The 54309-nt window shown below is 65.6% G+C and carries 58 protein-coding genes, 1 tRNA gene and 1 pseudogene (2 of these 60 cut by a window edge); 36 read left to right on the top strand and 24 right to left on the bottom strand.

All coding sequences use genetic code 11. The features are described from left to right. Positions 1–626: the 3' portion of an AraC family transcriptional regulator gene (locus FIU85_RS12675; protein WP_152497138.1), read on the top strand. The gene continues 409 nt to the left of window position 1, outside the view; 626 of the gene's 1035 nt are visible here — the last part of the coding sequence; its start codon lies off the left edge, out of view; it ends in the stop codon at positions 624–626. Positions 627–730: 104 nt separating this feature from the next. Beyond that, positions 731–958, top strand: coding sequence for a hypothetical protein (locus FIU85_RS12680; RefSeq protein ID WP_152497139.1), 228 nt, complete (start codon positions 731–733; stop codon positions 956–958). Here FIU85_RS12680 and FIU85_RS12685 read toward each other — a convergent pair. Further along, positions 955–1539: a TlpA disulfide reductase family protein gene (locus FIU85_RS12685; RefSeq protein ID WP_254702897.1), complete on the bottom strand. Its 585-nt coding sequence runs from the start codon at positions 1537–1539 to the stop codon at positions 955–957. The two genes, FIU85_RS12680 and FIU85_RS12685, sit on opposite strands and share 4 nt — an antisense overlap. On the opposite strand from FIU85_RS12685, the gene argH reads away from it, so the two are divergent. The 5 genes from argH to FIU85_RS12710 are packed head-to-tail and all read left to right on the top strand — an operon-like array spanning position 1538 to position 7453. Next, a complete protein-coding gene (gene argH, locus FIU85_RS12690; protein ID WP_152497141.1) occupies positions 1538–2929 on the top strand; it encodes an argininosuccinate lyase in 1392 nt (463 codons plus the stop codon). The two genes, FIU85_RS12685 and argH, sit on opposite strands and share 2 nt — an antisense overlap. Then, a complete protein-coding gene (locus tag FIU85_RS12695; protein WP_152497142.1) occupies positions 2926–3159 on the top strand; it encodes a hypothetical protein in 234 nt (77 codons plus the stop codon). The genes argH and FIU85_RS12695 overlap by 4 nt, the downstream gene beginning before the upstream one ends. A 44-nt stretch (positions 3160–3203) precedes the next feature. Then, a complete protein-coding gene (locus FIU85_RS12700) occupies positions 3204–3461 on the top strand; it encodes a DUF2834 domain-containing protein (protein WP_368372964.1) in 258 nt (85 codons plus the stop codon). Between the two features lie 43 nt (positions 3462–3504). Next, positions 3505–4770, top strand: coding sequence for a diaminopimelate decarboxylase (lysA, locus tag FIU85_RS12705; RefSeq protein WP_152497143.1), 1266 nt, complete (start codon positions 3505–3507; stop codon positions 4768–4770). Between the two features lie 37 nt (positions 4771–4807). After that, a complete protein-coding gene (locus FIU85_RS12710) occupies positions 4808–7453 on the top strand; it encodes a TIGR02302 family protein (RefSeq protein ID WP_152497144.1) in 2646 nt (881 codons plus the stop codon). 49 nt (positions 7454–7502) lie between these two features. Here the strand turns inward: FIU85_RS12710 and FIU85_RS12715 are convergent, their stop codons facing one another. Continuing rightward, positions 7503–8363, bottom strand: a complete 861-nt coding sequence (locus FIU85_RS12715; RefSeq protein ID WP_254702898.1) for a hypothetical protein — start codon at positions 8361–8363, stop codon at positions 7503–7505. Between the two features lie 18 nt (positions 8364–8381). After that, positions 8382–8438 (bottom strand): annotated as a pseudogene (locus tag FIU85_RS22615) (hypothetical protein); the annotation flags it as partial. 163 nt (positions 8439–8601) lie between these two features. On the opposite strand from FIU85_RS22615, the gene FIU85_RS12720 reads away from it, so the two are divergent. Genes FIU85_RS12720 through FIU85_RS12735 form a run of 4 tightly spaced genes read left to right on the top strand, consistent with a single transcriptional unit; the run spans position 8602 to position 11507 of the window. Then, on the top strand, positions 8602–9279 hold the full coding sequence (locus FIU85_RS12720) for a cell division ATP-binding protein FtsE (protein WP_152497146.1): 678 nt from the start codon (positions 8602–8604) through the stop codon (positions 9277–9279). Continuing rightward, positions 9276–10181 carry an ABC transporter permease gene (locus FIU85_RS12725; RefSeq protein ID WP_152497147.1) on the top strand — a complete coding sequence of 302 codons (906 nt, stop codon included), beginning with the start codon at positions 9276–9278 and terminating at the stop codon, positions 10179–10181. The genes FIU85_RS12720 and FIU85_RS12725 overlap by 4 nt, the downstream gene beginning before the upstream one ends. Next, positions 10178–10918, top strand: a complete 741-nt coding sequence (locus FIU85_RS12730; RefSeq protein ID WP_152497148.1) for a 1-acyl-sn-glycerol-3-phosphate acyltransferase — start codon at positions 10178–10180, stop codon at positions 10916–10918. The genes FIU85_RS12725 and FIU85_RS12730 overlap by 4 nt, the downstream gene beginning before the upstream one ends. Beyond that, positions 10905–11507: a pyridoxamine 5'-phosphate oxidase family protein gene (locus FIU85_RS12735; RefSeq protein ID WP_152497149.1), complete on the top strand. Its 603-nt coding sequence runs from the start codon at positions 10905–10907 to the stop codon at positions 11505–11507. Before FIU85_RS12730 ends, FIU85_RS12735 begins: the two co-directional genes overlap by 14 nt. 198 nt (positions 11508–11705) lie before the next feature. On the opposite strand, the gene FIU85_RS12740 is transcribed toward FIU85_RS12735, so the two are convergent. From FIU85_RS12740 to FIU85_RS12795, 12 genes are all read right to left on the bottom strand, one after another. Then, positions 11706–12311 carry a hypothetical protein gene (locus tag FIU85_RS12740; protein WP_152494053.1) on the bottom strand — a complete coding sequence of 202 codons (606 nt, stop codon included), beginning with the start codon at positions 12309–12311 and terminating at the stop codon, positions 11706–11708. 1 nt (position 12312) lies between these two features. Next, positions 12313–13701, bottom strand: coding sequence for a dihydrolipoyl dehydrogenase (gene lpdA / locus FIU85_RS12745; RefSeq protein ID WP_152497150.1), 1389 nt, complete (start codon positions 13699–13701; stop codon positions 12313–12315). Between the two features lie 63 nt (positions 13702–13764). After that, positions 13765–14154, bottom strand: coding sequence for a hypothetical protein (locus FIU85_RS12750; RefSeq protein WP_152497151.1), 390 nt, complete (start codon positions 14152–14154; stop codon positions 13765–13767). Continuing rightward, positions 14151–14546: an MAPEG family protein gene (locus FIU85_RS12755; RefSeq protein WP_152494050.1), complete on the bottom strand. Its 396-nt coding sequence runs from the start codon at positions 14544–14546 to the stop codon at positions 14151–14153. Before FIU85_RS12755 ends, FIU85_RS12750 begins: the two co-directional genes overlap by 4 nt. Continuing rightward, a complete protein-coding gene (locus FIU85_RS12760) occupies positions 14543–15088 on the bottom strand; it encodes a hypothetical protein (RefSeq protein WP_152497152.1) in 546 nt (181 codons plus the stop codon). The genes FIU85_RS12755 and FIU85_RS12760 overlap by 4 nt, the downstream gene beginning before the upstream one ends. 82 nt (positions 15089–15170) lie before the next feature. Further along, entirely contained in the window at positions 15171–15404 is a 234-nt protein-coding gene (locus FIU85_RS12765) for a hypothetical protein (protein ID WP_152497153.1), read from the bottom strand. A gap of 81 nt (positions 15405–15485) precedes the next feature. After that, the gene (gene odhB / locus FIU85_RS12770; protein ID WP_152497154.1) at positions 15486–17093 is read right to left on the bottom strand and encodes a 2-oxoglutarate dehydrogenase complex dihydrolipoyllysine-residue succinyltransferase; all 1608 of its coding nucleotides are present in this window, start codon (positions 17091–17093) and stop codon (positions 15486–15488) included. A 6-nt stretch (positions 17094–17099) separates the two neighbouring features. After that, complete coding sequence (locus FIU85_RS12775; protein WP_152497155.1) at positions 17100–20057, bottom strand: 2-oxoglutarate dehydrogenase E1 component; 2958 nt, start codon at positions 20055–20057, stop codon at positions 17100–17102. Positions 20058–20146: 89 nt separating this feature from the next. After that, positions 20147–21031, bottom strand: a complete 885-nt coding sequence (sucD, locus tag FIU85_RS12780; protein WP_152497156.1) for a succinate--CoA ligase subunit alpha — start codon at positions 21029–21031, stop codon at positions 20147–20149. 60 nt (positions 21032–21091) lie between these two features. Beyond that, the gene (sucC, locus tag FIU85_RS12785; protein ID WP_152497157.1) at positions 21092–22285 is read right to left on the bottom strand and encodes an ADP-forming succinate--CoA ligase subunit beta; all 1194 of its coding nucleotides are present in this window, start codon (positions 22283–22285) and stop codon (positions 21092–21094) included. Positions 22286–22649: 364 nt separating this feature from the next. Next, positions 22650–23612 (bottom strand): malate dehydrogenase, encoded by a 963-nt coding sequence (mdh, locus tag FIU85_RS12790; RefSeq protein ID WP_152494044.1) that lies wholly within the window; start codon positions 23610–23612, stop codon positions 22650–22652. Between the two features lie 274 nt (positions 23613–23886). Next, positions 23887–24174, bottom strand: coding sequence for a hypothetical protein (locus FIU85_RS12795; RefSeq protein ID WP_152498250.1), 288 nt, complete (start codon positions 24172–24174; stop codon positions 23887–23889). Between the two features lie 228 nt (positions 24175–24402). On the opposite strand from FIU85_RS12795, the gene FIU85_RS12800 reads away from it, so the two are divergent. The 14 genes from FIU85_RS12800 to FIU85_RS12860 all read left to right on the top strand — a co-directional run bounded on the left by FIU85_RS12800 (position 24403) and on the right by FIU85_RS12860 (position 33963). Then, the gene (locus tag FIU85_RS12800) at positions 24403–25266 is read left to right on the top strand and encodes a CoA ester lyase (RefSeq protein WP_152494043.1); all 864 of its coding nucleotides are present in this window, start codon (positions 24403–24405) and stop codon (positions 25264–25266) included. 3 nt (positions 25267–25269) lie between these two features. Beyond that, a complete protein-coding gene (locus tag FIU85_RS12805) occupies positions 25270–25815 on the top strand; it encodes an NnrU family protein (RefSeq protein WP_152497158.1) in 546 nt (181 codons plus the stop codon). A 4-nt stretch (positions 25816–25819) separates the two neighbouring features. Beyond that, positions 25820–26023 carry a DUF1737 domain-containing protein gene (locus FIU85_RS12810; RefSeq protein WP_152497159.1) on the top strand — a complete coding sequence of 68 codons (204 nt, stop codon included), beginning with the start codon at positions 25820–25822 and terminating at the stop codon, positions 26021–26023. 2 nt (positions 26024–26025) lie between these two features. Beyond that, positions 26026–27057: a MaoC family dehydratase gene (locus FIU85_RS12815; RefSeq protein WP_152497160.1), complete on the top strand. Its 1032-nt coding sequence runs from the start codon at positions 26026–26028 to the stop codon at positions 27055–27057. A 71-nt stretch (positions 27058–27128) separates the two neighbouring features. After that, complete coding sequence (locus FIU85_RS12820) at positions 27129–27572, top strand: response regulator (RefSeq protein WP_152497161.1); 444 nt, start codon at positions 27129–27131, stop codon at positions 27570–27572. Between the two features lie 79 nt (positions 27573–27651). Continuing rightward, a complete protein-coding gene (locus FIU85_RS12825; protein WP_152497162.1) occupies positions 27652–28353 on the top strand; it encodes a DUF1194 domain-containing protein in 702 nt (233 codons plus the stop codon). Between the two features lie 172 nt (positions 28354–28525). Next, entirely contained in the window at positions 28526–28909 is a 384-nt protein-coding gene (gene sdhC, locus FIU85_RS12830) for a succinate dehydrogenase, cytochrome b556 subunit (RefSeq protein ID WP_152494037.1), read from the top strand. Between the two features lie 14 nt (positions 28910–28923). Then, a complete protein-coding gene (gene sdhD, locus FIU85_RS12835; protein ID WP_152497163.1) occupies positions 28924–29295 on the top strand; it encodes a succinate dehydrogenase, hydrophobic membrane anchor protein in 372 nt (123 codons plus the stop codon). 101 nt (positions 29296–29396) lie between these two features. Further along, the gene (gene sdhA / locus FIU85_RS12840) at positions 29397–31202 is read left to right on the top strand and encodes a succinate dehydrogenase flavoprotein subunit (RefSeq protein WP_152498251.1); all 1806 of its coding nucleotides are present in this window, start codon (positions 29397–29399) and stop codon (positions 31200–31202) included. Further along, positions 31202–31804, top strand: coding sequence for a hypothetical protein (locus tag FIU85_RS22045; RefSeq protein WP_172978882.1), 603 nt, complete (start codon positions 31202–31204; stop codon positions 31802–31804). The genes sdhA and FIU85_RS22045 overlap by 1 nt, the downstream gene beginning before the upstream one ends. After that, positions 31804–32553, top strand: coding sequence for a class I SAM-dependent methyltransferase (locus FIU85_RS12845; protein ID WP_172978883.1), 750 nt, complete (start codon positions 31804–31806; stop codon positions 32551–32553). Before FIU85_RS22045 ends, FIU85_RS12845 begins: the two co-directional genes overlap by 1 nt. Next, the gene (locus tag FIU85_RS12850; protein WP_152497165.1) at positions 32550–32870 is read left to right on the top strand and encodes a succinate dehydrogenase; all 321 of its coding nucleotides are present in this window, start codon (positions 32550–32552) and stop codon (positions 32868–32870) included. Before FIU85_RS12845 ends, FIU85_RS12850 begins: the two co-directional genes overlap by 4 nt. Before the next feature lie 14 nt (positions 32871–32884). Continuing rightward, positions 32885–33664: a succinate dehydrogenase iron-sulfur subunit gene (locus tag FIU85_RS12855; protein WP_152494033.1), complete on the top strand. Its 780-nt coding sequence runs from the start codon at positions 32885–32887 to the stop codon at positions 33662–33664. Further along, on the top strand, positions 33664–33963 hold the full coding sequence (locus FIU85_RS12860) for a hypothetical protein (protein ID WP_152497166.1): 300 nt from the start codon (positions 33664–33666) through the stop codon (positions 33961–33963). The genes FIU85_RS12855 and FIU85_RS12860 overlap by 1 nt, the downstream gene beginning before the upstream one ends. On the opposite strand, the gene FIU85_RS12865 is transcribed toward FIU85_RS12860, so the two are convergent. Further along, the gene (locus tag FIU85_RS12865) at positions 33933–34385 is read right to left on the bottom strand and encodes a MarR family winged helix-turn-helix transcriptional regulator (protein WP_152497167.1); all 453 of its coding nucleotides are present in this window, start codon (positions 34383–34385) and stop codon (positions 33933–33935) included. The two genes, FIU85_RS12860 and FIU85_RS12865, sit on opposite strands and share 31 nt — an antisense overlap. A gap of 145 nt (positions 34386–34530) precedes the next feature. Between FIU85_RS12865 and creD the strand changes: the two genes are divergently transcribed. From creD to FIU85_RS12895, 5 genes are all read left to right on the top strand, one after another. Then, a complete protein-coding gene (creD, locus tag FIU85_RS12870; protein ID WP_152497168.1) occupies positions 34531–35955 on the top strand; it encodes a cell envelope integrity protein CreD in 1425 nt (474 codons plus the stop codon). Positions 35956–36021: 66 nt separating this feature from the next. Next, positions 36022–37665, top strand: a complete 1644-nt coding sequence (locus FIU85_RS12875; RefSeq protein WP_254702899.1) for an FAD-binding dehydrogenase — start codon at positions 36022–36024, stop codon at positions 37663–37665. Between the two features lie 215 nt (positions 37666–37880). Next, positions 37881–39059, top strand: coding sequence for a type III PLP-dependent enzyme (locus tag FIU85_RS12880; protein WP_152497170.1), 1179 nt, complete (start codon positions 37881–37883; stop codon positions 39057–39059). A gap of 278 nt (positions 39060–39337) precedes the next feature. After that, entirely contained in the window at positions 39338–40180 is an 843-nt protein-coding gene (locus FIU85_RS12890) for a DUF1989 domain-containing protein (RefSeq protein ID WP_152497171.1), read from the top strand. 4 nt (positions 40181–40184) lie between these two features. Further along, a complete protein-coding gene (locus tag FIU85_RS12895) occupies positions 40185–40556 on the top strand; it encodes a GFA family protein (RefSeq protein WP_152498252.1) in 372 nt (123 codons plus the stop codon). Positions 40557–40886: 330 nt separating this feature from the next. On the opposite strand, the gene ykgO is transcribed toward FIU85_RS12895, so the two are convergent. Beyond that, positions 40887–41012, bottom strand: a complete 126-nt coding sequence (gene ykgO, locus FIU85_RS12900) for a type B 50S ribosomal protein L36 (RefSeq protein WP_025058716.1) — start codon at positions 41010–41012, stop codon at positions 40887–40889. Between the two features lie 69 nt (positions 41013–41081). Continuing rightward, positions 41082–41156: transfer RNA gene (locus FIU85_RS12905), tRNA-Val, on the bottom strand. 257 nt (positions 41157–41413) lie between these two features. Between FIU85_RS12905 and FIU85_RS12910 the strand changes: the two genes are divergently transcribed. After that, positions 41414–42277 (top strand): N-formylglutamate amidohydrolase, encoded by an 864-nt coding sequence (locus tag FIU85_RS12910; RefSeq protein WP_152497172.1) that lies wholly within the window; start codon positions 41414–41416, stop codon positions 42275–42277. A gap of 140 nt (positions 42278–42417) precedes the next feature. On the opposite strand, the gene FIU85_RS12915 is transcribed toward FIU85_RS12910, so the two are convergent. Beyond that, positions 42418–43323, bottom strand: a complete 906-nt coding sequence (locus FIU85_RS12915; protein ID WP_152497173.1) for a hypothetical protein — start codon at positions 43321–43323, stop codon at positions 42418–42420. Between the two features lie 119 nt (positions 43324–43442). Next, complete coding sequence (locus FIU85_RS12920) at positions 43443–44696, bottom strand: DNA polymerase IV (protein WP_152497174.1); 1254 nt, start codon at positions 44694–44696, stop codon at positions 43443–43445. A gap of 68 nt (positions 44697–44764) precedes the next feature. Here FIU85_RS12920 and FIU85_RS12925 point away from each other — a divergent pair, with 68 nt between their 5' ends. Further along, on the top strand, positions 44765–45169 hold the full coding sequence (locus FIU85_RS12925) for an NUDIX hydrolase (RefSeq protein WP_152497175.1): 405 nt from the start codon (positions 44765–44767) through the stop codon (positions 45167–45169). Between the two features lie 46 nt (positions 45170–45215). On the opposite strand, the gene pyrF is transcribed toward FIU85_RS12925, so the two are convergent. From pyrF to FIU85_RS12940, 3 genes are all read right to left on the bottom strand, one after another. Further along, on the bottom strand, positions 45216–45938 hold the full coding sequence (gene pyrF / locus FIU85_RS12930; RefSeq protein ID WP_152497176.1) for an orotidine-5'-phosphate decarboxylase: 723 nt from the start codon (positions 45936–45938) through the stop codon (positions 45216–45218). Between the two features lie 54 nt (positions 45939–45992). Then, positions 45993–46274 (bottom strand): hypothetical protein, encoded by a 282-nt coding sequence (locus FIU85_RS12935; protein ID WP_152497177.1) that lies wholly within the window; start codon positions 46272–46274, stop codon positions 45993–45995. 103 nt (positions 46275–46377) lie between these two features. Next, positions 46378–46629, bottom strand: a complete 252-nt coding sequence (locus FIU85_RS12940; RefSeq protein WP_152497178.1) for a hypothetical protein — start codon at positions 46627–46629, stop codon at positions 46378–46380. Positions 46630–46934: 305 nt separating this feature from the next. Between FIU85_RS12940 and clpB the strand changes: the two genes are divergently transcribed. The 3 genes from clpB (at position 46935) to FIU85_RS12955 (ending at position 53011) form a co-directional block, all read left to right on the top strand. Further along, a complete protein-coding gene (gene clpB / locus FIU85_RS12945; RefSeq protein ID WP_152497179.1) occupies positions 46935–49553 on the top strand; it encodes an ATP-dependent chaperone ClpB in 2619 nt (872 codons plus the stop codon). A gap of 372 nt (positions 49554–49925) precedes the next feature. Further along, positions 49926–52067 (top strand): glycosyltransferase family 2 protein, encoded by a 2142-nt coding sequence (locus FIU85_RS12950; RefSeq protein ID WP_152497180.1) that lies wholly within the window; start codon positions 49926–49928, stop codon positions 52065–52067. Further along, positions 52064–53011: a hypothetical protein gene (locus tag FIU85_RS12955; protein WP_152494015.1), complete on the top strand. Its 948-nt coding sequence runs from the start codon at positions 52064–52066 to the stop codon at positions 53009–53011. Before FIU85_RS12950 ends, FIU85_RS12955 begins: the two co-directional genes overlap by 4 nt. Before the next feature lie 213 nt (positions 53012–53224). Here FIU85_RS12955 and FIU85_RS12960 read toward each other — a convergent pair whose 3' ends face one another. Continuing rightward, a complete protein-coding gene (locus FIU85_RS12960) occupies positions 53225–53707 on the bottom strand; it encodes a fasciclin domain-containing protein (protein ID WP_152494014.1) in 483 nt (160 codons plus the stop codon). Between the two features lie 283 nt (positions 53708–53990). On the opposite strand from FIU85_RS12960, the gene FIU85_RS12965 reads away from it, so the two are divergent. Next, positions 53991–54309 carry the 5' end (the start) of an FMN-binding glutamate synthase family protein gene (locus FIU85_RS12965; protein WP_152497181.1) on the top strand. 1175 nt of this gene lie beyond the right edge of the window, so 319 of the gene's 1494 nt are visible here — the first part of the coding sequence; its start codon is at positions 53991–53993; the stop codon falls past the right edge of the window.

A 54309-nucleotide genomic window follows, 5' to 3' on the forward strand; every position in this document is an offset into this window, starting at 1 on the left:
CGGCGGAAGGGGATCTGGTAGAGCACCGCAGGTCTTTCCGTGTCGTTTTCGTGAGTGCTATTGCGGTGTTTGGTGTGTCGAAAACGCTGCTGGATGTCTCCTTGGCCGACGCGCTGCGGCCTGACTGGTACGGCACGGCGCACGCGGTGGCGCTGTTGGCGTTCGCGATCGTTTTCGCGCATTGGGCCTTGCGGCCGGGCAGCGATATCTGGACCGAAGAAAAGCCTCGCCCAAAGCCGCAGGCGGGGGATTTGCGGCTGGTGGACAAGCCGGCATTGGACCGGATCGAGACCGCAATGCGCGACGAGATCTGGCGACGGGAGGGGCTGACCATCGGCGCGATGGCCGAGGAGTTAGGCCTGCCCGAGCACCGGCTGCGCAAGGCGATCAATCGGGACCTTGGCTTTCGCAATTTCGCCAGTTTCGTGAATGGCTACTGGATAGATGCGGCGAAGGCCGCGCTGGCCGAGCCCGAACGATCGGGTCAGACCGTGCTGGAAATCGCCTACGAGTGCGGCTTTGCTTCGCTGGCACCGTTCAACAAGGCGTTTCGGACGGTGACGGGCCAGACGCCGACCGATTACCGGCGGACCTGCCTGAAGGAATACGCCTCGATTTCGGCATAAGCCGCATCGATTCCGGATTTTCCATCGCGATTTCGAAACGAGGAAGAATGCCAAGCCCATTGGGCGCAGCTTGCGGGGCAGTCATACCAGCAAGGAGATATCCGATGATCAAAATGACCCTGAATGCTGCTGCCATTCTGGCGGCACTGGCGTGCGACCCTGTTCATGCGATGGGGTTCGGCAATCCAGCCAGCGTCCCGACCCAATGGCCGGAAAAAGGCGCGTTTACCTGCAAATCACGCGGCAAACCCATCGCATCGACAAGGGGTTCGGCAGGTGCGTCGGTTCAGTCTCTGCCGCAGCTTGAAGATGACGGCAAGCGCGGGCGTTAAGCGCCGGCGTCGATCAGAATTTGCACGATGGACTTGGCGCTGTCGGAACTCCAGTCGGCGTCGCCCTGAAGGCGTGCAATTTCGCGGCCTTCGCGGTCGAGGATGACGGTGACGGGCAGGCCCAGCACCCCCATCTGGCGCGACAGCCCCATTTTCGGGTCGGCGTGCAGCGGCAGGTTATCCACCTCGATCTCGTCGAAGAATTTCTTCATCGCCGCCGGCGCGTTGCGGCCCGAGGCGATGGTGACGACCTCGAAATCGTCGCCGCCTAACTGGGCCTGAAGGTCCGAGAGCATCGGCATCTCGTGGCGGCAGGGGGCGCACCAGGTGGCCCAGAAATTGACCAGGGTGATCTTGCCCTGGAAGTCCGCCAGGGTCAGGTCGCCGCCGTCTTCGGATTTGAAGGCCTCGGCGGGCACCGGCTTGGCCTCGGAATGGACGACCAGTTTCTTCATGTCGCCGTCGCGCAGGTCTGTGATGTCGGCGGATTGCGCCATTGCGGCGTTTGCACCGAGTGCGAGGGCCATATAAAGGACGATGGACTTCAGAGATTTCACAGCGCCTCCGACGAGTTCAGACATGACAGAAAAGACCTCCAACAAGATGTGGGGCGGCCGGTTTGCCGCCGGGCCCGATGCGATCATGGAGGCAATTAATGCCTCGATAGATTTCGACAAGCGCCTCGCGGCGCAGGATATCGCCGGGTCGCGCGCCCATGCGGCCATGCTGGCCGCGACGGGTATCGTCAGTGATAGCGATGCCGAGGCGATGCGGGAAGGCCTGGTCACGGTGTTGTCAGAGATCGATAGCGGGGATTTCCCGTTCTCGAAGGCGCTGGAAGACATTCACATGAATGTCGAGGCGCGGCTGAAGGAGGTGATCGGCGAGCCGGCAGGGCGGCTGCACACCGGGCGCAGCCGGAATGACCAAGTGGCGACGGATTTCAAGCTGTGGGTACGCGATCAGCTGGATGCCTGCGACGCGGCGTTGGTGGCGCTGATGAAAGCGTGCCTTGCGCAAGCCGAGGCGGGCGCGGATTGGGTGATGCCGGGGTTCACCCATTTGCAGGTGGCGCAACCCGTCACCTGGGGGCATCACATGATGGCTTATGTCGAGATGTTCGGGCGGGATCTGAGCCGGGTGCGCGATGCGCGTAAACGGATGAACGAATGCCCGCTGGGCGCGGCCGCGCTGGCCGGGACGTCCTTTCCCATCGACCGGGAGATGACGGCGAAAGAGCTGGGGTTCGACCGGCCTGCGGCGAACAGCCTCGATGCGGTGAGCGACAGGGATTTCGCGCTGGAATTCCTGTCGGTGGCCAGCATCTGCGCCGTGCACCTCAGCCGGATGGCCGAGGAGCTGGTGATCTGGTCCTCGGCGCAGTTCCGCTTCGTCACGCTGAGCGACCGGTTCTCGACCGGGTCGAGCATCATGCCGCAGAAGAAGAACCCCGATGCGGCCGAACTGATCCGCGCCAAGATCGGGCGCATCTTCGGCGCGAACGTGGCGCTGACGTTGGTGATGAAGGGCCTGCCGCTAGCCTATTCCAAGGACATGCAGGAGGACAAGGAACAGGTGTTCGACGCCGCCGACAACCTGATGCTGGCACTGGCCGCGATGGACGGGATGGTGCGCGACATGACCGCCAACCGGGAGGCGCTGGAAGCGGCGGCGGGGGCCGGGTTCTCGACCGCGACGGACCTGGCGGACTGGCTGGTGCGGGTCTTGGGCCTGCCCTTCCGCGATGCGCATCACGTCACCGGCGCGCTGGTGGCCAAGGCGGAGGCCAAGGGGTGCGACCTGCCGGAGCTGAGCCTGGAGGAGATGCAATCTGTGCATGGCGAAATCGACGAAACGGTCTATGATGTGCTGGGCGTGCACAACTCTGTCGCCTCGCGCATGAGCTATGGCGGGACCGCGCCGGAGCAGGTGCGCCTTCAGGTTGATCGCTGGAAGGAGATCCTGGGATGAAAGGTGTGATCGCTTGTCTGGGCCTTATGGTGCTGGCGGGCTGCGGCGTGGATGGCGAGCCGATTCCGCCGGGCAGCGAAGCCGACAATACTGTGGCGCGGAATGATTCCACGCAGGTGCGGCCAAACCTGAACGGGTCACTGACCGTGGGCACCAACGGGTCGCGGGCCAGTGTGGGCACGTCCGTCGTCAGCGGTAACGTGTCGGTTCACGTGGGCACGGTGTTTTGAAGTACGTCTTCCTGGCTCTGGCCGTCTGGGGAGCGATTCACCCGATGGCCTGGTTCGTGGCGTGGTTCAACGCGAACGGATACAGCCTGATGGGCATGGTCGAGGCCTGGCACGCCAATGCCGCGACCAGCGGGCTGGTCTGGGATCTGACGATTGCGGCCGTGGCGCTGACGCTCTGGGTGATCTGGGAAGCGTCGCAGGCGCAGGACTGGCTGCGCCTCATTGCGATTCCGGCGACCTTTTGCATCGGGGTCAGTTGCGGATTGCCGCTTTATCTGTTTCTGAGGATGCGGCGCGGGTAAGACCCGTGGACCCTTGAGTATTTTCAGCAAGAAAAAGCGCGCGATGGATCATTTTCTTTACCGGGACGGCGAGCTTCATGCCGAGGATGTGCCCGTGGCCGAGATCGCCGCGGATGTGGGCACGCCATTCTATTGCTACTCGACCGCCACGCTGACGCGGCATTTCCGGCTGTTCGACGAGGCGCTGGACGGGATACCGCACCTGGTGTGCTACGCGATGAAGGCGGCCAGCAACCAGGCGATCCTGAAAACGCTGGCACAGCTTGGCGCGGGGATGGACGTGGTCTCGGGCGGGGAATACCGGCGGGCGCGGGCGGCCGGCGTGCCGGGCGAGAAGATCGTGTTCTCCGGCGTCGGCAAGACCCGCGAGGAAATGCGCATCGCGCTGGAAGGCGGCGTGCGGCAGTTCAACGTGGAAAGCGAGCCGGAAATGGCGGCGCTGTCGGAGGTGGCGGTGTCGCTGGGCGTGGAGGTGCCGATCACGGTGCGGGTGAACCCGGACGTGGACGCCAAGACCCATGCCAAGATCGCCACCGGCAAGAGCGAGAACAAGTTCGGCATCCCGATTGCGCGGGCGCGCGAGGTCTATGCCGAGGCGGCACGGCTTCCGGGCCTCAAGGTGATCGGGATCGACGTGCATATCGGCAGCCAACTGACCGAGTTGGAGCCGTTCCGGCTGGCCTATCGCAAGGTGGCGGAGCTGACCGAAGCGCTGCGCTCCGACGGTCACGAGATCACCCGGCTGGACCTTGGCGGCGGCTTGGGCATTCCCTATGAGCGGTCCAACATGGCGCCCCCGCTGCCCACGGATTACGGGGCGCTGATCAAGGAAACCGTCGGGCATCTGGGCTGCGAGGTCGAGATCGAGCCAGGACGGCTGATCGCGGGCAATGCGGGCCTTCTTGTCAGCAAGGTGATCTATGTGAAGTCGGGCGAGGGGCGCGATTTCCTGATCCTCGATGGCGCGATGAACGATCTGATCCGCCCGGCGATGTACGACGCCTATCACGACATCGTGCCGGTGCGCGAGCCCGCGCCGGGCGCGGAGCCTGCCAAGTACGACATCGTCGGCCCGGTCTGCGAGTCGGGAGACACGTTTGCCAGGGAACGGGCGATGCCGCCGGTGGGCGAGGGCGACCTTGTGGCGTTTCGCAGTGCCGGTGCCTATGGCGCCGTCATGAGCAGCGAATACAACACGCGGCCGCTGGTGCCGGAAGTTCTGGTGCATGAGCATCAATTTGCCGTCATCAGGCCAAGGCCGACCTTTGACGAGATGATAAATCGCGATACCATCCCTCAATGGTTGTGATGCGGCTGTCGCGTCGGCAACCCACGCGCAGGGATGCATGTCACAGGCAAGGAACACCACTTTCGACACGGTGATCAAGCGGTTGAAACGCCCGCTGATGCTGACGTGGGCGGGGTTGATCGCCGAGCGTCTGGTGCGGGCGTTCTGGCCGCTGTGGTGCGTGATCATCGCGGTCTGCGCGGCGCTGATGCTGGGCCTGCACGATATCGCGCCGGTGGAGCTTGTGTGGATCGTGGCGGTGCTGTCGGGCGTCGCGGCGCTGGGTTTTGCCGCGATCGGCGCGCGGCGCTTCGCCTGGCCGTCGCGGGGCGAGGCGATTCGCCGGATGGACGGCGTGCTGCCGGGGCATCCCCTGGCGGCCCTGGCCGACCGGCAGGCCATCGGCGGCGGCGACACGGGGTCGCAGGCGCTGTGGCGGGCGCACATACAGCGCATGGAGACCCGCGCGGCGCAGGCCAAGGCGGTCGAGCCAGACTTACGCCTGGCGCGGCGCGATCCGTTCGGACTGCGTTATGTGGCGCTTTTGGGCCTGGTCGTGGCGCTGCTGTTCGGGTCGATCTGGCGGGCCGGCACGGTGACGCAGATGACGCCCGGGGGCGGCGCGGCGCTGGCCAGCGGACCGACCTGGGAAGGGTGGATCGAGCCGCCGGCCTATACCGGCTTGCCGAGCCTCTACCTGAACGACCAGGACGGCGCGTTCAGCGCCCCGGAAGGCAGCCTTCTGACCTTGCGGTTCTACGGCGAGGTCGGCGCGCTCAGCATGACCGAGACGGTGTCGGGCCGGACGGAGGACGTTCCGCCGGCGACGGATATCGAACAGAGTTTCGAGATCGTGAAGGACGGGACCCTGCGGATCGACGGGCCCGGGGGCGAGGAATGGAAGATCACGGCGCTGCCCGATGCACCGCCGGAAGCGTCGGTGTCCGAAGGGCTGGACGTCACCTTTGACGGGCAGATGAGCCAGCCGTTCGAGGCCAGCGACGACTATGGCGTCGTGGGCGGCACGGCGAGGTTCGAGCTGGCGCTGGACGAGGTGGACAGGCGTCATGGCCTGAGCGCCGAGCCGGATGCGCGCGACCCGATCGTGCTGGACCTGCCGCTGCCGATCACCGGGGACCGCGCGGACTTTGCCGAGACGCTGATCGAGAACCTGTCGGAGCATCCCTGGGCGCACCTGCCGGTGCGCCTGACGCTGAACGTGCGCGACGAGCGCGACCAGGCGGGGCAAAGCGAGCCGGTCGTTATGGATCTGCCCGCTCGTCGGTTTTTCGACCCGATGGCGGCGTCGGTGATCGAACAGCGGCGCGACCTTCTGTGGGCCAAGTCCAATGCCCGGCGCGTGAGCCAGATGTTGCGCGCGGTGTCGCACAACCCTGAACCGGGCCTGTTCAAATCGGAAACCGCCTATCTGAAACTGCGCGTCATCCTGAGGCGGCTGGAGACCTTCGTCGACCATGCCAGCCTGACCGACGAGAACCGCGACGAACTGGCGCAGGCGCTGTGGGACCTGGCCGTCCTGTTGGAAGACGGCGATATCGGCGACGCGCTGGAGCGGATGCGTGCGGCGCAGGAGCGCCTGAGCGAGGCGATGCGGAACGGCGCGAGCGAGGACGAGATCGCGCGGCTGATGCAGGAACTGCGCGACGCGACCCAAGATTACCTGCGCCAGAAATCGCAGCAGGCGCAGCGCGAGGGCGATCAGACCGACGAGCCCGACCGGGGCCAGTCGGGTGACATGCAGATGCTGACCGATCAGGACCTGCAGGACATGATGGATCGCATCCAGGAGCTGATGGAACAGGGCCGCTTTGCCGAGGCGCAGCAGGCGCTGGAAGAATTCCAGCAGATGATGGAGAACCTGCGGATGGCCGAAGGCCAGCAAGGGCAGGGCGGCGACAATCCCGGTCAGCAGGCCATGGAAGGCCTGGCCGAGACGCTGCGAGATCAGCAGGGCCTGTCGGACGAGGCGTTCCGGGATCTGCAGGAACAGTTCAATCCCGGCGCACAGGCCGGCGAGTCACAGGGCAACGAAGGCCGCAATGGCGGCCAGGGCCAGGGCCAGCAGCATTCGCAGCAAGGCCAGGGGCAACAGCCGGGTCAGCAGCAAGGTCAGGGTCAGGGCCGGCAGGAGGGTCAGCAACCCGGCCAGGGCCAGGGCGACCAATCCGCCGAGGGCCAGCAGGGCGGCCAGGCCGGCGCCCTTTCGGACCGGCAGGAGGCGCTGCGCCGCGAACTCGAACGCCAGCGGCAGGGCCTGCCCAATGTCGGCGGTCAGGCCGGCGAGGATGCCCGCGACGCGCTGGACCGGGCCGGTCGCGCCATGGAGGGTGCGGAAGAAGCGTTGCGCGGCGACGATCTGGCCGAGGCGATCGACCGGCAGGCCGAGGCCATGGATGCCTTGCGGGACGGGATGCGCAGCCTGGGCGAGGCGCTGGCCGAGAACAGCCAGTCGCAGCCCGGCCAGGGGCAGGCGCAAAGCCAGACACCCGGCCAGTTCGGCGAGCAGGACCCGCTGGGCCGGTCGCAGCGTGGCCTGGCCGGCGACCAGGGCGAGTTCACCGCGCGCGAGGATATCTATCGCAGGGCCGGGGAGCTTCTGGACGAGATCCGCCGCCGCTCTGGCGAGACGGCGCGACCCGAGGTCGAGCTCGACTATCTGCGTCGGTTGCTGGACAGGTTCTGAGACCGCGTGACCGATCCGCATGACCGAGCCGCGTGGCCCGGTCGCCGGATCAGCCGCCGCTCGCGTCGGTTTCGGAAAGCGAGCTTGCCATGTTCTGGATCAGGTCGTTGAGCCCCGCACGCCACCCGTTCACGGTGTCGACATAGCCGGACAGGAGCCCTGCCATTTGCGGAACCGCCTCCGCCAGTTGCGGCGCGAAGACGTAAAGCACCAGCGCCAGCACCGCCAGAACGATGGCCAGCCGAAAGCCGGCGCGGAAGCCGCTCTTGCCGGGAACTGCCGTGACGTCCTGCGTCGGAGATACCGACCGGCTCTCTTCCTTTTTGCCGTCGGAGTCGAGTGACGAGTTGATCTCGTCGATATCGGGCAGAAGATTGCTGCGCGAGGACGGGTCGATATCGTCGACCTCGGCCTCGGTCTTTTGCGCCTCGGGTTCGCCGCGAAGGCGCGCCATGCGGGCGCGTGCCTCTTCCGAGCGCCTTTGCGCGTCGTTGTCGGTGTCCTGCAGGCCCAACTCCTGTTGCGTTTCGACCGTGCCGCGATTGTCCATCTCGCGCGCGCGGTATTCGCGTTCGGCTTCTTGGCGCAGGACGTCGGCCACGGCGGGGTCTATCTCGCGGCGCTTCGGTTCCGCGGGCGGGTCATCGTGGTCTGCGGCCGGGAAATACTCTTCTTCGCCGGAGGCATCGTCCCCGTCATCTTCGGCGCTGTCGGAGTCATAGCTGTCGGGGGCATAATGCTCCGCGTCGTCCGGCTCGGCGCCATAGTCGTCCGCATCGTCCTGCCAGGGAGGGTCGCTGCTCGGCGCCGTGTCGGTTGCGGGAGCAGCGGTTTCCTCTTCGACAAGGTCCTCGGGCGCGTGATCCGGATGATGCTGAAACCATGTCGAGCCGCAGTCGGAACACTGCACGTCGCGACCTGTTTCGGGAATGACTTCCGTGGGAACTTCGTATTGCGCCCCGCAATTTGGGCATATCAACCGCATCTTGCCACCCGCTGCCTTCGCCTGACCGGCATATCCGTGCTTTTTGTTCCGCAAACCTTACGCAGAAATACCCGACCGGAAAAGAGGCAATAGGGTAAGTGCCGTAGTCGTTGCACAAGTGTGTCCTGTGGGGCATGAAGGGCAAAATGCATTGGGGGCCGAAGTGATCGAGCTGGAAAACGTCGCCTACAGCTATGGCGGGGGGGAACTGCTGAGTGACATCTCGCTCAAGCTCCAGGCCGGGTCGTTTCACTTTCTGACCGGCCCGTCGGGCGCGGGCAAGACGACCTTGCTGAAACTCTGTTACGGGGCGCTGATGCCCACCGCGGGCGAGGTGCGCCTGTTCGACACAGACGTGCGCGCGATGGAACGCGACGACATCGCCTATGCCCGCCGCCGGATCGGGGTGGTGCACCAGGATTGCCAGTTCCTGGATCACCTGAGCGTAGCCGACAACATCTCGTTGCCCCTGATGGTGTCCGGGCGCGACCTGCTGAACGAGTCCGCGAACCTCAAGGAACTGATCGGCTGGGTCGGGCTGAAATCGCGGTCCGACGCGCTGCCGCCGGAACTGTCGGGGGGCGAGCGGCAACGGGCGGCGCTGGCGCGGGCCATCATCATGTCGCCCGATGCCGTGCTGGCGGACGAGCCCACGGGCAACGTCGACTGGGAGATGTCCCAGCGCCTGCTGCGGCTGCTGATCGAACTTAACCGCATGGGCAAGACGATCATGGTCGCGACCCATGACCTTGCGCTGATCCGCGCCGCCAAGAGCCACGTGCAGGCGCGTGTCCTGCGCATCTCGAACCGGCGGCTGCAACTGGCGGGGGCGGACCTGTGAAGGTGGATTTCACCCGAGTGACCGAGTTCATCGTCGGCGATACGCAGGCCGACCGGGTTGTGCCGCCGACTGGCTTTACCGCGTCGCTGACGCTGTTCAGCGCGGCGGCGATGGCGTTTTTGGCGGTGTTCGCGCTGGCCTTGTCGATGGCGACGGGGCGGCTGGCCGATCGCTGGGGATCGGAACTGGCGCGGTCCTCGACCATCCGGATTTCCGCGCCCGAGGGCCAGATGGCGGCGCAGACGGCGGCGACATTGAAGATATTGGAAACGACCAAGGGCGTGGCTTCGGCCCGGGCGCTGGACCCCGATGAACAGCGCGCCCTGCTGGAGCCCTGGTTCGGACCCGACCTGCCGGTGGACACGCTGCCCATTCCGCAACTGATCGAAGTGATCGAGGAGGGCGAGGGCTTTGACGCCGGCGGGCTGCGGCTGCGCCTGGCGGCCGACGTTCCGGGGGCGGTGCTGGATGATCATACGCGCTGGCGCAGGCCGCTTGTCAGCGCGGCCACGCGGCTGCGGATGCTGGGCTATATCTCGATCCTGCTGATCGGGGCGGCGACGGCGGCGATGATCACGCTGGCGGCCAATGCCGCGCTGGCGGCGAACACGCAGGTGATCGGCGTGCTGCGTCTCGTCGGCGCGCGCGACACGTATATCGCCCAGGCCTTCGTGCGGCGCTTTACCCTTAGGGCCCTGACCGGGGCGGCGGTGGGCACCGCGCTGGCGGGGCTGGCTGTTTTCCTGTTGCCCGCCGCGCAGGACGAAGGCGGGTTCCTGACCGGACTGGGCTTTCGCGGCTGGCAATGGGTGTGGCTGTTGGTGATACCGCCGCTGGCGGCCGGAGTGGCCTTTTCCGCGACCCAGGCGGCGGCGCGCAAGACGCTGAAGGACACGCCATGAGACACGCGTTGCAATGGGTCAGATCGGCGATCTTCGTGGGCCAGATCTATTTCATGATGCTGCCCATCGGGATCGTGTTCCTGCCCTGGGCGCTGGTGGCCTCGCGGGGCGCGAACGCCGCCTGCAAGGCGTGGTGCGCCTGGGTCCGCTGGACCGCGCGCTGGATGGTGGGGCTGAAGACCGAAGTGCGCGGCACACCGCCCACGCAGGAATGCCTGATCGTCGCCAAGCACCAATCTTTCCTGGATATTATCCTGATATTCGCCAGTGTTCCGGCCGGCAAGTTCATCATGAAACGCGAGCTGATGTATGCCCCGATCATCGGGCAATACGCGCTGAAACTGGGCTGCGTGCCCGTGGACCGGGGCAAGCGCAGCCAGGCGATCAAGAAGATGATTGCCGATGTCGGCCGGGGGCGTCTGCGGCCAGGGCAGCTGATCATCTACCCGCAGGGCACGCGCATCGCGCCCGGGGTGAAGGCGCCCTACAAGATCGGCTCGGCAATCCTGTATCAGGAGATGGCGCAAGACTGCGTTCCCGTGGCGACGAATGTCGGGCTGGTCTGGCCACGCAAGGGCGTGATGCGGCGGCCCGGAACGGGGGTGGTGGAGTTCCTGCCGGCGATCGAGGCGGGGTTGCCCAAGGAGGAATTCATGGCGCGGCTGGAGCAGACGATCGAGAGCAATTCCAACCGCCTGATGCGCGAAGCGGGGTTCGATCCGGATGAAGTTCATTAACGATATCAAGGCGCTGGAGGCGCTTTACGGAACGCCTGCCGTCGCCAGCACGCGCAAGGTGGTGCATCGGCTGACGCCGCTTTACCGGAAATGGATCATGACCTCGCGCTATTGCGTGCTGACCACGGTCGGCCCGGACGGCACCGATGGCAGCCCGCGCGGGGATGACGGCCCGGTGGTGCTGGAGTTGGACGAGACCACGCTGGCGATGCCGGATTGGCGCGGGAACAACCGTCTGGATTCGCTGAGGAATATCGTGTCGGACGGGCGTGTGTCGTTGATGTTCATAGTGCCGGGATCGAACACCGTGGTGCGGGTGAACGGCACCGCGAAACTGACCGCCGACGAGGGTCTGCGCGCCCGGTTCGAGCAGGCGGGCAAACACCCGGCGACGGTGATTGTCATCGCCATTTCGGAGATCTACAGCCAGTGCGCGCGGGCCACGATCCGGGCTGGGTTGTGGAGCCGGGACGACAGTGACGGCTTGCCGACAGTGGGCGAGTTGTTGGCCGAGGCCTCGGATGGAAAAGAGGGTGGCGCGGAGTATGACGCCGGATGGAACGCCCGGGCGGCGAAGACGATGTGGTAGGTGAGGTGTGAAGGGTTAACGGGCGAAAATCCACGTCGGTATCGCGTCGGTATTCGGGTGGCATCGCGTCGGTATTTTTTCGAGGCGGCAAAGGTTTACAGACCGTGCGATCGGAATGGGCGGACGTGGGTTTTCACCCACCCTACGAGGTCCCGGATCAGGTCCGGGACGGGTAAGCACTAGGTGGCGCGGTCAGGCTTAGTATTCGTTGATCGTGACGCCTCGGGCCCTCAACGTGGCCAAGACTTCATCCGCCTCTGGCGCGTGGTCCGTCGTGAAGTACCGGAACTTTCGCAGCTTGGGCAGTTGCAGAAGTGCGTCCCAGTTGCGCCAGGGTCTGCCGATCAGCCCGAGGTCCAGCACCTCGAGCTTGGGGGCGCGGAGATAGGCGGCCAGATCATTGGCGTCGTGCATCGCGGAAAATCCGAACACCCGCAGATTGGGCAGAAGCGCCAGGTCGGCCAGGCTGTCGATGTCGAAATCTTCGGTTTCGCCGCCCCAGAAGGTGAAGATCCAGCCGTAAATATCCAAGCCGCCGTCGAACCAGAGTTCCTCGACCGCGGCCAGATGCGCGGCGGTCAGGGGGTACTGGCGGAAGTAGCTGAGGAACGCGCGGTTCAGGGTGTAGCCGTCGCGTTCGTAATCGTACTGGCCCTTGCTGAGCCGGTCCTGAAACGTCCACTCGTCGCCCAGATCGAGCGTGCCATTCGACATCAGGGCGTCGATCACAGCCAGCTTGAAGTTGGGATCTGCAAAAGGCGCGTGATCCTTTTGCAGATCCGCGACGGGAACCCAATCGCGCATGTCAGCTGTGGATCGGACCGTCGCCGCAGGCCAGAGCCGCTTCGCGCACCGCCTCGGAATAGGTCGGGTGGGCGTGGCAGGTCAGGGCCACGTCCTCGGCCGCGGCGCCGAATTCCATGGCGACGCAGATCTCGTGGATGAGATCGCCCGCCATCGGGCCGATGATATGCGCGCCCAGGATGCGGTCGGTTTCCTTGTCGGCGAGGATCTTGACGAAACCGTCGGCGGCGAAGTTCGCCTTGGCCCGGCCATTGCCCATGAACGAGAATTTGCCGGCCTTGTAGGCGCGGCCTTCTTCCTTCAGCTGCTCCTCGGTCTTGCCGACGGCGGCGACCTCGGGGTGGGTATAGATCACGCTGGGGATAACGCCGTAGTTCACGTGGCCATGCTGGCCCGCGATGACGCAAGCGGCGGCCATGCCCTCGTCTTCGGCCTTGTGGGCCAGCATCGGGCCCGAGATACAGTCGCCGATGGCGTAGACGCCCTTGACGTTGGTCTGCCAGTGGTCGTCGGTCTTGATCTGGCCGCGCTCGGTCATTTCGACTCCAAGGCTGTCCAGTCCTAGCCCGTCGGTGAACGGCTTGCGCCCCGTGGAGACCAGCACGACGTCGGCATCGAGCGTCTCCTCGCTGTCGTCCTTGCGCAGCTTGTAGGTGACCTTGGCCTTGGTCTTCATCGCCTCGACGCCTTGCACGGCGGCGCCCATGATGAAGTTGAGCCCCTGCTTTTTCAGCAGCTTGTGGAAGTTCTTCTGTACCTCGCCATCCATGCCGGGGGTGACATGGTCGAGATATTCCACGACCGTCACCTCGGAGCCGAGGCGGGAATAAACCGAGCCAAGCTCCAGCCCGATGACGCCGGCGCCGATGACGACCAGCTTTTTCGGCACCTTGGGCAGTTCCAGCGCGCCGGTGGAGGAGACCACGGTTTTCTCGTCGATCTCGACGCCCGGAAGCGTGCTGACCTCGGAGCCGGTGGCGATGATGATGTTCTTGGCCTCGTGCGTGTCGTCGCCGACCTTGACCTTGCCCGCCTCGGGGATGGAGCCCCAGCCCTTGAGCCAGTCGATCTTGTTCTTCTTGAACAGGAACTCGATGCCCTTGGTGTTCTGGCCGATGGTCTCGTCCTTGTAGGACAGCATCTGTTTCCAGTCGACAGACGGGCTTTTGCCCTTGAGGCCCATGGCGGCGAAGTTGTGCTCGGCCTCGTGCAGCATGTGGCTGGCGTGCAGCAGGGCCTTGGAGGGAATGCAGCCCACATTCAGGCAGGTGCCGCCCAGGGTTTCGCGGCCCTCGACGCAGGCGGTTTTCAGGCCAAGCTGGGCGCAGCGGATCGCGGCGACATAGCCGCCGGGGCCGGAGCCGATTACGATGACGTCATAGGATGCCATTTGATATTCTCCTTCGCGTGTCGGGCGTGTTGGTCCCGAACCTATGCTTTTTGTGGTGCGGTGTCACGACGCGGGCGGGGCGCAGTCGGGCACGGTTTTGAGGATTTCGTGCAGAAGGTCCGTCCACTCGGCGTCGGGGTTGTTCTCCATGAAGCCGATGGCGGGGATGAAAGCGTTCTGGAAACCGGGGTGGAAGGTTTCGCCATCCGACCACCAGGGCGTGATGGTGCCGCTGACCAGGGTGAAGTCGATGGTCTTGCCCGGCAGGTCGACGCGGGTGATCTGGAAACAGCCGTCGGCTTCGCCTTTGGGGGCGTCGTCGGTGAAGGTGTTGGTCTTGCTGTCGTAGTCGCGGTGCATGACGAAGAATGAGCCTTCCTCGATCACGAACTCGGCGGCGGCGGGCGTGGCGGCAAGTGCGAGGGCGAGGGCGAGGGACAGGGGACGGATCATAGCAGCGCGGCCAGGAACATGAGGGCGGTCGCGGCGAAGCCCACCAGCCAGATCAGCGACCGCCAGGGGCGCAGGCCCAGGTAATAGGCCGGGATATAGGCGATGCGGGCAATGAGGTAAGCCCAGGCGCAGGCGGTGGTGACCCAGGTGGACTGGCCCGAGACGGCGATCACGACGCAGGCGATGGTGAAGAGGATCAGCCCTTCGAAATGGTTGTCCATCGCGCGGCCCAGACGGGCGGTGCGGTCCGACATCTGCCGCGACGGCTCGCGGTCGCGCGCCGAGGTGGTGTAGCCCGGGCCAAGCTCCATGTTGGCGGGCACGGCGTAGAGGGCGAATTGCACCACCTGTAGAAGGGCGGCGAGCGTGAGGACAGTCAGTTCGGGGGTCATGCGGTTTGGATCGCCTCTGCTATGGCCTCGGCCTTGGCGTCGAACGTGCCTGTGCGGGCCGAGGGGTGGGGCGCGCGGATATGCGGCACGTCGAAATGTTTCAGCACCCGGGCGGCATCGTGGCCGAGCGCGATGGGGCGGCGGCCGAGACGCTCAAACTGGCCGATGGCGTCCCAGCTGGCGCGGGCATGGGCCGGGGGGATGGTGGAGGACCGCTGCGGTGTCAGCAGGTGAAAGACTGGCGTGATGTAGATGTCGGCGCGGGTGAGGTTCAGCAGCGCCAGCACCTTGTCGATGACCCGGTTGAAGGGATTGGTGGAGAGGTAGCCCTGGCGGCTGAGTTCCGCATGGTGGCGGCGGACGGAGGGCGCGTCGAGCCAGTCCTTGGACACCAGCATGGGGCCGGTGAGGCTGCCGGAGGTCATCTGGATGGGCGAGACGTAGTCGCCGTCGAAGCCTTCCTCGGCCAGCGTCGGATAGCCCGGCAGGCGGAAGGCGCGGCGTGCGGCGACGGCGCGGGCATATCCGGTGGCGGGGGTCATCCGTGGGTCGCGTCCCGGACTTGATCCGGGACCTCTTGCCCCGCGAGGCCCCGGATCAAGTCCGCGGCGGGGTGTGCGTCATTCATGCCGTCTCCAGCATGTGGGAGGTCGCGGGGCCGTGGCCCAGCCCGGTTTCCTTGTCGACCCAGGCCTTGGCGCGGGCGACGTCGTTGACGTCGAAGAGGACCCAGCGGGTGCCCGTGCCCTCGCGCCACATCTGAAGCTGGGTGAGACCGGCATTGGCCCGGTCCTCGGCATGGGAGTCGTGGGCGCCTTGGTCGAAGCTGTCGTAGCGGAGGAGGAGTTGGGTGGTCATGGGGTGTGTCCCGTATGGTGGAAGAGGCGGGGTGAACCCCGCCCTACCGGATGTAGGGCGGGATTTATCCCGCCACCCGATTTACAAATCCATCAGCAACCGCCGCGGATCCTCCAGCGCGTCTTTCACGCGGACGAGGAAGGTCACGGCGCCCTTGCCGTCGACGATGCGGTGGTCGTAGCTGAGGGCGAGGTACATCATCGGCCGGGCCTTGATCTCGCCGTTCACCACCATGGGGCGTTCCTGGATCTTGTGCATCCCCAGGATACCCGATTGCGGGGGGTTGAGGATGGGCGAGGACATCAGCGAGCCGTAGACGCCGCCGTTGGAGATGGTGAAGGTGCCGCCCTGCATTTCGGCCATGCTGAGCTTGCCGTCGCGGGCGCGGGCGCCTTTCTCGGCGATGGCCTTCTCGATATCGGCAAAGCCGAGCGCGTCGGCGTCGCGGATCACGGGGACCACGAGGCCGGTGGGCGTGCCGGTGGCGATGCCCATGTGCACGAAGTTCTTGTAGACGATATCGGTGCCGTCGATTTCGGCGTTGACCTCTGGCACCTCTTTCAGCGCGTGGCAGCAGGCCTTGGTGAAGAAGGACATGAAGCCCAGCTTGACGCCGTGCTTCTTGAGGAACTCGTCCTTGTACTGGTTCCGCAGCGCCATCACCTCGGTCATGTCCACCTCGTTATAGGTGGTGAGCATGGCGGCGGTGTTCTGGCTGTCCTTGAGGCGGCGGGCGATGGTCTGGCGCAGACGGGTCATCTTGACCCGTTCCTCGCGGCTGGCATCCTCGGCCGAGACCGGCGCGCGGGGCGCCTGTGCGGGCGCGGACGCGGCGGCGGGCGCGGCGCTGCTGGCGGCGGACACCGCCTTGGCGACATCCTCTTTCATCACTCGGCCGTCGCGGCCAGAGCCTTGCACCTGATCGCTGCTGAGGCCCTTTTCGGCCATCGCCTTTTTCGCAGAAGGCGCATCCTCGACGTCGCGGCCCGGAGGCGGGGCGGTGTATTGCCCGCCATTCGCTGTGGCCGGCTCCTTGCCTTCCGCCGGGATCGCGTTGCCGTCGGGTCGTTCGGCGGGTTCGACGGCGCCGTCGGCACCGCCCGACAGGACGGCGAGCTTGCCGTTGGCCTGAACGGTGTCGCCTTCGTTGGCGAGGATTTCGGTCAGCGTGCCAGCGGCGGGCGAGGGGACCTCGACCGAGACCTTGTCGGTTTCAAGCTCGCACAGCATCTCGTCCTGGCTGACATTGTCGCCGACCTTCTTGAACCAGGTCGAGACGGTGGCCTCGGACACGGATTCTCCCAGCGTGGGCACCATCACGTCGATGTTGCCGCCGCCGCCCGAGTCGCCGTCCGATGCGCCACTGTCGCCGCCGGATTTGGCGGGTGCGGGCTCGGGTTTCTTCTCTTCCTTCTTCTCGGCCTTCTTGGGCGCGCTGTCGGATCCGCTGTCGCCTTCGGACAGGGTGGCCAGCAGGGCGTCGACGCCCACGGTCTCGCCCTCTTGCGCGACGATCTCGGCCAGTGTGCCGGCGGCGGGCGAGGGGACCTCGACGGTGACCTTGTCGGTTTCCAGCTCGCACAGCATCTCGTCGGCCTCGACCGTGTCGCCGGCCTTTTTGAACCAGGTGGCGACGGTGGCTTCGGTCACGGATTCGCCCAGCGTGGGCACGCGTACTTCGGTGGTCATTACGTGTTATCCTTCGATCGTCAGCGCGGAATCGACCAGCGCTTCTTGTTGGGCCTTGTGTTGGCTTGCGAGGCCCGTTGCGGGCGAGGCGGAGGCCTGTCGCCCGACATAGACGGGCCGGGTGTGCTTGGCCTTGATGCGTTGCAGCACCCATTCGATGTTGGGCTCGATGAAGCTCCAGGCGCCCTGGTTCTTGGGCTCTTCCTGGCACCAGACCATCTCGGCCTTCTTGAAGCGCTCGAGCTCCTTGACCATCGAGATGGCCGGGAACGGGTAGAACTGTTCGACGCGCATCAGGTAGACATCGTCGAGGCCGCGCTTGTCGCGTTCTTCCAAAAGGTCGAAATAGACCTTGCCCGAGCACATGACGACGCGCTTGATCTTGTCGTCCGATTTCAGCTTGAGCTCGGAATTGCCGTATTCGGCATCGTCCCACAGAACCCGGTGGAAGCTGCTGCCCGAGGTGAACTCCTCGGCCTTGGAGATGCACATCTTGTGACGCAGAAGCGATTTCGGCGTCATCAGGATGAGCGGCTTGCGGTAGGTGCGGTGCAGCTGCCGGCGCAGGATGTGGAAATAGTTCGCCGGTGTCGAGCAGTTGGCGACGATCCAGTTGTCCTGTCCGCACATCTGCAGGAAGCGTTCGAGCCGCGCGGAGGAGTGCTCGGGGCCCTGGCCTTCGTAGCCGTGGGGCAGAAGGCAGACGAGGCCCGACATGCGCAGCCATTTCGATTCACCGGAAGAGATGAACTGGTCGAACATGATCTGGGCGCCGTTGGCGAAATCGCCGAACTGCGCCTCCCACAGGGTCAGCGCGTTGGGCTCGGACAGGGTGTAGCCATACTCGAAGCCCAGGACGGCGTACTCGGAGAGCATCGAGTCGATGACCTCGTACTGCGCCTGGCCTTCGCGGATGTGGTTGAGCGGGTAGTAGCGCTCTTCGGAGTCCTGGTCGACGAGGCCGGAATGCCGCTGGCTGAACGTGCCGCGGGTGCTGTCCTGCCCGGCCAGCCGCACGCGGTAGCCTTCGGTCAGGAGCGAGCCGAACGCGATCGCCTCGGCGGTGGCCCAGTCGAAGCCCTCGCCGGTTTCGAACATCTTGGCCTTGGTTTCCAGCAGGCGCGACACGGTCTTGTGCAGCGGCGTGCCCTCGGGCGGGGTGGTCAGGGCGCGGCCGATCTCGGCCAGGGTCTTTTTCTTGATGGCGGTTTCGCCGCGCTGGTAATCCTCGTCCTTGCTGTCGAGATGGGACCACTTGCCGTCCAGCCAGTCGGCCTTGTTCGGGCGGTATTCCTTGCCGGCCTCGAACTCGTCGGCAAGGTAGGACTGGAACGCGGCCTTCATGTCGTCGATCTCGCCCTCGGGGATGAGCCCGTCCTTGACCAGCCGCTCGGTATAGAGCGAGAGCGTGGTCTTCTGCGACTTGATCTTCTTGTACATGATCGGGTTGGTGAACATCGGCTCGTCGCCTTCGTTGTGACCGAAGCGGCGGTAGCAGATGATGTCGATCACCACGTCCTTGCGGAACTTCTGGCGGAACTCCGTGGCGACCTTGGCGGCGTGCACGACCGCCTCGGGGTCGTCGCCGTTGACATGGAAAATGGGCGCCTCGACCATCAGCGCGATATCCGTGGGATAGGGCGAGGAGCGCGAGAAGTGCGGCGCGGTGGTGAACCCGATCTGGTTGTTCACGACGAGGTGCATGGTGCCGCCGGTCTTGTGGCCCTTCAGCCCCGAGAGGCCGAAGCATTCGGCGACGACGCCCTGGCCCGCGAAGGCCGCGTCGCCATGCAGCAGGAGCGGCATGACGGCGGTGCGTTCCTTGTCGGCCAGCTGGTCCTGCTTGGCGCGGGATTTGCCCAGCACCACCGGGTTCACCGCCTCGAGGTGGCTGGGGTTGGCGGTGAGGGAAAGGTGCACGGTGTTGCCGTCGAATTCGCGGTCCGACGAGGCGCCGAGGTGGTATTTCACGTCGCCCGATCCGTCCACGTCCTCGGGCTTGAACGACCCGCCCTGGAATTCGTTGAAGATGGCGCGGTAGGGCTTGCCCATGACGTTGGCCAGCACGCTGAGGCGGCCCCGGTGGGGCATGCCGATGACGATCTCCTTCAGGCCCAGCTGACCGCCGCGCTTGATGATCTGTTCCATCGCGGGGATCACCGCCTCGCCGCCATCGAGGCCGAAGCGCTTGGTGCCCATGTATTTAACATGGAGATATTTCTCGAAGCCCTCGGCCTCGACCAGCTTGTTCAGGATCGCCTTGCGGCCCTCGCGGGTAAAGGTGATTTCCTTGTCGTAGCCCTCGATGCGTTCCTTCAGCCAGGCGCTCTCTTCGGGGTCGGAAATGTGCATGTATTGCAGGGCGAAGGTGCCGCAATAGGTGCGCTTGACGATCTCGAGGATCTCGCGGATCGAGGCGACCTGCAGGCCCAGCACGTTGTCGATGAAGATGGGCCGGTCCATGTCGGCATCGGTGAAGCCGTAGGATTTGGGGTCAAGCTCGGGGCGGTCGGGGCTCTCGCGCAGGCCCAGCGGGTCGAGATCGGCCGCCAGGTGGCCCCGGATGCGGTAGGCGCGGATCAGCATGAGGGCGCGGACGCTGTCCAGAACGGCGCGTTTGACGGCATCGTCCGAAACCTCGATGCCTTTCTCGGCGGCCTTCGACTTGATCTTGTCGCCGGCCTGGCGCGCCTCGACTTCGGTCGGGTAGTCGCCGGTCAGCGCGCTGGTGAGATCGTCTGCGGGCTGCGGCGGCCAGTCGGGGCGCGCCCAGCTTGGCCCGGCGGCCTCTTTCTTGACGTCCGTGTCCCCGTCGCCCAGTTCCCGGAAGAAGGCCTGCCAGGCCTCGTCGACCGCATTAGGGTCGTTGGCGTATCGCGCGTAAAGCTGTTCGAGATACTCCGCGTTATGCCCCTGCATGAAGCTGGAGGCGTGGAACTGGTCGTTGGGGGATTGGTCGGTCATCTCAGGCTCCCTCGTTGGGGTTGACCGTAGGGCGGGATTTCATCCCGCCGCTGCGGAAGAACGGGTGGGGTGGACCCCCACCCTAAAGGTCATTTTCCGATCGCCTTCAACACCGCCTCGCCCAGTCCCGCGGGGGATTCGGCTACGGTGATGCCGGCGGATTTCATCGCTTCGATCTTGTCGTCGGCGCCGCCCTTGCCGCCGGCGACGATGGCGCCCGCGTGGCCCATGCGGCGGCCCGGAGGCGCGGTGCGGCCGGCGATGAAGCCGGCGCAGGGTTTGGAGCGGCCCTTCTTGGCCTCGTCCTTGAGGAACTGTGCCGCGTCTTCCTCGGCGCTGCCGCCGATCTCGCCGATCATGATGATCGATTCCGTCTCGTCATCGGCGAGGAACCATTCCAGCACGTCGATATGCTCGGTGCCCTTGATGGGGTCGCCGCCGATGCCCACGCAGGTCGACTGGCCGAGGCCCACATCCGACGTCTGCTTCACGGCCTCGTAGGTCAGCGTGCCGGAGCGGCTGACCACGCCGACCGAGCCGCGCTTGTGGATGTGGCCGGGCATGATGCCGATCTTGCAGGCGTCGGGCGTGATGATGCCGGGGCAGTTGGGGCCGATGAGGGTGGAGCTGCTGCCTTCGAGCGCCCGCTTGACGCGCATCATGTCCAGCACCGGGATGCCTTCGGTGATGCAGACGATCAGCGGGATCTCGGCGTCGATGGCCTCGAGGATCGAATCCGCGGCGAAGGGCGGCGGCACGTAGATGACGCTGGCATTGGCGCCGGTCTCAAACATGGCCTCGTGGACCGAGTTGAAGACCGGCAGGTCGAGATGCGTCTGGCCGCCCTTGCCGGGGGTGACGCCCCCGACCATTTGCGTGCCATAGGCGATGGCCTGTTCGGTGTGGAAGGTGCCTTGCGAGCCGGTCAGGCCCTGGCAGATGACTTTGGTGTTCTTGTCGACGAGGACGGCCATTGTGGCGTTCTCCTTAATTCAATCTTGGGAAAGGTGGGTTAAAAACCCACCCTACGAGGCTCAGCCCTTGACGGCTTTGACGATCTTCTGGGCGCCGTCCTTGAGGTCGTCGGCGGCGATCACGTCGAGGCCGGAGGTGTTGATGATCTCCTTGCCTTTCTCCACGTTCGTGCCTTCGAGCCGGACCACCAGCGGGACCTGAAGCCCGACTTCCTTGACCGCGGCGACCACGCCCTCGGCGATCACGTCGCAGCGCATGATGCCGCCGAAGATGTTGACCAGGATGCCCTTCACCTGTGGGTCCGAGGTGATGATCTTGAACGCCTCGGTCACCTTGTCCTTGGTGGCGCCGCCGCCCACGTCGAGGAAGTTGGCGGGCTCGGCGCCGTAGAGCTTGATGATGTCCATCGTCGCCATGGCGAGGCCCGCGCCGTTGACCATGCAGCCGATCTCGCCATCCAGCGCGATGTAGTTCAGATCGTACTTGGACGCCTCCAGCTCCTTGGGGTCTTCCTCGGTGGTGTCGCGCAGCTCGGCGATGTCCGAGTGGCGGTAGATGGCGTTGGAGTCGAAGCCCATCTTGGCGTCGAGGCATTTCAGCTCGCCGCCCTCGGTCAGGATCAGCGGGTTGATCTCGAGCATCTCCATGTCCTTTTCCAGGAACATGCTGTAGAGCGTGCCCATCAGCTTGACGCATTGCTTCACCGCCGCGCCCTCGAGCTCGAGCATGAAGGCGATGCGGCGGCCGTGAAAGGCCTGGTAGCCGGTGGCGGGATCGACGCTCAGGCTGAGGATCTTCTCGGGCGTCTTTTCGGCCACTTCCTCGATGTCCATGCCGCCCTCGGTGGAGGCGACGAAGCTGACGCGGGAGGTCACCCGGTCGACGAGCAGCGCCAGGTAGAATTCGCGGGCGATGGCCGCGCCTTCCTCGATATAGATTCGGCCCACCTGCTTGCCGGCGTCGCCGGTCTGCTTGGTCACCAGCGTGCGGCCCAGCATCTTCTTGGCTTCCTCGGCGGCCTCGGACACCGACTTGGTGATCCGCACGCCGCCCTTGTCGCCGGCGCCTTCTTCCTTGAAGCTGCCCTTGCCGCGGCCGCCGGCATGGATCTGCGCCTTGACCACCCAGACGGGGCCGTCAAGCTCGCCCGCCGCCGTCTTCGCCTCCTCCGCGCGCAACACGACACGCCCGTCCGATACAGGCGCCCCGTAAGAGCGCAGCAAGGCCTTCGCCTGGTATTCATGGATGTTCATGCAGAGTTCCCATCTTTCTGTGCGTTTGCCTCTGGTATAGCCATAGGTTGAAGCGGGACTTAACCCCTTTCGTGCCACGGCCCGCTTTTTGCGGCGAATTTCCGCCTTTTGTGATCACACGATTTTATGCTGTGATCACAAATCAGGGCGTTGATATGCAAGACGAATCGCGCGCGCGCGGGCAGAGGGGCGTCCTGGCCGTCGGCGTGGGAAGAGCGCGATACCACCGGCCCGGGGCCGACGCAGCGGGAAGCGTGCGGTGCAATGACAGGTCCGAACGGACCGTCCCGGCGACACTTCTGCAAAGGAAAACGCGCGGGCCAGGACGGTCCGCGCGTTCGGAGTTGAAACTATGTGCCGGGGGTCAACCGAGCGAGCTGTCGATGCCCTTGCATGCCTCGACGAGGCCTTTCACGGCCTTGACGGAGGTGTCGAACATCTCCTGCTCGTCCTTGTTGAGCTTGATGTTGACGATCTTCTCGATGCCGCCCGCGCCGATCACGGTGGGCACGCCCACATACATGCCCTTCAGCCCGAATTCGCCGTCGCAATGGGCGGCGCAGGGCAGGACGCGTTTCTGGTCCTTGAGATAGGCTTCGGCCATCTCGATGGCCGAGGTGGCGGGCGCGTAGAAGGCCGAGCCGGTCTTCAGCAGGCCGACGATCTCGGCGCCGCCGTCGCGGGTGCGCTGGACGATCGCGTCGAGTTTTTCCTGCGTGGTCCAGCCCATGTCGACGAGGTCGGGCAGGGGGATGCCGGCGACGGTGGAGTAGCGCACGCAAGGCACCATGGTGTCGCCGTGGCCGCCCAGCACGAAGGCGCTGACGTCCTTCATCGAGACGCCGAATTCCAGGCTGAGGAAGTGGCGGAAGCGGGCGCTGTCGAGCACGCCGGCCATGCCGCAGACCTTTTCGGCGGGCAGGCCGGAGAACTTCTGCAGGGCCCAGACCATCGCGTCGAGCGGGTTGGTGATGCAGATGACAAACGCATCCGGCGCGTTGGCGGCGATGCCTTCGCCCACGGATTTCATGACTTTGAGGTTGATGCCCAGGAGGTCGTCGCGGCTCATGCCCGGCTTGCGCGGGACACCGGCGGTGACGATGCAGACGTCGGCGCCGGCGATGTCGGCATAGTCCTGCGTGCCCTTGAGCGCGGCGTCGAAGCCCTCGGCCGGGCCGGATTCGGCGATGTCGAGCGCCTTGCCCTCGGGGGTGCCTTCGGCAATGTCGAACAGGACGACGTCGCCCAGTTCCTTGATGGCGGCGAGATGCGCAAGCGTGCCGCCGATTTGTCCCGCGCCGATGAGGGCGATCTTGGGTCTGGCCATGGAAATTGATCTCCGGTGGGTTTGATTTCGCGCTACGGGGTAGTCGCAAACCGGGGTCAATTCAAGGGTGCTGCGCCGCGGCGCGACGGCGGCGGTCAGGCAAGACGCCGCGATGGGGTCAAAAGCGACTGAAATCTCAGGTGTTTAGGGCGAGCGCCCCGAGAGGCGCGAGATGTATCGAATTGAGTGCGCCGCCATGACGGCCCGCGCTGCGGCCCGCGCGGCGAATCTGGCGCGCGGGCGACGGGCCGCCCGCGTCCGGCCAGGGCCCGGATCAGGCGTCGTCGCCGTCGATCGGCAGCCCCTCGTCCAGCGTCTCGAACGACTGGCCGCTGGCGACAAGGCAGGTGGTTCCATGCGCCGAGGTCACCGTGATCGTCCAGGTGCCGGTCGTGGTGGAGGCGAACACCTCGACCACCGCGTTGTTGGGCCCGAGCCCGATGGATTGCCGCGTTTCCCCGTATTTGGAGGCGAGCCGGTCGACGACCGTATCGCGCGGTGCGCAACTCGCGGCGATGGCGGGACCGGACAGACCCGTGGCCAGAAGCGTGGCGAGCATCATCAGTTTGGTCTTCATCGTCTTACCCTTTCAAAGCTGGGTCCCTGCCGTATCTGTGCCGAGAGCGTGCGGATGAGGGTATCAAGATATGGTTAACGGAGGGTTCGCAGGCCGGCGGATGCTCTTGCGCCATGGCCATTTCTGCATCGCGGCGAGAAAGGTCTTGAACTTTCGTTCCAAAAATGGCGAATTCCCGCGCAAGAAAATTTCGACCAGCCAGCGGGGCACGCCATGGACCTTTCGACCCATCCCTACCGATCCGTTCTTTATATTCCCGGCTCTAAGGAACGGGCGCTGGACAAGGCGCGCACCCTGCCCACCGACGCGATCATCTTTGACCTGGAGGATGCCGTGGCGCCCGACGCCAAGGCCGAGGCGCGCGCGACGCTGGCGCAGGCGCTGAGCGACGGCGGCTACGGCAACCGCGTGAAGGTCGTGCGGATCAACGCGCTGACCACCGAATGGGGGTTCGAGGATGCCCGCGTGCTGGGTGATGCGGGGGCGGACGTGATCCTGCAGCCCAAGGTGAACACCTATGCGGACGTGGACAACCTGTCGGATCTGATCGGCACCGAGATTCCGATCTGGACGATGATGGAGACGCCCGCCAGCGTGTTCAACGCCCGCGAGATCGCCGCGCACCGGCAGGTGACGGGGCTGGTCGCCGGTACGAACGACCTGACCAAGGAGCTGGGCTGTCGTTTCCGCGCCGACCGGATGCCGCTGCTGGCGTCGCTCCAGATGATCGTGATGGCGGCGCGGGCCGCGCGCGGCGTGGTGGCGCTGGATGGTGTCTACAACCGTTTTCGGGATGGCGACGGGCTGAAGCTGGAATGCGAGCATGGGCGCGACCTTGGGTTTGACGGCAAGACGCTGATCCACCCCGACCAGATCGACATCGCAAACACGGCGTTCGCCCCCACGCAATACGAGATCGACACGGCCATGCGTCAGATCGAGGCTTATGAAGAGAGCAAGAAGCAGGGGCAGGGGATTGCCGTGGTGGACGGCCAGATCGTGGAAAACCTGCATGTCGTCGCGGCGCAGCGGACGCTGGCGAAGGCCGAGGCGATTGCACAGATGGCGGCGGAGTAGATCATGGGATTGCTGATCGCAGGCGTGCTGCTTTGGTCGGTGGCGCATTTGTTCAAACGGATCGCGCCGGGGCCGCGGGCGGCGATGGGCAACGCGGGCAAGGCGGTGATCGCCGTGGTGCTGCTGGTCAGTATCTGGATGATGACCAAGGGCTACCAGGCCGCCGATGGCGCGTTTTTCTGGGGGCGGCACCCGATGACGGTGGGGATCAACAACCTGCTGATGCTGCTGTCGGTCTACATGTTCGCGGCCTCGGGGATGAAAACCGCGCTGGCGCGCAGGATGCGGCATCCGATGCTGGGCGCGGTCAAGGTCTGGGCCTTGGCGCACCTGCTGGTCAACGGCGACGTGCCGTCGTTCATCCTGTTCGGCGGGCTGCTGGCCTGGGCGGTGATCGAGATGATCGTGATCAACAAGTCGCAGCCGGAGTGGGTGCGCCCCGACCCGGCGCCGAAATCCAAGGAAATCGCCGCTGTGGCGGGCAGTGTCGTGGTCTACGGCCTGATCGTGGCCGTGCATTACTGGCTGGGCTATCCGGCCTTTGGGTGAGCGTATGAAACTTTATCGATTCCTTTCGGCCGATGACACGTCGGCCTTCTGCCACAAGGTGACCGAGGCGCTGAACAAGGGGTGGGAGCTGCATGGCAGCCCGACCTATGCGTTCGACGCGGCCAATGGTGTGATGCGCTGCGGCCAGGCCGTGGTGAAGGAGGCCGAGGGCACCTACACGCCCGACACCAAGCTGGGAGAGCAGTGAGCATGGCCAAGACCAACCCGGGGCGGTTCTTCGAGGATTACACCGTCGGTGAGGTGATCCCGCACGCGGTGCCGCGCACCGTGTCGGGTGGGGAACGGGCGCTTTACCATGCGCTTTATCCCGCGCGCCACGCGCTTTACTCCTCGGACGAGTTCGCGCGGGCCTGCGGCCTGCCCGCCAGCCCGATCGACGACCTGGCGGCGTTTCACATCGTTTTCGGCAAGAGCGTGCCGGACATCTCTCTGAACGCGGTGGCGAACCTGGGCTATGCCGAGGCGCGGTGGCTGCGGCCGGTCTATGCCGGGGACACGCTGCGGTCGGAGTCCGAGGTGATCGGGGTCAAGCAGACGTCCAGCGGCAAGACCGGGATCGTCTGGGTGCGCACGACGGGGATCAGCCAGCAGGACCTGCCGGTGATGCAGTTCGTGCGCTGGGTGATGGTACGGAAGAAGGACGTGGACGCGCCCGCGCCCGCGCCCGTGGTGCCCGAGACCGCGTCGCATGTGGCCCCCGAGGACCTGGTCGTTCCAGCGGGGCTGGATTTTTCCAACTATGATATGACGCTGGCCGGCGAGCCGCATCGCTGGGGCGATTACGAGGTGGGCGAGACGATCGACCACGTGGACGGCGTGACCATCGAGGAAGCCGAGCACATGATGGCCACGCGCCTGTGGCAGAACACCTCGAAGACCCATTTCGACATCACGCCGCGCGAGGACGGCAAGCGGCTGATCTATGGCGGGCATGTCATCTCGATGGCGCGCGCGCTGAGCTTCAACGGGCTGGCCAATGCGCAGATGATCGCGGCGATCAACGCGGGCAGCCACGCCAACCCCTGCTTTGCCGGGGATACCGTGCGGGCCTGGTCGGAGGTGCTGGACCGCGCCGAGACGGGCGTGCCGGGTGTGGGCGCGCTGCGGTTGCGGCTGGTGGCGACCAAGGGCGGCGAGCCGTTCGGCCTGCGCGGCGAGGATGGCAAGTATCTGCCGCATGTCCTGCTGGACCTGGATTACTGGGCGCTGATGCCGATCTGAGGCCCGGGCGCCGTTCTCGGTTTGTTAAGACATGGTCTGTAGCGTCCTTTCCTGTGCGAAAGGAGGTTGCCATGCCTGATCCAACGCCATTCGAAGGCCCGCGCCTGCGGTGCCTCGTTCTCGAAGACAGTGCCCATGACCAGGAAATGATCCGCCGTGCGATGCGCGGCGCGCGGGTGGAGGCCGAGATCGACTTCGTCCCGACCATCGAAACCGCGCGCAAGGCGCTGTCGCGCTCGCAATACTCGGCCATCCTGTGCGACAACAGCGTGCCCGACGGGTCCGGCAGCGAGTTTGCCGGGGAACTCGCCGGCGCGCCGGAACTGTCGGACGTGCCGATCGTGATCGTGTCGGGCTGGCCCTCGCCCTTCATGTGGGACAAGGCGCGCGCCGCGGGCCTGAGCGTGATCGACAAGACCGACGACCCGATGCGAAAGCTGCGCGATTTCTTCCGCGAATGCGTGGGAGACATGATCACGCAGCGCGTGGCGGGGCCGATGCGGCGCAGCGCCTGAGCGCGGGTCGACGCGAATGTGAGCCGCGCGCCGAGCGGTTTTTCTGGGCAGCGGCCGCGGTCTGGCGCATGCTGTGGGCATGGTACGCGCGTTCTTGCGTCTTTGTCTTTCGGCCGTCGGGGCCTGCGGCGCGGCGGTCTCCGCCGCCGCCTGCGAGGTGGCGCTCGTGCTGGCGGTGGACGTGTCGGGCTCTGTCGACCAACGGGAATACCGCATTCAGATGCAGGGGCTGGCCGACGGGCTGCGCGACGGCGCGGTCAGCGAGGCGCTGGTCGTGGGTGAGGCGGCGGTGCTGGTGCTGCAATGGACCGGCACGTCGCGCCAGCGCGTGGTGGTGCCGTGGCAACGGATGACCGATTTCGACGCGGTCGAGGCGCTAGCGGCGCGGATCGAGACCACGCCGCGCGTCTGGCGCAACTTCTCCACCGCCATCGGCGAGGCGCTGGAGGTCGGCGCGGCGCAGTTCAGGGACGTGCCCGGATGCCGCCGCCGGGTGATCGACGTGTCGGGCGACGGGTCATCGAACGAGGGGCCGAGACCCCGCGACGTGCATGGCCTGTTGCGGCAGGAAGGGATCGTGGTCAACGCGCTGGTCATCGAAGGGGCGGAGCCGAGGGTGACCGAGTATTTCTGGGAAAACGTCATCCACGGGCCCGGTGCGTTTGTGATCACAGCCAATGATTACGCCGAGTATCCCGCCCGAATGCGCCGCAAACTGCTGCGCGAAGTCACCAAACCCATCTCGAAAGCGCCGGGTGATTCCTTTGCGCCGCATTTGTGATCACGCACCTATGTATGTGATCACGAAAACTGCTTTTGCGACGAAATGCCTGCACTATTCGAAGAATACGGGTTTGCAGAGGCCCCGGATGATTGGATAAAACGAACTCAAATCGCGGGGCAGGCTGGCCCACCCGGGTCGGCGCCACATCGCGACGAGAAAGGGAATGCCAATGGCAGACGTAAATCGCGGCAACCGGCCGCTTTCGCCCCACCTCACGATCTATCGCCCGCAGCTGACGTCGATGACCTCGATCCTGACCCGGATCACCGGCAACGCGCTGTTGGTGGCGGCCCTGCTGACGGTCTGGTGGCTTCTGGCCGCCGCCACCTCGGCCGATTATTTCGCGACCGCCGACGCGGTCGTGACCAGCTGGTTCGGTGACATCGTGATGTTCCTGTCGCTCTGGGCGCTGTGGTACCACACGCTGGCGGGGGTGCGGCACCTGATCTGGGACAACGGCATGATGTTGCAGATCGACAAGGCCGAGATGCTGGGCTGGGCGGCGATCGGCGGATCGGTCGTTCTGACCGTCCTGACCGTGCTGTTCATCTGAAGGAGGCCCCCGACATGCGTTACCTGACAGACCGCAAGCGCGCCATGGGCCTAGGCTCGGCCAAGAGCGGCGTGCATCATTTCTGGGCGATGAAGGTGCAGAGCGTTGCCTTGTTGATCCTGATCCCGCTGTTCGTCTTTACCTTCGGCGGCATCCTGGGCGCGCCGTTCGAGGAAGTCACGGCCTATTACGCGCGGCCCTTCCCGGCCATCGTCGCGGCGCTGACGCTTGTGGTCGGCTTCAAGCATTTCGCCGACGGGTGCCAGGTGCTGATCGAGGACTACGTGCATGGCACGGCGCAGAAGGTGACGATCATCCTGGTGACCTGCCTGAGCTATGGCGCCATGGCGACGGGGCTTTTCGCCATCGCGCGCCTGGCGCTCTGAGAAACATTCCGAGGGCAGGGCGCAGGTCGCCCCGGCCCCTGTGAGACCATATCGCCGGGGCCGGCATGGCCCGAGCAGACGAACCGGAAAAGGCACGAAGCATGGCGGCTTACGAATACGAGACACATGATTATGACGTGGTTGTGGTGGGCGCGGGCGGCGCGGGGCTGCGCGCGACGCTGGGCATGGCGGAACAGGGGTTGCGCACGGCTTGCGTGACCAAGGTGTTCCCGACGCGCTCGCACACCGTGGCGGCGCAGGGCGGCATCGCGGCCAGCCTTGGCAACATGGGGCCGGACAGCTGGCAGTGGCACATGTATGACACGGTCAAGGGGTCGGACTGGCTGGGCGACACGGACGCGATGGAGTACCTGGCGCGCGAGGCGCCCAAGGCGGTTTACGAGCTGGAGCATTACGGCGTGCCGTTTTCGCGTACCGAGGAGGGGCGGATCTATCAGCGGCCCTTCGGCGGGCATACGACCGAGTTCGGCGAAGGCCCCCCGGTGCAGCGGACATGCGCCGCCGCCGACCGGACCGGCCACGCAATTTTGCATACGCTCTACGGGCAAAGCCTGAAGAACAACGCCGAGTTCTACATCGAGTATTTCGCCATCGACCTGATGATGAGCGAGGACGGTCAATGCACCGGCGTCGTCTGCTGGAAGCTGGATGACGGCACGATCCACGTGTTCAATTCCAAGATGGTCGTGCTGGCCACGGGCGGTTACGGACGCGCCTATTTCAGCGCGACGTCCGCGCATACCTGCACCGGCGACGGCGGTGGCATGGTGGCGCGCGCGGGCCTGCCGTTGCAGGACATGGAGTTCGTGCAGTTCCACCCGACCGGGATCTACGGCTCCGGCTGCCTGATTACCGAAGGCGCGCGCGGCGAGGGCGGCTATCTGACCAACAGCGAAGGCGAGCGGTTCATGGAGCGCTACGCGCCCAACTACAAGGATCTGGCGCCGCGTGATTATGTCAGCCGCTCGATGACCATGGAGATCCGCGAAGGGCGCGGCGTGGGCGAGCACGGCGATCACATCCACCTGAACCTCAGCCACCTGCCCGCCGAGGCGCTGAACCTGCGCCTGCCTGGGATTTCCGAGAGCGCCAAGATCTTTGCCGGGGTGGACGTGACCAAGGAACCGATCCCGGTGCTGCCGACCGTGCATTACAACATGGGCGGTATCCCGACGAACTATTGGGGCGAGGTTCTGAACCCCACCAAGGACGATCCGCACGCCGTGGTTCCGGGCCTGATGGCCGTGGGCGAGGCGGGCTGTGCGAGCGTGCATGGCGCGAACCGGCTGGGCTCGAACTCGCTGATTGACCTCGTGGTGTTCGGGCGGGCCGCGGCCATTCGCGCGGGCAAGGTGGTGAACCCCGAGAGCGCCGTGCCGGCGACCGACGCGGGCGAGGTGGACAAGGCGCTTGACCGCTTCGACCATTTCCGCCACGCCGATGGCGGCACGCCCACCGCTGAGTTGCGGCTGGAGATGCAGCGCACCATGCAGGAGGATGCGGCCGTGTTCCGGACCTCCAAGACCCTGTCCGAGGGTGTCAAGAAGATGGATGCGATCGCGGCCAAGCTGGACGACCTGAAGGTCACCGACCGCAGCCTGGTGTGGAACAGCGACCTGATGGAGACGCTGGAGCTGACCAACCTGATGCCCAACGCGCTGGCCACCATCGCCGGGGCAGAGGCGCGCAAGGAAAGCCGCGGCGCCCACGCGCACGAGGATTTCTCGAAGCGCGACGACGAGAACTGGCGCGTGCACACGGTTGCGCGGGTGGATGGCAAGTCCGTGGATCTGAGCTATCGTCCTATCATCGAGGACCCGCTCACGACCGAATCCGAGGGTGGGATCAATTTGAAGAAGATTGCACCCAAGGAAAGGACATTCTGATGAAAGCCATACTGAGAACCGCCGCCGCGATTGGCGGCCTGACCGTGCTGGCAGGCGCGGCGCAGGCCGTCGACACGACGCCCGCGAACGTGGATCGCGTCGTGCAGGCGTGCTTTGCCGAGGTCAGCCCCGAGGGGTCCTACGTGACGAACGTCCGGGGCGACGACGTGATCATGACGCCCGTGCGCGGGTCTGGCGCGTCGCATTACGAGGCGCAGGCGCTGACCAGCTGCATCGCCTATCGTTTTGGGGCGTCGACGGTCACCGCGGCGGCGAATCCGAACCGCTATATCTCGGTCAGCGAGCAGCGCAGTGCGATCCTTGACTGCAAGCACAAGTTCGGCATTGGCGGCGGTGTCCGCCTGGGCGGGCAATGGCAGGAGATCCCGATCGGTCAGCAGACGCGCATCTGGATCGTGCCGCATGGCCGCGTCACCGCCGAGGCAGCGAACCGGATCAATGCCTGTGCCGACCAGGCGCTGGGCCGGGGTGGCAGCCCGGTGGTCAAGGTGACCGGCGTCGCGCGCAAGGCGGGGCCGTGCCCGAAACATGCGCCTGTTATATACGGCGGCTCGCAGTACTGCATCGGCAACCCCTACTGATGCCCAAGGCCGCCACGCATATCACGGCAAAGCCTGCCCGTCCGGCGGGCTGGCCGCGTGCGCGGGGGCGGCATTACCTGGATGTGCTGGAGGTGTTGCACCGGACGCGCGCGCCGGAATGGTACCTGGAGATCGGCGCGGGGCGGGGGCATTCGCTGATGCGGTGCCCGGGCAAGGCCATCGCGGTGGACCCGGATTTTCGCCTGGGGGGCGACGTGATGGGCGACAAGCCCGCGCTGCATCTGATCCGACAGACCAGCGGCGACTTCTTTGCCAGCGGGCAGGCGCATCAGATTGCGCCGCGCATCGACATGGCGTTCATCGACGGGATGCACCTGTTCGAATACGTGCTGGACGATTTCATCGCCACGGAAAAGCTGTGCCATCCCGAGGCGGCGATTCTGCTGCATGACCTTGTGCCGTTCTCGCCCGCCGCCGCCGAGCGCGACTGGGACCCAGAGCGCACCAAGGGCTGGTCGGGCGACGTGTGGAAGATGACGCTGATCCTGCGCGAATACAGGCCCGAGCTGGCATTTGACGTGCTGAACCCACGGCCCTGCGGGCTGGGGATCGTGACCGGGCTTGACCCCGAGAACCGGGTTCTGGAGGACGCGCGCGACGAGATCGTGGCGAAGTTCATGGACCTGACGATCGAGGAGTTCGGGCCCAAGAACCTCAAGCAGATCATGCAGATGCGCAAGGTCGAGGACGTGCTGCCGGAGCTGACGGGACTGGAGGCGGCGGAATGAGATGGCTTGCCATTCTTGCGCTGCCGCTGCTGCTGACGGGGTGCGACGCGGCCAATGACGCCGCCGACGCCATCGCGCGGGACCGCGCCAAGACGGTGGTCAACGGCATCGTCGCGCGGCGCTTTCCGGGTGTCACCGTGGCGCCGGTCACCGACTGCATCATCGACGCGGCCTCGGCCGGGGAAATCATCACCATCGCGCGCGATTCCGTCGGCGGGGTCCAACCCGCGACGGTCGAGCTGGTGGTGGACATCGCGAGCCGGCCCGAGTCGGTTCAATGCATTGCTGAAAACGGTCTGGTCCTGCTGGGCCGCTGAGAGAGGACACGTAAATGGTACAGCTGACGCTTCCGAAGAATTCCCGGATCACCAAGGGGAAGACGTGGCCCAAGCCCGAAGGCGCCAAGAACGTGCGCAAGTTCCAGATCTATCGCTGGAACCCGGATGACGGGAAGAACCCGCAGGTCGACACCTATTTCCTCGACATGGACAAGTGCGGGCCGATGGTTCTGGACGCGCTGATCAAGATCAAGAACGAGGTCGACCCGACGCTGACCTTCCGCCGGTCCTGCCGCGAGGGGATCTGCGGGTCGTGTGCGATGAATATCGACGGGATCAACACGCTCGCCTGTATCTACGGGCTGGACGAGGTGAAGGGCGACGTGAAGATCTATCCCCTGCCGCACATGCCGGTGGTCAAGGACCTGATCCCGGACCTGACGCATTTCTATGCCCAGCACGCCAGCATCATGCCGTGGCTGGAGACCAAGACGAACCGCCCCGCCAAGGAGTGGAAGCAGTCCATCGAGGACCGCGAAAAGCTGGACGGCCTGTATGAATGCGTGATGTGCGCCTCCTGCTCGGCGGCCTGCCCGAGCTATTGGTGGAACGGTGACAAGTATCTTGGACCGGCCGCCCTGCTGCATGCCTATCGCTGGATCATCGACAGCCGGGACGAGGCGACGGGCGAGCGGCTGGACGATCTGGAGGATCCGTTCAAGCTCTATCGCTGTCACACGATCATGAACTGCGCCAAGACGTGCCCGAAGGGGCTGAACCCCGCCAAGGCGATTGCCGAGATCAAGAAGATGATGCTCGAGCGGGCCATGTGATGAGCAAGCCGCGTCCCGAACTCGATTTCAAGTCGAAGGAAGAGTTTCGGGACGTGTGCCGCCACTTGTCGGGGCGGCTGCATTACCTGAACCGGACGGCGATCGGGGAAAGCAAGTTCGTCAGCGAACTGGCCGGGCTGGTCGAACGGGCGGGCAAGGTTTTCGACGACCATTACGACGACGAGGATGTCTTCGCCGCGTTTGGCGATGGCTGGGAACAGGGGACCTTGTCGCGCGACGAGCGGCGCCTGGCGCTGTTCGGGTTGCTTTATCCAGAGGTCGGCTCGGACAGGTCCTGATCGAGCAGGGACAGCAGATCGGTGATCCGGTCCAGCTGCCCCGGCTTGGCGCGGGGCGCGAGAAACGCATCGAGCGCGGCATCGCGGGTCTGGACCATGGCGACCAGCGTCGCGCGGCCCGTCTCTGTCAGGTGCACATGCTTGAGCCGCTTGTCGCTGGCATCCGCGACGCGGCGGATCAGCCCGTCTTTCTCCATCCGGTCCAGCAGGCGCGAGACGCCGTATTGCGGCAGCATCAGGCGGTTTTCCAGGGATCTCGCCGTTTGGCCTTCGGGCCTCGCATCGAGCGCGGCCAGCGCGTCCAGCACGTCGAGCGATGGCAGGCCTTCGGCCTTGAGCGCCGCGTCCAGGTGGCCCTGAAGGCGGCGATGGCTGCGCGACAGGACCTGCCACGCGGAAAGGTTCTGGGGTGTTCTGCTCATGGTCCGAGCCTAAATGCAGGTGCATCTGGGGGGCAAGGGGGGCGCAGGCCCCACTGCACGAAATCTGCGCAACCGGGGCGGGGGCGTCTGCACGAACGCCTGCGCAAAACGGGGGCATCGGAATATAAAATGAGAGGACATTCCAATGCTGCGTTCCCCCGGATTGCGGTTCATCATCGTGGGCCTGCTGGTCTTGCTGATGACCATACCTGTGTTTTTCGTCGGTGCGATCATCGACAGCCGTGCGGATTACAACCGCCAGACCATCGCCTCGGTCGGTCAGGAGTGGGGCGGGCAACAGTTGCTGTCCGGCCCGGTCCTGATCATCCCGGTCGAGGAGACGGTGATGGTGCGCGAGCGCGAGGAGGTAATCGACCCCCTGACCGGCGAGCAGAAGCTGGATGGCGACGACCAGCCTGTGTTTCGCTTCAAACAGGTGGAGCGGACGCTGCGGCGCGATCCGGTTTATGTCTATCCCGACACGTTGGACCTGGAGATGTACAAGACCACGCAGGAACGCAGCCGGGGAATTTTCTCGGTCCCGGTCTATACCGCCAAGGCGGAAGGCGCGTTCGATTTCAACGCCGCCGAGGCAGAGGAGGTGCTGCGCGGTGAGGAGGTTCTGCTGTGGGACGAGGCGGAGGTGCGGGTTTATGTGAGCAGTAACCGCGCGCTGCGGGGTGAGACGCGTTTGATGGCCGATGGCCGCGCGCTGGAGATGGAGCCGGTGGCGAGCGAGAACCGCTATATTGGCGGGCTGCGTGCGCCGACGGGGGACCCGCGAGAGATCGGGGCGTTCGATCTGAAGATGGGGCTGAACGGGGCCGAGGCGCTGTCGTTCACGCCTGTGGGGCGCGAGACGCGGGTGACGCTGACCTCGGACTGGCCGCATCCCGAGTTTCAGGGCGCGTTCCTGCCCGACAGCCACGAGGTGCGCGAGGACGGGTTCGAGGCCAACTGGGTGATCCCGCATCTGGCGCGCCCCTTGCCGCAGGTCAGCCGCGAGAACCAGAACGAGGTCGCGCGGAGCACGTCGAGCTTTGGCGTCGGGCTGTATCAGCCGAATGATTTCTACCAGAAAGCCTATCGCGCGGCGCGGTATGGCATCCTGTTCATCGGTCTGACATTCCTGACGATTTTCCTGGTCGAGGGGCAGACGAAGCGCCCGACGCACCCGGTGCAGTATATCCTGATCGGGCTGGCGCAATCGGCGTTCTTCCTGCTGATGCTGGCGCTGTCGGAACAGGTCGGGTTCGGGTTGGCCTACCTCGTGTCCGGGGGCGCGACCGTGGGTCTGGTGACGGCCTTCGCCGCGACGGCGCTGAAGCTGGGCCGCCGGACGCTGGTGGTGGGGGCGATGCTGGCGGTGCTTTACGGTGTGCTGTACCTGATCTTGCGCAGCGCGGATTACGCCCTGCTGGCCGGGTCGATCCTGCTGTTCGCGGCCATTGCGGGCACGATGTTCGCCACGCGGAACGAGAACTGGTACGGCGAGCCGCGCACCGGGCCGCGCCGGGGATGGTTCCGCAAGGCGGCGCCGCAGCCGGAAGCACCACAGCCCGCAAGCTGACGCGACGTTTCCTTCCATGATGCGGGGCGGCCGGGTTAGGCTGCCCCGCAAGCGTGGGAGGAGATGATGTTGAAGACCGATGTCGCGATCGTGGGCGGCGGGCTGGCCGGCCTTGTGGCTGCGCATGAGGCGGTGAAGCGCGGGCGCAAGGTGGTGCTGCTGGACCAGGAAGGGCCGCAATCCCTGGGCGGGCAGGCGTTCTGGTCGCTGGGCGGTCTGATGATGATCGACACGCCGGAGCAGCGGCGGATGGGCATCCGCGATAGTCGCGATCTGGCGGCGCAGGACTGGATGGGCAGTGCGCAGTTCGACCGGCCCGAGGATGCCAACCCGCGCCGCGTGGCCGAGGCGTATCTGGATTTCGCGGCGGGACCGATGCGGGGGTATCTGCACGGTTTGGGGATGCGCTGGTTTCCCGTGGTCGGCTGGGCCGAGCGGGGCGGGGGGAAGGCGGATGGACATGGCAATTCGGTGCCGCGCTTTCACGTCACCTGGGGCACCGGGACGGGTGTTGTGGCCCCGTTCGTGCGGCTGGTGCAGGAGGCGGAGAAGGCAGGGAAAATGCGCTTTGCGTTCCGGCATCGGGTGACCGGGCTGGACGTGACCGATGGGCGGGTGACGGGGTTGCACGGGGATGTGCTGGCCGAGGATGACGCGGTCCGCGGCGCGTCCACCAATCGCGAGGTGACGGGGCATTTCGAGATGCAGGCCGAGAGCGTGATCGTCGCCTCGGGCGGGATCGGCGGGGACCATGAGAAGGTGCGCAAGCTGTGGCCCGTCGACCGGCTTGGGCCTGCGCCCAAGGGGATGGTCGCGGGCGTGCCGGATTACGTCGACGGCCAGATGCAGGACGTGGCCAAGGCCGCCGGGGCCGGGGCGATCAACGAGGACCGGATGTGGCACTATTGCGAGGGGCTGAAGAACTGGGACCCGATCTGGCCCAACCACGGGATTCGCATCCTGCCAGGGCCGTCCTCGATGTGGTTCGACGCCAAGGGTGTGCGGATGGAGGCGCCGTGCCTGCCCGGATTCGACACGCTGAGCACGCTGAAGCGTATCCTGTCCACGGGGCATGAGCATTCGTGGTTCATCCTGACGCAGAAGATCATCGAGAAGGAATTCGCGCTGTCCGGCAGCGAGCAGAACCCGGACCTGACCTCGGGCAAGTGGCGCGAGGTGCTGAAGGAGCGGCTGGGCAAGGGCGCGACGGGCGCGGTGGAGGCGTTCAAGGATCACGGTGAAGATTTCGTCGTGGCAAAGGATTTCGATGCGCTGGTGACAGGGATGAACGAGATCACGCCGGAGTTGCCGCTGGATGCAGGAGCATTGCGGGCGCAGGTGGCGGCGCGAGATGCGCAGCTGGCCAACCCGTTTGCCAAGGACGCGCAGGTGATCGCCATAAGGCAGGCGCGGGCCTATCGCGGTGACAGGCTGATCCGCACGGCGAAACCGCACGCCATTCTGGATCCCGCCAATGGCCCGCTGATTGCCGTGCGGCTGAATATCCTGACGCGCAAGTCGCTGGGCGGGTTGCACACCGACCTGAAGGCGCGGGTGCTGCGCCCGGACGGTAGCGTGCTGGACGGGCTTTATGCCGCCGGAGAGGTCGCGGGGTTCGGCGGCGGAGGGTACCACGGATACAACGCGCTGGAAGGGACCTTCCTTGGCGGGTGCATTTTCTCGGGGCGTGCGGCGGGGCGAAGCGCCTGAAACTGATGTAGTGAAAACACAGTTCGAATCGTGCGGAAAAAATATTCGGCCGGCTCGCAAAAACTCTTGCGCGACTCAGGGTTTGGCCCCATGTGCACGCTAAGACGCCAACGCACGCGCCTCTGTCCCGAAGGCACTGACCAAAGCGGTTACGTAGCGACGGTAACGTCTCTGAACTGAACCTCGCGGCCCTTGCCGCAATGTGCCTTTTGGAGATGTCCATGACCGCTTTCGTCACCGACCTGTCGGGTGATTTCCGCCATGCTTGCGCCGCCCGTATCGAGGGCTTTCTGCGTACCACCACCTTTGACCGCCCGACGCTGGTGATCGACACCGACGTCGTGTTGCAGAACTATCGCGCGCTGGTGCAGGGGCTGGGCGACGCGCATATCCACTATGCCGTCAAAGCCAACCCCGAGCCGCAGGTGATCGAGGCGCTGGTCAACGAGGGCAGCCATTTCGACGCCGCCAGCCGCGGCGAGATCGAACTGTGCCTGTCGCAGGGGGCAAAGCCCGAGGACATCTCGTTCGGCAACACCGTGAAGAAACCGGGTGACATCGCGTTCGCGTACAACGTGGGCGTGACGCTGTTTGCCGCCGATGCCGAGGAAGAGCTGGACAAGATCGCGGAGCACGCGCCGGGCGCCGAAGTCTACATTCGCCTGATCGTCGAGGCGTCGGGTGCCGACTGGCCGCTGACTCGCAAGTTCGGCTGCGCGCCGGGTCATGCCGTGGTGCTGATGGATTACGCCGCATCGCTGGGCCTGCGCCCGGTGGGCGTGTCGTTCCACGTCGGCAGCCAGACCCGCGAGACCGCCATGTGGGCGCCGGTTCTGGACCGGATCGCCGATGTGTGGCGTGCGGCGCAGGAGGCTGGCCACAAGCTGGACCTGCTGAACATCGGCGGCGGCTTCCCGGCCTTCTATGGCGAGGACATCGCGGCGCCGGCGATCTATGCCGCCCAAGTGCGCGAGATGGTGGCCGAGCGGTTCGGCGACGTGCCGCGCGTGATGGCAGAGCCGGGCCGGGGACTGGTGGCCGAGGCCGGCATGATCGCCGCCGAGGTCGTGCTGGTGTCGCGCAAGTCGCCCGATGACCTGCACCGCTGGGTGTACCTGGATATCGGCATGTTCTCGGGCCTGGCCGAGACCATGGACGAGGCGATCCGCTATCAGTTCGTGACCGCCCGTGACGGCGAGCGCACAGGCCCCTGCATCCTGGCCGGACCGTCCTGTGATTCGGCGGATGTGCTGTATGAAAAACGCATGATCGACCTGCCCCTGGGCCTGAAATCGGGCGACCGGGTGTTCATCCGCAGCTGCGGTGCCTACACCTCGTCCTATTCCAGCGTCGGCTTCAACGGCTTCCCGCCGCTGGACGTGGTCGTGCTCTGAACTGCCCCCCGATCCGGGGCGGGCCGGTTGGCCTTGCCCCGCGGGACAGTGTAAGACCCACGACATGTTCATTGTCGTGGGTCTTGTCATTGCGTTCATACTGGTGGCGATTTATGCGCGTCCCGCGATGCGCAACTGCCGCTGGCGCGAGGATCGTGGCGCATCGACCCCGTCGCAGACCGCGTTTCGCTGTGCGTTCTGCGGGGCGCGGGCCTTTACATCGGATGGCAAACCGCCTTTGGATTGCATGAGGAACACGCCGCAATCCTGAGGACCCCATGCCGGAACCAACCGATGCCGATGTGCGCCGGGCCGTGAAGCCCGTCGTCTGTTATCCCAACGACACGCTGCCCGTGCCGGACCTGGAGCTGTACCGTGCCGCGCGGGACGGCGCGGAGAAGGTGGGCGAGGTGATCGCCGCGCCGCGGGAGGCCGCCTGCTTTCGCGTGGCGAAGGGGCAGTTCTTTCGAATCACCAGCGTGGATGGCCCGCAGGTGGGAGACCTGAACCTGTGGAACGCGAATGACCTGGGCGAGCGGTTCTATTCGGGCAAGTCGCGGGCGCTGCATGGCACGCACCTGACGACGGGCGAGCGGATGTGGTCGGGCTTCCCCTATCTGAGGCCCATGGCGACGATCGTGGAGGATACGCTGGACTGGTACGGGATCGACGCGTACGGCGGGTCGGTGCATGACGTGATCGGCACGCGCTGCGATCCCTATACTGGCAACCTGCTGGCTGGGTCGCAGTATCACCACTGCTGTCATTCCAACCTGATCCGGGCGGTGGCCGACGAACTGGAGGTGTCGCTGGAGGAGGCGGAGCCGCTGGTGCATGACGTGCTGAACGTGTTCATGTGCACCGGGTTCACGCGGGACACGGGCCAGTATTTCATGAAGGCCAGCCCGGTGCGGCCGGGCGATTACCTGGAGTTCTTTGCCGAGATCGACCTGCTGGGGGCGTTGAGTGCCTGTCCGGGCGGGGATTGTTCGGCGGAGCATTCCAGCGACACGGCGGCGTGCTATCCGCTGAAGGTCGAGGTGTTCGCGCCGGAGGAAGGCGCCTTGGGCGATTGGGTCAGCCCGCCGGTGAACGGGTATGACGGCAGCCACGGGAGGTAGCGGGATGGACCGGGTCGAGGGCGGGTGCCTGTGCGGGGCGGTGCGGATCACGGCGGAAGGCCAGCCCGACCGGGTAGGGCTGTGCCATTGCATGGACTGCCGCAAGCATCATGGTGCGGTGTTCTTTGCAGCCGCGATCTTTCCCGAGGACGCGGTGACGATTCGCGGCGAGACGCGGGCCTGGGAGGGGCGGCATTTCTGTCCGCGCTGCGGCGGGTCGGTGTTTTCCGTCAGCGACGGCGAGGTGGAGGTCCACCTTGGGGCGCTGGATGAACCAAACGTGTTTAAGCCGACCTATGAGCTTTGGACCGTGAGGCGGGAAAAGTGGTTGCCGGAGGTGCCGGGCATGGCGCGGTTCGAGCGGGATGAGACGTAGTTTCGTTTGAATTTATAACCAAGGCGTTAACGGTGCGCTCCGCGCGGAATCGAGGCGCGCTTGCGCGCCGCCGCGCGATCGCCAGACCGCCCCCCGGGCTGGCGATTGAGTGACGTCGGTGCGCCTATCTGATGTATTGCGGCTGTGGCAGAGATAAAGTGCCTTGAATGACCGTCGGATCGCCAGCCCGCGGTCTGGCAATCGCGCGGCTCCCTACCGTGGGGTCGCCTGCCCGCGGTCTGGCGTTCGCGCGTCTCCCTAAACGTCGGCTCGGCCAAACGAAAAAACCCCGCCGAGGCGGGGTTCGTTCAGCAGAACCGGATCGCGGTCTCAGCCCTGGCGGGCCTTGAAACGCTTCTGGGTCTTGTTGATCACGTAGACGCGGCCTTTGCGGCGCACGACGCGGCAATCGCGATGGCGGTTCTTGAGCGAACGCAGCGAGTTCCGGACTTTCATCACTCGTCTCCAATGTCGTGGCGCGAGGCGCCGGGTTGCGGGTGCACCGGCACAGCCGGGCAGTGAATATGGTGGGCGATACAAGGATCGAACTTGTGACCCCTTCGATGTCAACGAAGTGCTCTACCGCTGAGCTAATCGCCCTGATACCGGAATGGCATGGCCCCCAACGAATAGGGGCGCGGGAAACCGCGCCGGTGAGGCGTGTCTATAAAAGCAGTCGGGAAGGGGATCAAGGGCTTTTAGAACCTGATTTTCAGACTATGATACTTTGACAAGGCGTTTCGCGGTAAGCCTGCTTTGCATAGTGTCGCGAAACGCAGCACGACAGCCAAGCGTTGCGCGCGTTTCGCCTTTTGCCGATGACTTGGGGTCAATGGCGAAACGCTTTGGGAGAGAGAATGCCGAAAGCCGCGTTTACCCTTTCACATCCAGAGCGTCGCACGACCTCGGTGGTGTTCGCGTCGCCCCATAGCGGGCGGGATTACCCGTGGTCTTTCGTGCGGCGCACGAACCTGAACGAGTTGAGCGTGCGAAGCTCCGAGGATGCTTTTGTCGACGATTTATTCGAGGCCGCGCCGCGCAACGGGGCTCCGTTCATCAAGGCGGGCGCACCGCGGGCGTTCGTGGACCTCAACCGTTCGACCGAGGAACTGGACCCGGCGCTGATCGAAGGGGCGCGGCGGACGGGGCACAACCCGCGCGTGGCCTCGGGCCTGGGGGTGATCCCGCGGGTGGTGGCCAATGGCAAGGCAATCTATTCAAGCAAGATCACGATGGACGAGGCGCAAAGGCGCATCGACGCCTATTGGCGGCCCTACCATGCGGCGCTGAAAACCCAGCTGGATCAGGCGCTTGGACTGTTCGGACAGGCGATACTGGTCGATTGCCACTCGATGCCGCACGAGGCGATGGATGCCGTCGCCCGCAGCGGCGCGCGGCGCCCCGAGGTGGTGCTGGGCGACCGCTTTGGCGCGGCGGCGAGCGACGAGGTGGTGGACCGGATCGAGGCGGCGTTTGCTGCCGCCGGGCTGAAGGTGGCGCGCAACGCGCCCTTTGCCGGGGCCTATATCACGCAGCATTACGGCCGCCCGCAGGAGAACCGGCACGCGGTGCAGGTCGAGATCGACCGGGCGCTTTACATGAACGAGCGGCTGATCCGGCCCAACGGCAATTTCAAGGCGTTCAAGGCGCTGCTGGAGGGCGTGATCGCCGAGATAGCCGAGGTCGGGCGGCCCGAGCCGCAGCAGCTGGCGGCGGAGTAGGCGAATCAAGGGTTAACGCCTTGGCGCGCGGGAAAACGGACCGTCGGTAACGCGTCGGTATTCGGGTGGTATGGCGACGGTGCGATTCTCGCGGGAGGCCGGGTTGACGCGCCGGACGGTGCCGGACCCGGCGAAACGTTTCAGTACCGTCTCGTATAGGTGAAATGCACCTCTTCGTCGGTCGTGGTGTCGGTGACGGCGAAACTCACGTCCGAGCGATCCGCGAAATCGTAGCGGGCGGCGAGTCCGTAGGCGGAGGTCGTGCTGTCGCGCGTGACCTCGCCGAATCCCGAGAGGGTCAGGTCGCGCCAGAGATTGTAATTCACGTCGAACGCCACTGCGTCGGGGCGCTGGTTGGCGTCGGGGTGCAGGAAGGCGGCGCCGATGTCGAACCGCCCGTCTTGCCAGCGGGCGCCGATCTTGGCGTTGATGCCGTCGAAATGATCCTTGGGGTCCCAGACGCCCTCGATCGCGGCGGCGAAGGTCATGGCCTGCGCCCGCCATTCGGCGGAGCCGGCGGCGGAGCGGAAATTGCCGTCGCTGGCATCGAGCAGCGAGACGGCCCAGGACGTGTCGCCGGTGGTGTCGCCATAGGACACGCCCACGGGCACGGAGTTGAAGCGCAGCGCCTCGGTCGTGGCGCGGGCGCGGGTGTATTCGGCGCGGGTCTCGGCGATGGAGGCTGCGGTGAAATCGAAGGGCGAAATCAGCACCCGGTCATAGGTCGGTTTCACCACGCCCAGCCGGAAACGGTCGTCATAGACGAAGGCGGCGTAGGTTTCGTGCGGGCGGTCGCCCTTGTAGTAATAGCCGAAGGTGCCGAATTCGAACGCCACGGGGCTGTCGGCGACGTCGAAGAGCGTGAAGGTCAGCATCGCGTCGACGCGGGACATGAAGGCGTTGTCTTGGATGCTGTTGGCGCCGACCGAGATGTCGCCGGAGAAATCCACCCAATCGGCGGCAGCGGCGACATCGGGGCGCAGGCCGGTGGCGCAGAGCGCGAGCGCGGCAAGGCGGGGCAGGGGGCGGGTCAAAGTACGTTTCATGGCCGAAGCAACGTGGCACGGGCCGGAAAGTTGCACGAGCGACAACGCGCGGCGTCGATGTGATTTTCCGGCCACAGGGGGTTGCCGGTAACACTCTGCTTTAAATAGAAAAACTCTGCTCAGCGCAGGGAGCGGCCCTTGAGGATGGCGTCGGCGCCGAAGCGGGCGCGGATTTCGTCCGTGGCGCGTTCGGCGCGGCCGCGCTGGCGGGCCTGCGGGTCGAGCAGGTCGCCCGACGCCTCGGCGGCGGTTTCGGGCACGAGATCGGACAGCCCGACGCCCAGCAGGCGGTAGGGCTTGGTGTGATCGACCTGGTCGAAAAGCGCGCGGGCGGTGCGGTAGAGCGTGTCGGCCAGTTGCGCCGGGTCGCGCAGCGAGACGCGGCGGGTGAGCAGTGAATGGTCGGAACGCTTGAGCTTCAGCGTCACCACGCGGCCCGCAAGATGCTTGGCCTTGGCGCGGTCGGCGACCTTTTCGGCCATGCGCCAGAGATGGCCATCGAGGATGTCGGCGCTGGCGGTGTCCTCGCGGAAGGTGGTTTCGTTCGAGATCGACTTCATCGGGCTGTGGGCCGAGACGCGGCGGTGATCCTGCCCACGGGCGAGGTTCCAAAGCCGCTCGCCCATCGAGCCGAAGCGGGCCACGAGATCTGTCTTCTCCCAGCGCAGGAGGTCGGCGAAGGTGCGGATGCCCGCCGCATCCAGCGAGGCGCGCGCCGCCTGGCCCACGCCCCAGATCAGGCTGACGGGTTTGTCGCGCAGGAAATCGGCGGTCTCGGCGCGGCCGATGATGGAAAACCCGCGCGGCTTGTCGAGGTCCGAGGCGATCTTGGCGAGGAACTTGTTGTGCGACAGGCCGATGGAGCCGGTGAGGCCAAGCTCGTCCTTCATCCGCTTGGTCAGGCGGGCCAGCATCACGGCGGGGGGCGCACCATGCAGGCGGGCGGTGCCGGTCAGGTCGAGAAACGCCTCGTCCAGCGACAGGGGTTCGATATCCGGCGTCAGGTCCTGCATCATGGCGCGGATCTGGCGCGAGACCTGGGCGTAAAGCTCCATCCTGGGCTTGATGATGACGGCGTCGGGGCAGAGTTTCAGCGCCTGGAACATCGGCATGGCCGAGCGCACGCCGCGGATGCGGGCGACGTAGCAGGCAGTGGAGACCACGCCGCGCCGGCCGCCGCCGATGATGACGGGCTTGTGCGCCAGTTCGGGGTTGTCGCGTTTCTCGACCGAGGCGTAGAACGCGTCGCAATCCATGTGCGCGATGCTGAGCTCGAAGAGTTCCGGATGCGACAGCACGCGCGGGCTGCGGCAGGCGGGGCAGCGCGCGCCGGTGTCAAACCGGGTCAGGCAGTCGCGGCAGAAGGCGGGCATGGGCGGGGCTGCGTCCGGGGTTGCGATGTGGTTATTGTAAGGCCGCGGCGCGTGAGGGAAAAGACGGTATGAGCGAACAGAGGTTCGAGGGCACCAAGCTGGCGCTGTTTCTGGGCAAGCGGCTGGCGGTGATCGAGCGCGACCATGCGCCCGACATCCCGTGGCCGGGTTTCCTGGACCTGCCCGGCGGCGGGCGCGACGGCGCGGAAAGTGCCGAGACCTGCGTGCTGCGCGAAACGCGCGAGGAGCTGGGGCTGGTGCTGGAGCCCGGCGTGCTGCGCTGGCGGCGGTTCTACGCGGGGCCCACGCCGATGTGGTTCTTCGTGGCGCATTGCGAGGCGGCGCTGGCCGACGAGGTGGCGTTCGGCGACGAGGGGCTGGGCTGGTGCCTGATGCGGCCCGAGGATTACGTGGCGCACGACAAGGCCGTGCCGCATTTCGCCCAGCGGGTGGCGGAGTACCTGGCGGGGTAGCGGGGGCGGCTTGGGTGGCGCGATGGTGGGTTTCACCCACCCTACGTCAGGCTATGTCGTTCAGGATGGCCTGGGTGGCGGCGCGGGGGTCTTCGGCGGCCCAGACCGGGCGGCCCACCACGATGTGATCGGCGCCGTCCGACAGGGCCTGTGCCGGGGTGGCGACACGTTTCTGGTCGCCCAGTGCCGCGCCGGCGGGGCGCACGCCGGGGGTGACGATCAGCTTGCCCGCGGCCTCGGGCAGGGCGCGGATCATCGCGGCCTCCTGCGGGGAGGCGATGACACCGTCGGCCCCGGCCTCGAGCGCGCGGGCGGCGCGGGTGGCGACGATATCGGGGATGTCGCCGGGCGCGATCAGCGACGCGTCGAGATCGGCGCGGTCGAGGGAGGTCAGAACGGTGACGGCGAGGATCTTCATCGGTTTGCCTGCAGCACCTTCGCGGGCGGCGCGGACCACGTGGGGGTCGCCATGCACGGTAAGGAAGTCGAGGTCGAACTGCGCCAGCCCGCGCACGGCGTTTTCCACCGTGGCGCCGATGTCGAAGAGCTTCATGTCGAGAAAGATACGCTTGCCGTGATCCTGCTTGAGCTCGTTGGCCAGCGCGAGGCCGCCGCCGGTCAGCATCCCGAGGCCGATCTTGTAGAATGACACCGCGTCGCCGAGCGTTTCGGCCAGGTGCAGACCTTCGAGCGCGTTCGGCAGGTCGATGGCGACGATCAGGCGATCATCGGCGGGCAGGTCGGATCTGAGCTGGACGGGTTCGGGCATGGGCGCAACCTTTCGCGTCGGGTCGCGCCCTTGTTGCGGGCCGGGGCGGCGGCGTCAAGCCTGTTCGGCAGAGCGCGGCCAGGCGTTTTCGGCGACGATGACGGCCTGCGGGGTGTTGCGAAACTCGGGCATCCGCCGCACTTGGCGCAGGGCATCCTGGACCAGGGCGCGGGTCACGATAGCGGCCTCGGTCAGGTCGCCGAGAACCGTGGGCGGCATGGCGGAGGCGCGCAAGCTGAGGGAGCCTTTGTTGCCCTGCAGCAAAACCGTCGCGACATGGGCACCTGAATGTGGCGAAACAGCGATATTCTCCAAGGAAATCCGCTCGATCTTCATAACACACCTCACTATGCAACTGCAGCGAGGATGCCTCATCCGGCCACGGTTTGCGAGGGGAAATTGGTTAACGGACGCCCCCTCGCAACTTTATGCCTGTTTATCAGGCGGCGGCGGCACCTTGCGCGGCTTCGGGCAGGGACGAGCGCAGGTCATGGGCCTTCTGCGTGTGGCGCAGGCTGGCCTTCTGCGTCAGGCCGCGGGCGATCAGCGCGTATTCGGCGTTGAGCGGGGCCTTGAGGTGGACGGGGTAGCGGAAGATGTGACCGGACTCGTGGATACGAACGGCCGCCTCGAACGCTTCAAGTTCGGGGTTGTAGCGGATTGCGTCGAATTCAAGCTTCTCGATCTGCATTGGTCTGCTCCTGTTTTACGAGTTACCTAAGTGACTTAGCCTGTGGATAACTGTCTCATTAACGTTTGGTCGGTCGAAAAAGTTGCAAGGTTCACAATTTCTGTTGAGCGGGTTGTCGCCTATGTCGTGTCTTCAAGCGGCTTTTGCCACAACATCTGGTTGCAGCTTTCGCGATACGAACAATTTACAGGGCCGCCTTGACGCTCACGCGCCTGTTACCCATCTAAAGGTCTGAGGTTCCCGAAGCCGTACGCCTAATGCTGGGTGCGCCACCGGGATAACGCTTGTTAAAAAGGAGAGACGGGATGGACTTGTCGAAGTTCACCGAGCGGTCGCGCGGTTTCATTCAGGCCGCACAGACGATCGCGATCCGGGAAAGCCACCAGAAACTGGCGCCCGAGCATGTTCTGAAAGCACTGATGGACGACCCCGAGGGGATGGCCAGCAACCTGATCAAGCGGGCGGGCGGCGAGCCGGCGCGCGTGGTGCAGGCGCTGGACCTGAGCCTTGGCAAAATCCCGAAGGTCAGCGGCGATTCGGGCCAGATCTACATGGACGGCCAGACCGTGAAGCTCTTGGACGAGGCGGGCAAACTGGCCAAGAAGGCCGGTGACAGCTTCGTGCCGGTCGAGCGCCTGCTGACCGCGCTGGCAATGGTGAAGAGCCCCGCCAAGGATGCGCTGGAGCAGGGCGGGCTGAGTGCGCAAGCCCTGAATGAGGCGATCAACGACATCCGCAAGGGGCGGACGGCGGATTCGGCCAGTGCCGAGGACAGCTATGAGGCGCTGGAGAAATACGCCACGGACCTGACGCAACGGGCCGAGGACGGCAAGATCGACCCCATTATCGGCCGCGACGACGAGATTCGCCGCGCCATGCAGGTACTGAGCCGCAGGACCAAGAACAACCCGGTCCTGATCGGCGAGCCCGGGGTCGGCAAGACCGCGATTGCCGAGGGGCTGGCCCTGCGGATCGTCAATGGCGACGTGCCCGAAAGCCTGCAGAACAAGAAGCTGCTGGCGCTGGACATGGGCGCGCTGATCGCAGGTGCGAAATATCGTGGCGAGTTCGAGGAGCGGTTGAAGGCCGTTCTGAACGAGGTCACCGATGCGGCCGGGGAAATCATCCTGTTCATCGACGAGATGCACACGCTGGTCGGCGCGGGCAAGGCGGATGGCGCGATGGACGCGGCCAACTTGATCAAGCCGGCACTGGCGCGGGGCGAGTTGCACTGTGTGGGTGCGACGACGCTGGACGAGTATCGCAAGCACGTGGAAAAGGACGCGGCACTGGCGCGGCGGTTCCAGCCGCTTGTGGTCGAGGAGCCGACGGTCGAGGACACGATCAGCATCCTGCGCGGCATCAAGGAGAAGTACGAGCTGCACCACGGCGTGCGGATCTCGGACTCTGCGCTGGTGTCGGCGGCGACGCTGAGCCATCGGTATATCACCGACCGCTTCCTGCCGGACAAGGCGATCGACCTTGTGGACGAGGCCGCGAGCCGGTTGCGCATGGAAGTGGACAGCAAGCCCGAGGAACTGGACGCGCTGGACCGCGAGATCCTGCAAAAGCAGATCGAGGCCGAGGCCCTGAAGAAAGAGGACGACGCCGCCAGCAAGGACCGGCTGGAGAAGCTGGAAAAAGAGCTGGCCGACATGCAGGAGAAATCCAGCCAGATGACGGCGCAATGGCAGGCCGAGCGTGACAAGCTGGCCAGCGCCCGCGACCTGAAGGAACAGCTGGACCGGGCTCGGATCGAGCTGGACCACGCCAAGCGCGAGGGCAACCTGGCCAAGGCCGGGGAGCTGAGCTATGGCGTCATTCCGCAGTTGGAAAAGCAGCTGGCCGAGGCCGAGAAAGCCGAAGAAGACGGCGTGATGGTCGAGGAGGCCGTGCGGCCCGAGCAGATCGCCCAGGTGGTCGAGCGCTGGACGGGGATTCCGACGGCCAAGATGCTGGAAGGCGAGCGTGAGAAGCTTCTGGGCATGGAAGGCAACCTGCACCGCCGGGTGATCGGCCAGGATGCCGCCGTCAAGGCGGTGGCCAATGCCGTGCGGCGGGCCAGGGCGGGGCTCAACGACGAGAACCGTCCCCTGGGCAGCTTCCTGTTCCTGGGGCCGACCGGCGTGGGCAAGACCGAGCTGACCAAGGCCGTCGCCGAGTTCCTGTTCGACGACGACAGCGCGATGGTGCGGATCGACATGAGCGAGTTCATGGAGAAGCACTCGGTCGCCCGTCTGATCGGCGCGCCTCCGGGCTATGTCGGGTATGACGAGGGCGGCGTGCTGACCGAGTCGGTGCGGCGGCGGCCCTACCAGGTTGTCTTGTTCGACGAGGTCGAGAAGGCGCATCCGGAAGTCTTCAACGTGCTGTTGCAGGTTCTGGACGACGGTGTGCTGACCGACGGGCAGGGCCGGACGGTCGATTTCAAGCAGACGCTGATCATCCTGACGTCGAACCTGGGGTCCCAGGCGCTGAGTCAGTTGCCGGAAGGGTCCGATGCGGCGCAGGCCAAGCGCGACGTGATGGACGCGGTGCGGTCGCATTTCCGGCCCGAGTTCCTGAACCGGCTGGACGAGATCGTGGTCTTCGACCGGCTGAACCGCGACCAGATGGACGGGATCGTGGATATCCAGATGGCCCGGCTGCTGAAGCGGCTGGCCGCGCGGAAGATCACGCTGGAGCTGGACGACGCGGCGCGCAAGTGGCTGGCGGATGAAGGCTATGATCCGGTCTATGGCGCGCGTCCGCTGAAGCGGGTGATCCAGAAGGCGTTGCAGGACCCGCTGGCCGAAGGCTTGCTGGCCGGGGATATCCTGGACGGATCGAGTGTGCCGGTGACCGCGGGCTCTGAGGGGTTGATCATCGGCGAGCGCGTCGGGTCGACCAACCGCGAGCGGCCGGACGATGCCGTGGTGCATTGAGCGCGGTAAATGACAGTTTTGCCCCCGCCGGAGAGATCCGGCGGGGGTTTTCGTTTTTTGGGCGCCTTGCAAAGGTGGGTTGGAAACCCACCCTACGAGGTCCCGGATCGGGTCCGGGACGGGTGGGGCTGGTGCGTGCGATGAGTCAGCCCCCAAGCGCAGGTTGGACTGGGGGCCAGCCCCCAGACCCCCGGGATATTTCCGGCCAGAGGAAGACGGGGGCGGATTGGGGGGCGTGTTGCGGAAATGGCCGTCGTGTCGACAAATCGAGACGGGTGTTGCGCGGATTCGGGGCGCGGGCGTATAGTGTCGCCGAACGCGGGGCGGTGCGGATTTACCGTGCGGCAACCACACCAGACACAAGATCGGGCCATGGCCGAGCAGGACAGTTCAGCAGACGACACGCCAGCGGTGCCCCGCTGGTTCGACGAGCTTCGCCCCGGCGGCGATGGCGAGGGATTCATGGAGCGGCACCTGCGGCATTCGCTGATGTTCGTGCGGCGCCCGGTGAACCGCCTGTTGGTGACATTCGACAACCTGTCCAACGTCAACGACAGCTCGGCGGAGCGCGAGCCCTGGGCGTTCAAGTTCGCGCAGGATGTGAACATCTCGCACCTGGGTGTCATGGCGCATGTGGCGGACTGGTACCGCGACGGCGACCTGATCGCGCGGTTCGAGAAGCTGCGCGACGAGGGGTTCTTCGAGGGCTACGACCGGGTGATATTCGCCGGCGTGTCGATGGGCGGCTATGCCGCCATCGCCTTTGGCTCGCTGGTGCCGGGGGCGCATGTGGTGTCGGTGAACCCGCAAAGCACGCTGGATACCGGGCTGGTGCCGTGGGAGACGCGCTATGAGGGCGGGCGGCGGCAGGACTGGACGCTGCCCTTGTCGGATGCGGCGGCGCTGACCGCGGGCCTGGGCCGGGTGAGCATTTTCTACGACCCCTATCACGCGCTGGACAAGCAACATGTGGGACGGTTCTCGGGCGACAACATCCACGTCTTTCACTGCCGCCATTCGGATCACAAGACGGCCGTGTTCATGCGCAAGATCGGCGCGCTGAAGCCGGTGATGCATGCGGCGATCTTCGGCGACGTGGACCCGGTGGACTTCTACCGTCTCTACCGGGCGCGGCGCGACCTGCGGTGGTACAAGAACCAGGTCACGGCCTATTTCAACGACCGTGGGCGGGACGAGATGGCGAATGCGTTCGGCCTGGCGTTTCGCAAGCGGCTGCGGCGCAAGCTGCGCGAGGAGGAGCGCGCGGCTCAGAAGGACGCGGATGCGGACGGGGATTTCGGCCCGGATGACGATGACGGGTTCGACGGGCCGGAGATGGACGGCCCCGAGGACGTGACCGAGGATGCGCCGGCGCCGAGGACCAAGGCCGCTGCGGCGACGCCCCCGGCCAAGGCCGCGCCGAAGGACAAGGCTCCGGCCAGGGCCGGGACGCCCGCGCCCGACGGCCCGTCGCGAGCCATGGGCGCGCGCCGCAACGATCGGTGCCTGATCGTGACCACGATGAAGAACGAAGGGCCGTTCATGCTGGAATGGGTGGCCTTCAACAAGGCCATCGGCTTCACCGATTTCCTGATCTACACCAACGATTGCGACGACGGCACCGACCGCATCGCCATGCGGCTGGAGGAGCTGGGCGTCGCCGCGCATGTGGACAACCGATTCAAGAAGGGTGCGAGCCCGCAGCGGGTGGCGCTGCGCCGGGCGTTCTCGCATGACCTTTACCGGCAGGCCGACTGGGCCATCTGCGCCGATTGCGACGAGTTCCTGAACATCCGCGCGGGCGCGGGACGCCTGCCGGACCTCTTCGAGGCGGTGGGCGACGCGGATGCCATCTCGCTGTGCTGGAAGCTGTTCGGTTGCGGCGAACAGGTGCGCTATGAGGACAGGTTCATCCACGAGCATTTCACCTGGTCCGCGCCGGAGGAGTTCCGCGAGAAATACCGCGGGCTGGGGCTGAAGACGCTGTTTCGTCCGTCCGAGGCCATCAAGAAGTTCGGCGTGCACCGGCCCAAGTTCGACGGGCGGCCCGAGGGCTTTGTCTGGACCGACGCGGGCGGCAAGCCGATGCCCGAGAAGTATTTCGACATGGGCTGGTCGGCCTATGGCGGGTTCAGCCACGATCACGCGCGGCTGCACCACTACGCGGTGCGGTCGGTCGACAGTTTCCTGGTCAAGCGCGACCGGGGCCGCACCAACCATATCGACCGCGACCAGGGCGTGGCCTATTGGGCCGACATGAACCTGAACATGGTCGAGGACACGAGCCTTGTGCCGATGGCCGAGGCCACGCGGGTCGAGTTCGACCGGCTGATGCAGGACGGCGAGATCCGCCGCCTGCATGCCGAGGCCTGTGCCTGGCACCGGGCCAAGATCGCGGCGCTGAAATCGAGCGACGAGTGGGCGGCGCTGCATGACCTGCTGCAGATGATCAACCGCCCCGGCGAGGCGCCGGTGAACCGCGACCAGCTGTTGCAGGACCTGGCCGCGGAATGAGCCGGCGCCCGCAGATCGTGCTGCATGGCGGATTTCACAAGACCGCCACCAGCCACATCCAGTCGATGCTGGCGCGCAATTCCAAGATGCTGGAACGGACGGGCGTGCATTACGTGCACCACCGCGACACCCGCAAGCAGTTGACCGTGCCGGTGCAGTGCAACGTCTACAACAAGATCGGCATGGACTGGGACCCGAAGATTTCCGACGCCGAACTGGCGGAGATGAGCCGGGCGTTTTTGAAGGATATATCGAAGGGCAATCCGAAGCGGATCATCCTGTCGGACGAGAACATGGCCGGGCATTGCGGACATTGCGTCAAGCGCGGGGTGCTCTATCGCTGGCGGCGCAAGCTGCTGGAAGTGTTCGCCGGGCAGTTTCCCGACGGCGTGGACGAGGTGCATCTGGGGCTGCGCAACTATGCCGACTTCTTTGCGTCGGCTTACGTGGAATACCTGCGGTCCGTGACCGGGCAGTGGTTCGTGGACGAGCGCACGATGCGGCGGCAGGTGCTGGAGAACATGCCGAACTGGCACAACATCCTGAAATCGGTGGTGACGCTGTTTCCCGGCGCCAAGGTCACGGTCTGGCGTTACGAGGACTTTCGCCAGATCGACCGGCAGGTTCTGTCCAACCTTTGCGGGCCGGGGATCGACACCGGCGCGATGAAGGAACCCAAGGACAAGAACAAACGCCCCACGGCCAGCGGGCGCGCGGTGGCGGAACTGTTGCAGCTGATTCACAAGGATGGCGCGGACAAGGCGCTGGAACAGCGGGTCGCCTTGCAGGAGCGGTATCCGCGCGGCAAGGACCATGGCAGCTACGATCCCTGGACCGCGAACGAGCGGGCGCACCTGACACGGATGTACGACCAGGATATCGCCGATATCCGCGCCAATCCCGACATCACCCTGCTGGAGCTCGAGCAGATCGCAAGCCACTAGCAAGGCAGCCGGGCGGGATGTGGCTGGCGGTTTGCCGAAAGCAAGAGCCTGGGTCTTTGCCGACATCACCCCTGCGGAACCTGAGGGCGACCGGGCCGAACAGGCTGGCCCCGGCGCGGATGATCCCGGGCACGCGTTTGCGGGGTGCCGCGATCCGAAGAAAGCAAGGGCGGCCCGAAGGCCGCCCTTTGAACGTCCGGAGGAAGACGTCGGTTATTCGGGCATGATCACGCCGTCGATCACGTGGATGACGCCGTTCGAGGCCTCGATGTCGGCGGTGACGACATTGGCGTCGTTGACGGTCACGCCGCCCTCGGTGCCGATGGTCACCTCGGTGCCCTGCACGGTTTCGGCGGTCATGCCGTCGCTGAGATCACCGGACATGACCTTTCCGGGCACCACGTGGTAGGTGAGGATGCTGGTCAGCTGGTCCTTGTTTTCCGGCAGCAGCAGCGTATCGACCGTGCCTTCGGGCAGCGCGGCAAAGGCCTCGTCTGTCGGGGCGAAGACGGTAAAGGGGCCGTCGCCTTTCAGCGTCTCGACAAGTCCGGCGGCCTCGGCCGCGGCCAGCAGGGTGGAAAAGTCGCCCGCTTCGGTGGCGGTATCGACGATGTCCTTGCCGCTTTCGGCGAAGGCGGTGGTGGCGCCCCCCAGGAGGGTGGCGGCGGTCAGGGCAAGATAAGTTCTGCGAAGCATGTCATGTCTCCCTATGAGAGTGTGTTTGGTACGAGTGATGAGCGATGTGCGTCTTGCGCATCGTGTCCCTGTTACGTGGCCCAAGCGCGTCCGGTTCAGCGGGGATTTCCGCCGGTGCGGCTTGACGGAAAGGGTTCGCCGCCTAAGCCGGCGCGCCCTGCGAAAGCCACTGAAAAATTCGTGAACCGGCGTGAGCATCCGGCCGCGTCGGGACGGGTTTAAGGCTTGAGGCGCTTCAGGTCTGTGGCATAACGGGGCCACGCAAATCCGAAAGGGGGCGGTGATGGAGCTGGTCTTCGAAATCCTTGGCTTTCTGGCCTTGATCCTGGTGTTGGCGATCGGGATCGTCATCGCGCTGGCGCTGATCTTTTTCGTCATCGACAAGACACAGACCGGCGACGCGATCCGGCGCAACTATCCGGTGATCGGGCGGTTCCGGGGGCTGTTCACCACGCTGGGCGAGTTCTTCCGCCAGTACTTCTTTGCCATGGACCGCGAGGAGATGCCGTTCAACCGCGCCCAGCGGGACTGGGTGGGGCATGCCTCGAAGGGCAAGGGCAATACCGTCGCCTTCGGGTCGACCCGGAACCTGAACGTGGCGG

Source organism: Roseovarius sp. THAF8, from assembly GCF_009363735.1.
Classification (GTDB): Bacteria; Pseudomonadota; Alphaproteobacteria; order Rhodobacterales; family Rhodobacteraceae; genus Roseovarius.

What these genes read in the sequence shown, in the direction of transcription:
- FIU85_RS12680 (WP_152497139.1), top strand. Translation starts at nt 731, where the DNA reads ATGATCAAAATGACCCTGAATGCTGCTGCCATTCTGGCGGCACTGGCG.
- argH (WP_152497141.1), top strand. Translation starts at nt 1,538, where the DNA reads ATGACAGAAAAGACCTCCAACAAGATGTGGGGCGGCCGGTTTGCCGCC.
- FIU85_RS12685 (WP_254702897.1), bottom strand. Translation starts at nt 1,539, where the DNA reads ATGTCTGAACTCGTCGGAGGCGCTGTGAAATCTCTGAAGTCCATCGTC.
- FIU85_RS12695 (WP_152497142.1), top strand. Translation starts at nt 2,926, where the DNA reads ATGAAAGGTGTGATCGCTTGTCTGGGCCTTATGGTGCTGGCGGGCTGC.
- FIU85_RS12700 (WP_368372964.1), top strand. Translation starts at nt 3,204, where the DNA reads ATGGCCTGGTTCGTGGCGTGGTTCAACGCGAACGGATACAGCCTGATG.
- lysA (WP_152497143.1), top strand. Translation starts at nt 3,505, where the DNA reads ATGGATCATTTTCTTTACCGGGACGGCGAGCTTCATGCCGAGGATGTG.
- FIU85_RS12710 (WP_152497144.1), top strand. Translation starts at nt 4,808, where the DNA reads ATGTCACAGGCAAGGAACACCACTTTCGACACGGTGATCAAGCGGTTG.
- FIU85_RS12730 (WP_152497148.1), top strand. Translation starts at nt 10,178, where the DNA reads ATGAGACACGCGTTGCAATGGGTCAGATCGGCGATCTTCGTGGGCCAG.
- FIU85_RS12735 (WP_152497149.1), top strand. Translation starts at nt 10,905, where the DNA reads ATGAAGTTCATTAACGATATCAAGGCGCTGGAGGCGCTTTACGGAACG.
- FIU85_RS12740 (WP_152494053.1), bottom strand. Translation starts at nt 12,311, where the DNA reads ATGCGCGATTGGGTTCCCGTCGCGGATCTGCAAAAGGATCACGCGCCT.
- lpdA (WP_152497150.1), bottom strand. Translation starts at nt 13,701, where the DNA reads ATGGCATCCTATGACGTCATCGTAATCGGCTCCGGCCCCGGCGGCTAT.
- FIU85_RS12750 (WP_152497151.1), bottom strand. Translation starts at nt 14,154, where the DNA reads ATGATCCGTCCCCTGTCCCTCGCCCTCGCCCTCGCACTTGCCGCCACG.
- FIU85_RS12755 (WP_152494050.1), bottom strand. Translation starts at nt 14,546, where the DNA reads ATGACCCCCGAACTGACTGTCCTCACGCTCGCCGCCCTTCTACAGGTG.
- FIU85_RS12760 (WP_152497152.1), bottom strand. Translation starts at nt 15,088, where the DNA reads ATGACCCCCGCCACCGGATATGCCCGCGCCGTCGCCGCACGCCGCGCC.
- FIU85_RS12765 (WP_152497153.1), bottom strand. Translation starts at nt 15,404, where the DNA reads ATGACCACCCAACTCCTCCTCCGCTACGACAGCTTCGACCAAGGCGCC.
- odhB (WP_152497154.1), bottom strand. Translation starts at nt 17,093, where the DNA reads ATGACCACCGAAGTACGCGTGCCCACGCTGGGCGAATCCGTGACCGAA.
- FIU85_RS12775 (WP_152497155.1), bottom strand. Translation starts at nt 20,057, where the DNA reads ATGACCGACCAATCCCCCAACGACCAGTTCCACGCCTCCAGCTTCATG.
- sucD (WP_152497156.1), bottom strand. Translation starts at nt 21,031, where the DNA reads ATGGCCGTCCTCGTCGACAAGAACACCAAAGTCATCTGCCAGGGCCTG.
- sucC (WP_152497157.1), bottom strand. Translation starts at nt 22,285, where the DNA reads ATGAACATCCATGAATACCAGGCGAAGGCCTTGCTGCGCTCTTACGGG.
- mdh (WP_152494044.1), bottom strand. Translation starts at nt 23,612, where the DNA reads ATGGCCAGACCCAAGATCGCCCTCATCGGCGCGGGACAAATCGGCGGC.
- FIU85_RS12795 (WP_152498250.1), bottom strand. Translation starts at nt 24,174, where the DNA reads ATGATGCTCGCCACGCTTCTGGCCACGGGTCTGTCCGGTCCCGCCATC.
- FIU85_RS12800 (WP_152494043.1), top strand. Translation starts at nt 24,403, where the DNA reads ATGGACCTTTCGACCCATCCCTACCGATCCGTTCTTTATATTCCCGGC.
- FIU85_RS12805 (WP_152497158.1), top strand. Translation starts at nt 25,270, where the DNA reads ATGGGATTGCTGATCGCAGGCGTGCTGCTTTGGTCGGTGGCGCATTTG.
- FIU85_RS12810 (WP_152497159.1), top strand. Translation starts at nt 25,820, where the DNA reads ATGAAACTTTATCGATTCCTTTCGGCCGATGACACGTCGGCCTTCTGC.
- FIU85_RS12815 (WP_152497160.1), top strand. Translation starts at nt 26,026, where the DNA reads ATGGCCAAGACCAACCCGGGGCGGTTCTTCGAGGATTACACCGTCGGT.
- FIU85_RS12820 (WP_152497161.1), top strand. Translation starts at nt 27,129, where the DNA reads ATGCCTGATCCAACGCCATTCGAAGGCCCGCGCCTGCGGTGCCTCGTT.
- FIU85_RS12825 (WP_152497162.1), top strand. Translation starts at nt 27,652, where the DNA reads ATGGTACGCGCGTTCTTGCGTCTTTGTCTTTCGGCCGTCGGGGCCTGC.
- sdhC (WP_152494037.1), top strand. Translation starts at nt 28,526, where the DNA reads ATGGCAGACGTAAATCGCGGCAACCGGCCGCTTTCGCCCCACCTCACG.
- sdhD (WP_152497163.1), top strand. Translation starts at nt 28,924, where the DNA reads ATGCGTTACCTGACAGACCGCAAGCGCGCCATGGGCCTAGGCTCGGCC.
- sdhA (WP_152498251.1), top strand. Translation starts at nt 29,397, where the DNA reads ATGGCGGCTTACGAATACGAGACACATGATTATGACGTGGTTGTGGTG.
- FIU85_RS22045 (WP_172978882.1), top strand. Translation starts at nt 31,202, where the DNA reads ATGAAAGCCATACTGAGAACCGCCGCCGCGATTGGCGGCCTGACCGTG.
- FIU85_RS12845 (WP_172978883.1), top strand. Translation starts at nt 31,804, where the DNA reads ATGCCCAAGGCCGCCACGCATATCACGGCAAAGCCTGCCCGTCCGGCG.
- FIU85_RS12850 (WP_152497165.1), top strand. Translation starts at nt 32,550, where the DNA reads ATGAGATGGCTTGCCATTCTTGCGCTGCCGCTGCTGCTGACGGGGTGC.
- FIU85_RS12855 (WP_152494033.1), top strand. Translation starts at nt 32,885, where the DNA reads ATGGTACAGCTGACGCTTCCGAAGAATTCCCGGATCACCAAGGGGAAG.
- FIU85_RS12860 (WP_152497166.1), top strand. Translation starts at nt 33,664, where the DNA reads ATGAGCAAGCCGCGTCCCGAACTCGATTTCAAGTCGAAGGAAGAGTTT.
- FIU85_RS12865 (WP_152497167.1), bottom strand. Translation starts at nt 34,385, where the DNA reads ATGAGCAGAACACCCCAGAACCTTTCCGCGTGGCAGGTCCTGTCGCGC.
- creD (WP_152497168.1), top strand. Translation starts at nt 34,531, where the DNA reads ATGCTGCGTTCCCCCGGATTGCGGTTCATCATCGTGGGCCTGCTGGTC.
- FIU85_RS12875 (WP_254702899.1), top strand. Translation starts at nt 36,022, where the DNA reads ATGTTGAAGACCGATGTCGCGATCGTGGGCGGCGGGCTGGCCGGCCTT.
- FIU85_RS12880 (WP_152497170.1), top strand. Translation starts at nt 37,881, where the DNA reads ATGTCCATGACCGCTTTCGTCACCGACCTGTCGGGTGATTTCCGCCAT.
- FIU85_RS12890 (WP_152497171.1), top strand. Translation starts at nt 39,338, where the DNA reads ATGCCGGAACCAACCGATGCCGATGTGCGCCGGGCCGTGAAGCCCGTC.
- FIU85_RS12895 (WP_152498252.1), top strand. Translation starts at nt 40,185, where the DNA reads ATGGACCGGGTCGAGGGCGGGTGCCTGTGCGGGGCGGTGCGGATCACG.
- ykgO (WP_025058716.1), bottom strand. Translation starts at nt 41,012, where the DNA reads ATGAAAGTCCGGAACTCGCTGCGTTCGCTCAAGAACCGCCATCGCGAT.
- FIU85_RS12910 (WP_152497172.1), top strand. Translation starts at nt 41,414, where the DNA reads ATGCCGAAAGCCGCGTTTACCCTTTCACATCCAGAGCGTCGCACGACC.
- FIU85_RS12915 (WP_152497173.1), bottom strand. Translation starts at nt 43,323, where the DNA reads ATGAAACGTACTTTGACCCGCCCCCTGCCCCGCCTTGCCGCGCTCGCG.
- FIU85_RS12920 (WP_152497174.1), bottom strand. Translation starts at nt 44,696, where the DNA reads ATGCCCGCCTTCTGCCGCGACTGCCTGACCCGGTTTGACACCGGCGCG.
- FIU85_RS12925 (WP_152497175.1), top strand. Translation starts at nt 44,765, where the DNA reads ATGAGCGAACAGAGGTTCGAGGGCACCAAGCTGGCGCTGTTTCTGGGC.
- pyrF (WP_152497176.1), bottom strand. Translation starts at nt 45,938, where the DNA reads ATGCCCGAACCCGTCCAGCTCAGATCCGACCTGCCCGCCGATGATCGC.
- FIU85_RS12935 (WP_152497177.1), bottom strand. Translation starts at nt 46,274, where the DNA reads ATGAAGATCGAGCGGATTTCCTTGGAGAATATCGCTGTTTCGCCACAT.
- FIU85_RS12940 (WP_152497178.1), bottom strand. Translation starts at nt 46,629, where the DNA reads ATGCAGATCGAGAAGCTTGAATTCGACGCAATCCGCTACAACCCCGAA.
- clpB (WP_152497179.1), top strand. Translation starts at nt 46,935, where the DNA reads ATGGACTTGTCGAAGTTCACCGAGCGGTCGCGCGGTTTCATTCAGGCC.
- FIU85_RS12950 (WP_152497180.1), top strand. Translation starts at nt 49,926, where the DNA reads ATGGCCGAGCAGGACAGTTCAGCAGACGACACGCCAGCGGTGCCCCGC.
- FIU85_RS12955 (WP_152494015.1), top strand. Translation starts at nt 52,064, where the DNA reads ATGAGCCGGCGCCCGCAGATCGTGCTGCATGGCGGATTTCACAAGACC.
- FIU85_RS12960 (WP_152494014.1), bottom strand. Translation starts at nt 53,707, where the DNA reads ATGCTTCGCAGAACTTATCTTGCCCTGACCGCCGCCACCCTCCTGGGG.